This window comes from Caballeronia sp. TF1N1 (assembly GCF_022878925.1).
GTDB lineage: Bacteria > Pseudomonadota > Gammaproteobacteria > Burkholderiales > Burkholderiaceae > Caballeronia.
In genome coordinates, this window is sequence record NZ_CP084626.1 from 454,642 (window position 1) to 511,021 (window position 56,380).

Annotated in this window: 52 protein-coding genes and 1 tRNA gene (2 of these 53 running past the window's edge); 24 read left to right on the top strand and 29 right to left on the bottom strand. The window is 62.2% G+C overall.

The features are described 5' to 3' along the window. Positions 1-3,802, bottom strand: partial view of a hypothetical protein gene (locus LDZ28_RS02150; RefSeq protein WP_244827101.1) — the 5' portion only. The gene continues 269 nt to the left of window position 1, outside the view; the window shows 3,802 of its 4,071 coding nt (coding positions 1-3,802); the start codon lies at positions 3,800-3,802; its stop codon lies off the left edge, out of view. A 298-nt stretch (positions 3,803-4,100) separates the two neighbouring features. Next, positions 4,101-4,445: a hypothetical protein gene (locus LDZ28_RS02155; protein ID WP_244827102.1), complete on the bottom strand. Its 345-nt coding sequence runs from the start codon at positions 4,443-4,445 to the stop codon at positions 4,101-4,103. 191 nt (positions 4,446-4,636) lie between these two features. On the opposite strand from LDZ28_RS02155, the gene LDZ28_RS02160 reads away from it, so the two are divergent. Genes LDZ28_RS02160 through LDZ28_RS02170 form a run of 3 tightly spaced genes read left to right on the top strand, consistent with a single transcriptional unit; the run spans position 4,637 to position 7,939 of the window. Beyond that, complete coding sequence (locus LDZ28_RS02160) at positions 4,637-6,136, top strand: recombinase family protein (protein ID WP_244827963.1); 1,500 nt, start codon at positions 4,637-4,639, stop codon at positions 6,134-6,136. Continuing rightward, the gene (locus LDZ28_RS02165) at positions 6,129-7,043 is read left to right on the top strand and encodes a ParB/RepB/Spo0J family partition protein (protein WP_244827103.1); all 915 of its coding nucleotides are present in this window, start codon (positions 6,129-6,131) and stop codon (positions 7,041-7,043) included. The genes LDZ28_RS02160 and LDZ28_RS02165 overlap by 8 nt, the downstream gene beginning before the upstream one ends. Next, positions 7,040-7,939, top strand: a complete 900-nt coding sequence (locus LDZ28_RS02170; RefSeq protein ID WP_244827104.1) for a plasmid partitioning protein RepB C-terminal domain-containing protein — start codon at positions 7,040-7,042, stop codon at positions 7,937-7,939. The genes LDZ28_RS02165 and LDZ28_RS02170 overlap by 4 nt, the downstream gene beginning before the upstream one ends. A gap of 245 nt (positions 7,940-8,184) precedes the next feature. Here the strand turns inward: LDZ28_RS02170 and LDZ28_RS02175 are convergent, their stop codons facing one another. Next, positions 8,185-8,658, bottom strand: coding sequence for a hypothetical protein (locus LDZ28_RS02175; protein ID WP_244827105.1), 474 nt, complete (start codon positions 8,656-8,658; stop codon positions 8,185-8,187). A 199-nt stretch (positions 8,659-8,857) separates the two neighbouring features. Between LDZ28_RS02175 and LDZ28_RS02180 the strand changes: the two genes are divergently transcribed. Beyond that, complete coding sequence (locus LDZ28_RS02180; protein ID WP_244827106.1) at positions 8,858-10,015, top strand: HAMP domain-containing sensor histidine kinase; 1,158 nt, start codon at positions 8,858-8,860, stop codon at positions 10,013-10,015. A gap of 49 nt (positions 10,016-10,064) precedes the next feature. Here the strand turns inward: LDZ28_RS02180 and LDZ28_RS02185 are convergent, their stop codons facing one another. Next, complete coding sequence (locus LDZ28_RS02185) at positions 10,065-10,553, bottom strand: PleD family two-component system response regulator (RefSeq protein ID WP_244827107.1); 489 nt, start codon at positions 10,551-10,553, stop codon at positions 10,065-10,067. Positions 10,554-10,736: 183 nt separating this feature from the next. Continuing rightward, positions 10,737-11,060 carry a hypothetical protein gene (locus LDZ28_RS02190; protein WP_244827108.1) on the bottom strand — a complete coding sequence of 108 codons (324 nt, stop codon included), beginning with the start codon at positions 11,058-11,060 and terminating at the stop codon, positions 10,737-10,739. Between the two features lie 261 nt (positions 11,061-11,321). Between LDZ28_RS02190 and LDZ28_RS02195 the strand changes: the two genes are divergently transcribed. After that, a complete protein-coding gene (locus LDZ28_RS02195) occupies positions 11,322-11,852 on the top strand; it encodes a hypothetical protein (protein WP_244827109.1) in 531 nt (176 codons plus the stop codon). A 127-nt stretch (positions 11,853-11,979) separates the two neighbouring features. Here the strand turns inward: LDZ28_RS02195 and LDZ28_RS02200 are convergent, their stop codons facing one another. The 3 genes from LDZ28_RS02200 to LDZ28_RS02210 form a co-directional block, all read right to left on the bottom strand. After that, on the bottom strand, positions 11,980-12,768 hold the full coding sequence (locus LDZ28_RS02200) for a hypothetical protein (protein ID WP_244827110.1): 789 nt from the start codon (positions 12,766-12,768) through the stop codon (positions 11,980-11,982). A gap of 109 nt (positions 12,769-12,877) precedes the next feature. After that, on the bottom strand, positions 12,878-16,156 hold the full coding sequence (gene mobF, locus LDZ28_RS02205; RefSeq protein ID WP_244827111.1) for a MobF family relaxase: 3,279 nt from the start codon (positions 16,154-16,156) through the stop codon (positions 12,878-12,880). A gap of 80 nt (positions 16,157-16,236) precedes the next feature. Beyond that, positions 16,237-17,343 (bottom strand): site-specific integrase, encoded by a 1,107-nt coding sequence (locus tag LDZ28_RS02210; RefSeq protein ID WP_244827112.1) that lies wholly within the window; start codon positions 17,341-17,343, stop codon positions 16,237-16,239. 488 nt (positions 17,344-17,831) lie between these two features. Here LDZ28_RS02210 and LDZ28_RS02215 point away from each other — a divergent pair, with 488 nt between their 5' ends. Next, on the top strand, positions 17,832-18,314 hold the full coding sequence (locus LDZ28_RS02215) for an AlpA family transcriptional regulator (RefSeq protein ID WP_244827113.1): 483 nt from the start codon (positions 17,832-17,834) through the stop codon (positions 18,312-18,314). Positions 18,315-18,377: 63 nt separating this feature from the next. Here the strand turns inward: LDZ28_RS02215 and LDZ28_RS02220 are convergent, their stop codons facing one another. Further along, positions 18,378-19,025, bottom strand: a complete 648-nt coding sequence (locus LDZ28_RS02220; protein WP_244827114.1) for a hypothetical protein — start codon at positions 19,023-19,025, stop codon at positions 18,378-18,380. 188 nt (positions 19,026-19,213) lie between these two features. Here LDZ28_RS02220 and LDZ28_RS02225 point away from each other — a divergent pair, with 188 nt between their 5' ends. Then, on the top strand, positions 19,214-21,256 hold the full coding sequence (locus LDZ28_RS02225; RefSeq protein ID WP_244827115.1) for a type IV secretion system DNA-binding domain-containing protein: 2,043 nt from the start codon (positions 19,214-19,216) through the stop codon (positions 21,254-21,256). Positions 21,257-21,325: 69 nt separating this feature from the next. Next, positions 21,326-21,688 (top strand): hypothetical protein, encoded by a 363-nt coding sequence (locus LDZ28_RS02230; RefSeq protein WP_244827116.1) that lies wholly within the window; start codon positions 21,326-21,328, stop codon positions 21,686-21,688. Positions 21,689-22,161: 473 nt separating this feature from the next. On the opposite strand, the gene LDZ28_RS02235 is transcribed toward LDZ28_RS02230, so the two are convergent. The 4 genes from LDZ28_RS02235 to LDZ28_RS02250 all read right to left on the bottom strand — a co-directional run bounded on the left by LDZ28_RS02235 (position 22,162) and on the right by LDZ28_RS02250 (position 24,923). Continuing rightward, positions 22,162-22,455: a hypothetical protein gene (locus tag LDZ28_RS02235; RefSeq protein ID WP_244827117.1), complete on the bottom strand. Its 294-nt coding sequence runs from the start codon at positions 22,453-22,455 to the stop codon at positions 22,162-22,164. Between the two features lie 201 nt (positions 22,456-22,656). Beyond that, positions 22,657-23,046 (bottom strand): hypothetical protein, encoded by a 390-nt coding sequence (locus LDZ28_RS02240; protein ID WP_244827118.1) that lies wholly within the window; start codon positions 23,044-23,046, stop codon positions 22,657-22,659. 45 nt (positions 23,047-23,091) lie between these two features. Then, entirely contained in the window at positions 23,092-23,706 is a 615-nt protein-coding gene (locus LDZ28_RS02245; protein WP_244827119.1) for a hypothetical protein, read from the bottom strand. A gap of 83 nt (positions 23,707-23,789) precedes the next feature. After that, positions 23,790-24,923, bottom strand: a complete 1,134-nt coding sequence (locus tag LDZ28_RS02250; RefSeq protein WP_244827120.1) for a CAP domain-containing protein — start codon at positions 24,921-24,923, stop codon at positions 23,790-23,792. A gap of 258 nt (positions 24,924-25,181) precedes the next feature. Here LDZ28_RS02250 and LDZ28_RS02255 point away from each other — a divergent pair, with 258 nt between their 5' ends. Both LDZ28_RS02255 and LDZ28_RS02260 read left to right on the top strand, forming a co-directional pair. Beyond that, entirely contained in the window at positions 25,182-25,535 is a 354-nt protein-coding gene (locus LDZ28_RS02255) for a helix-turn-helix transcriptional regulator (RefSeq protein WP_244827121.1), read from the top strand. 308 nt (positions 25,536-25,843) lie between these two features. After that, on the top strand, positions 25,844-26,833 hold the full coding sequence (locus LDZ28_RS02260; protein ID WP_244827122.1) for a helix-turn-helix domain-containing protein: 990 nt from the start codon (positions 25,844-25,846) through the stop codon (positions 26,831-26,833). Positions 26,834-26,905: 72 nt separating this feature from the next. Here LDZ28_RS02260 and LDZ28_RS02265 read toward each other — a convergent pair whose 3' ends face one another. Both LDZ28_RS02265 and LDZ28_RS02270 read right to left on the bottom strand, forming a co-directional pair. Then, positions 26,906-27,184, bottom strand: a complete 279-nt coding sequence (locus tag LDZ28_RS02265; protein WP_244827123.1) for a hypothetical protein — start codon at positions 27,182-27,184, stop codon at positions 26,906-26,908. Between the two features lie 354 nt (positions 27,185-27,538). Further along, positions 27,539-28,066, bottom strand: coding sequence for a hypothetical protein (locus tag LDZ28_RS02270; protein WP_244827124.1), 528 nt, complete (start codon positions 28,064-28,066; stop codon positions 27,539-27,541). A gap of 163 nt (positions 28,067-28,229) precedes the next feature. Between LDZ28_RS02270 and LDZ28_RS02275 the strand changes: the two genes are divergently transcribed. The 4 genes from LDZ28_RS02275 (at position 28,230) to LDZ28_RS02290 (ending at position 30,213) form a co-directional block, all read left to right on the top strand. Beyond that, positions 28,230-28,826, top strand: coding sequence for a hypothetical protein (locus LDZ28_RS02275; RefSeq protein WP_244827125.1), 597 nt, complete (start codon positions 28,230-28,232; stop codon positions 28,824-28,826). Further along, positions 28,823-29,302, top strand: a complete 480-nt coding sequence (locus LDZ28_RS02280) for a hypothetical protein (protein ID WP_244827126.1) — start codon at positions 28,823-28,825, stop codon at positions 29,300-29,302. Before LDZ28_RS02275 ends, LDZ28_RS02280 begins: the two co-directional genes overlap by 4 nt. Positions 29,303-29,479: 177 nt before the next feature. Further along, positions 29,480-29,698 carry a hypothetical protein gene (locus LDZ28_RS02285; RefSeq protein ID WP_244827127.1) on the top strand — a complete coding sequence of 73 codons (219 nt, stop codon included), beginning with the start codon at positions 29,480-29,482 and terminating at the stop codon, positions 29,696-29,698. 197 nt (positions 29,699-29,895) lie between these two features. Beyond that, positions 29,896-30,213 carry a hypothetical protein gene (locus LDZ28_RS02290; protein WP_244827128.1) on the top strand — a complete coding sequence of 106 codons (318 nt, stop codon included), beginning with the start codon at positions 29,896-29,898 and terminating at the stop codon, positions 30,211-30,213. Between the two features lie 35 nt (positions 30,214-30,248). Here LDZ28_RS02290 and LDZ28_RS02295 read toward each other — a convergent pair whose 3' ends face one another. The 6 genes from LDZ28_RS02295 to LDZ28_RS02320 form a co-directional block, all read right to left on the bottom strand. Next, positions 30,249-30,782 carry a hypothetical protein gene (locus LDZ28_RS02295; protein ID WP_244827129.1) on the bottom strand — a complete coding sequence of 178 codons (534 nt, stop codon included), beginning with the start codon at positions 30,780-30,782 and terminating at the stop codon, positions 30,249-30,251. Positions 30,783-30,840: 58 nt separating this feature from the next. After that, on the bottom strand, positions 30,841-32,187 hold the full coding sequence (locus LDZ28_RS02300; RefSeq protein ID WP_370652119.1) for a site-specific integrase: 1,347 nt from the start codon (positions 32,185-32,187) through the stop codon (positions 30,841-30,843). An 86-nt stretch (positions 32,188-32,273) separates the two neighbouring features. After that, positions 32,274-32,350, bottom strand: a tRNA-Met gene (locus tag LDZ28_RS02305). A 98-nt stretch (positions 32,351-32,448) separates the two neighbouring features. Further along, positions 32,449-34,107: an MFS transporter gene (locus tag LDZ28_RS02310; protein WP_244827131.1), complete on the bottom strand. Its 1,659-nt coding sequence runs from the start codon at positions 34,105-34,107 to the stop codon at positions 32,449-32,451. A gap of 229 nt (positions 34,108-34,336) precedes the next feature. Continuing rightward, positions 34,337-35,926: a sensor histidine kinase gene (locus LDZ28_RS02315; RefSeq protein ID WP_244827132.1), complete on the bottom strand. Its 1,590-nt coding sequence runs from the start codon at positions 35,924-35,926 to the stop codon at positions 34,337-34,339. 6 nt (positions 35,927-35,932) lie between these two features. Beyond that, positions 35,933-36,673: a response regulator transcription factor gene (locus LDZ28_RS02320; RefSeq protein ID WP_244827133.1), complete on the bottom strand. Its 741-nt coding sequence runs from the start codon at positions 36,671-36,673 to the stop codon at positions 35,933-35,935. Between the two features lie 258 nt (positions 36,674-36,931). Between LDZ28_RS02320 and recA the strand changes: the two genes are divergently transcribed. The 8 genes from recA to LDZ28_RS02360 all read left to right on the top strand — a co-directional run bounded on the left by recA (position 36,932) and on the right by LDZ28_RS02360 (position 46,119). Continuing rightward, the gene (gene recA, locus LDZ28_RS02325) at positions 36,932-37,999 is read left to right on the top strand and encodes a recombinase RecA (protein WP_284502972.1); all 1,068 of its coding nucleotides are present in this window, start codon (positions 36,932-36,934) and stop codon (positions 37,997-37,999) included. 442 nt (positions 38,000-38,441) lie between these two features. Next, positions 38,442-39,143: a recombination regulator RecX gene (recX, locus tag LDZ28_RS02330; protein WP_244827134.1), complete on the top strand. Its 702-nt coding sequence runs from the start codon at positions 38,442-38,444 to the stop codon at positions 39,141-39,143. Positions 39,144-39,635: 492 nt separating this feature from the next. Beyond that, the gene (locus tag LDZ28_RS02335) at positions 39,636-40,241 is read left to right on the top strand and encodes a DUF2889 domain-containing protein (protein WP_244827135.1); all 606 of its coding nucleotides are present in this window, start codon (positions 39,636-39,638) and stop codon (positions 40,239-40,241) included. Positions 40,242-40,337: 96 nt separating this feature from the next. Next, complete coding sequence (sucC, locus tag LDZ28_RS02340; RefSeq protein ID WP_244827136.1) at positions 40,338-41,504, top strand: ADP-forming succinate--CoA ligase subunit beta; 1,167 nt, start codon at positions 40,338-40,340, stop codon at positions 41,502-41,504. A gap of 107 nt (positions 41,505-41,611) precedes the next feature. Beyond that, on the top strand, positions 41,612-42,493 hold the full coding sequence (sucD, locus tag LDZ28_RS02345; RefSeq protein ID WP_159835338.1) for a succinate--CoA ligase subunit alpha: 882 nt from the start codon (positions 41,612-41,614) through the stop codon (positions 42,491-42,493). 110 nt (positions 42,494-42,603) lie between these two features. Then, positions 42,604-43,314: a TerC family protein gene (locus LDZ28_RS02350; protein WP_244827137.1), complete on the top strand. Its 711-nt coding sequence runs from the start codon at positions 42,604-42,606 to the stop codon at positions 43,312-43,314. 260 nt (positions 43,315-43,574) lie between these two features. Beyond that, positions 43,575-44,123, top strand: a complete 549-nt coding sequence (locus LDZ28_RS02355; RefSeq protein WP_244827965.1) for a pilin — start codon at positions 43,575-43,577, stop codon at positions 44,121-44,123. A 187-nt stretch (positions 44,124-44,310) separates the two neighbouring features. After that, a complete protein-coding gene (locus LDZ28_RS02360) occupies positions 44,311-46,119 on the top strand; it encodes a Wzy polymerase domain-containing protein (RefSeq protein WP_244827138.1) in 1,809 nt (602 codons plus the stop codon). A 27-nt stretch (positions 46,120-46,146) separates the two neighbouring features. On the opposite strand, the gene moaC is transcribed toward LDZ28_RS02360, so the two are convergent. Continuing rightward, positions 46,147-46,623 carry a cyclic pyranopterin monophosphate synthase MoaC gene (gene moaC / locus LDZ28_RS02365; protein ID WP_244827139.1) on the bottom strand — a complete coding sequence of 159 codons (477 nt, stop codon included), beginning with the start codon at positions 46,621-46,623 and terminating at the stop codon, positions 46,147-46,149. A 370-nt stretch (positions 46,624-46,993) separates the two neighbouring features. Further along, a complete protein-coding gene (locus LDZ28_RS32800; protein WP_370652120.1) occupies positions 46,994-47,272 on the bottom strand; it encodes a pentapeptide repeat-containing protein in 279 nt (92 codons plus the stop codon). Positions 47,273-47,277: 5 nt separating this feature from the next. On the opposite strand from LDZ28_RS32800, the gene LDZ28_RS02375 reads away from it, so the two are divergent. Then, positions 47,278-50,067 (top strand): M48 family metalloprotease, encoded by a 2,790-nt coding sequence (locus LDZ28_RS02375; RefSeq protein WP_370652121.1) that lies wholly within the window; start codon positions 47,278-47,280, stop codon positions 50,065-50,067. 78 nt (positions 50,068-50,145) lie between these two features. On the opposite strand, the gene LDZ28_RS02380 is transcribed toward LDZ28_RS02375, so the two are convergent. The 6 genes from LDZ28_RS02380 to LDZ28_RS02405 form a co-directional block, all read right to left on the bottom strand. Continuing rightward, positions 50,146-50,742: a DUF2946 family protein gene (locus LDZ28_RS02380; protein WP_244827140.1), complete on the bottom strand. Its 597-nt coding sequence runs from the start codon at positions 50,740-50,742 to the stop codon at positions 50,146-50,148. Further along, positions 50,735-51,817: a YheT family hydrolase gene (locus tag LDZ28_RS02385; protein WP_244827141.1), complete on the bottom strand. Its 1,083-nt coding sequence runs from the start codon at positions 51,815-51,817 to the stop codon at positions 50,735-50,737. Before LDZ28_RS02385 ends, LDZ28_RS02380 begins: the two co-directional genes overlap by 8 nt. A 54-nt stretch (positions 51,818-51,871) precedes the next feature. Beyond that, positions 51,872-52,315, bottom strand: a complete 444-nt coding sequence (locus LDZ28_RS02390) for a nuclear transport factor 2 family protein (RefSeq protein WP_244827142.1) — start codon at positions 52,313-52,315, stop codon at positions 51,872-51,874. A gap of 180 nt (positions 52,316-52,495) precedes the next feature. Then, complete coding sequence (gene waaF / locus LDZ28_RS02395; RefSeq protein WP_244827143.1) at positions 52,496-53,572, bottom strand: lipopolysaccharide heptosyltransferase II; 1,077 nt, start codon at positions 53,570-53,572, stop codon at positions 52,496-52,498. A 168-nt stretch (positions 53,573-53,740) separates the two neighbouring features. After that, positions 53,741-53,935 carry a zinc-finger domain-containing protein gene (locus LDZ28_RS02400; protein ID WP_244827144.1) on the bottom strand — a complete coding sequence of 65 codons (195 nt, stop codon included), beginning with the start codon at positions 53,933-53,935 and terminating at the stop codon, positions 53,741-53,743. Between the two features lie 78 nt (positions 53,936-54,013). Continuing rightward, on the bottom strand, positions 54,014-54,934 hold the full coding sequence (locus LDZ28_RS02405; protein WP_244827145.1) for a branched-chain amino acid transaminase: 921 nt from the start codon (positions 54,932-54,934) through the stop codon (positions 54,014-54,016). A 668-nt stretch (positions 54,935-55,602) separates the two neighbouring features. Between LDZ28_RS02405 and LDZ28_RS02410 the strand changes: the two genes are divergently transcribed. Further along, positions 55,603-56,380, top strand: the 5' portion of a protein-coding gene (locus LDZ28_RS02410) for a phosphoglycerate kinase (RefSeq protein ID WP_244827146.1). The gene runs 413 nt beyond the window's last position; the window shows 778 of its 1,191 coding nt (coding positions 1-778); the start codon lies at positions 55,603-55,605; the stop codon falls past the right edge of the window.

The following is a 56,380-nucleotide window of genomic DNA, read 5'->3' on the forward strand; positions in this document are numbered from 1 at the left end:
GGCCGCCGGACTTTAGAAGCCATGTCAACGCGACGCCCTGACAGCGCGTGGTCATAGCGGGCTCCCGATTGAAGCCGACCAGCAATCGGAAGGCGGCGCCTAGTCTGTCCACGAAGCCCGCGTTGCGATTGAAGAAAATCGTTTTCGCCATCTGTCCGTCGATCGCGAAGGCGCTGAGGGCGCGCTGGGCCTCCGCATGAAGATGTCGCCCGTCAGGGCTCCCGCCGAGGTCTTCGGCCCAGCTCTCAGCCAGTGAACGCGGCGAGCCGCCATTGAGCTCGCGAAGCCACAGCGCGGCTATAAACACGGCTTCAGTGCCCAACGGAGTTGTCCGGTCGAGATCGTCGATCGATCCGGTGTAGGGCGTCAGAGGACTAGCACCGCTTTTCTTCTGAGCAAGGGAGATCCAATGCGCGCGGCTCAGCCCCATCAACATCGTCGCCAGATCTTCCAAGCGACCGCTCTTGACCGCTTCGTTGCAGCGGATGGCCCAATATTGAAAGCTCGCGGCGGCAATCTTGGTGTCCTCAACGCGCGCTCGCAGGGAATTGGTTTCAGCGCTGGAAACGCCGAGAAGGGAAGCAATTTCAAGCAACATCGCGGCGGCCACGTCGAAGGGGTTGTTGGGCAGCTGCGCGATACTCTTGTCTCGATCCGGATTGCTGCATTGCCCGAAGGCAGGCTGAGCAGGGACTTCGGCGAAGCCTGTTCGCAGCTGCGCAAGCATCCAAAAGATGATATGGCCGCCCAGTTTTTTGGCTGCGAAAAGCGCGAACTCGTCGCTTGGATTGAAGTCATTGCGCAAGGCCTCAAGCCCCGCATGTGCCAGCGCGATCGTCTTACCCCAAGCGCCATTGTTGAACGCGCAATAAGCGGCGTCGAACCAGGCGCCTCCGGCTGTGGCGCGCAACTCCATTTGATGTGCAAGGTCGCCCGCAGCTTCAAACCAAGCAGAAGCGCTCTCGTGATCGGCGATGAGGCCGGACGCTATGCCCGCTTTGCGCAACATGTAGGGATCGCGAATGCCATTGTCAATGGCCGAAGTGGGGCGCCACAGGGACTTCCGCCAGCATCTAAGCGCATCCGGATATCGCTTGCGGTAAAAAAGCGCATTCCCTTCTTGCGCAGTTAGAACGGGCGACTCCCCGAAACGCGCGACCGCGTCGTCAAGACAGGCGATAGCATCGTCGTGGTTGTCCAAGTGCTCGTCATAAATGAGGGCGAGGACCCGAGCTGCGGAAGTTCCAAGCCCAGCGCAGTCCCACGCGGTGGCGAGCTCGATCATTCTGCGCAATGTCGTCACGGCGAAATCCCAGCGCGGTGTCTCGCGTTCCGCCTCTGCGAGCCACGGTCGATTCACAAACAACTGGTTTTGACGGACGAACGGAATGTCGAAGGCCTTGAGCATCCGATTTCGCGCGGGCGGGTCAACCTGTTCCAAAGCCGTTAGCAGTTCATGCTGAAAGTCAACCGTGTTACATCGCGCCTGCATGAACATAAAGAGGGTGGCGACCAAGTCGTCGCCTTCATGCCCCTCCACTGACAAGTCGACAGGCAGTCCTCGACGGGCCTCTGCCGGAACCATATCTTCAAGCAGAATCAGCTCTTCGAGCGCCTGAATAAGCGTCGACGCTTGAAGGAAACCTTCGGTTGACGATGCGATCGAAAAGGACCTTAGCAGCCGGCTGCCGTCGCGCATTGGCCCGGCGGGCAGACGGGCGATCTCTTCTCCCCATTCGAAAGCGATCTCGGCAAGTTGACCAACATCTTGCTGTTGCGCAATCCGGAACTGCAGCAACTTTAAAAGGACAAGGCTTCGGCCGCTGAAACGCGGCAGGGCTTTGGTTTTTGTTCCGCGCGCGATGAGCAACGCGGGCGCGATCCATTCGTAGACAATCTCGCGCGATCTGCCTTCCTCGCTGACAAGTCCCACTAAGCAGTGGGCGAAGCGCGCATCGTCGGCGCTTTGGAAGGCATGCATGAACATCGGAAGCGCTTGGTCGACGCTGAGCTTGCGCTTGCGTGCAATCGCGTCGAAAAGGCATGCGTGCGCTCGTTCGATCTTCTCTGGGGGCCACGCAGAAGTCGCTTGTCCGGTTAGGAGCGCTGTCACTTGATAGGAGCCTGCGCCTCGCGGTTCGATCCAACGACCCGCGAGCCGGTCCAAGGCGTCGCCCGGCGCTGAAAGACCGGCCAGTTCATGGCCAATGGCGAGCACCATGTCGCGGTCGAGGGGAGCCATGGCGAGGCTCATTGCGTAGAGCAAATCCCGATCTTGATCAGGCAGCGTTCTTGATGCCTCTTGACGCGCGTATTGTTTGGCCTCGGAGATGCTCCTAGGCGGCTTATCCAGTGTCGTCACAGTCGGCGGCGGCCAACCTTCATCGCGAAGCTCGAGCCCGCGCAAGTGAACCAGTTTGGGATGGCCGCCGCCCGTTTGAGCCAAGATCATCGAAGCCCAAACGTCACGCAATTTGAAGGGGCATCCAAGGGATGCCGCGAAATCTGCAATCTCCTCCCGTGCCAAGTCAGGCACGTCATGTAAAGCGATTGCCGTGGTGCGCACTCTCGGATCGACCAACTCCGGATTGACGCCTCGCGCCGTGAGAATAAGCACATGTCCGCGAGCTGAACACTCGCCGATGATTGCGCTCAGGCGCGTCCAGAGGCCTTGCTCCATGCCGCTCGCGACGGGAAGGTCGTCGAGAACGACGACTTTGGGCGTGTCGGTGGCCCGCAGTTGCACTAGCAGCCGCTCCAATGTCGTCGACAGAGAGGCGCGATCGAGCGCTGACAGGTCCAACCAAAAATCGGCTTGGTCCAGCGTTCGGCAAACAAGGTTGGCAAGGGTGGTTTTGCCTCGACCCTCAGACCCGACGATCAAAGCAGCGCTGCCGTTACGCAGCGACTCCGCAATGGCTCCGACGAGCGGCATCCTCGGCAACGTGAAGGCTGGCAGCGGCGGCGGCCCGATTCCGAGGGGTGCAGGCTCAAACGCCATGACGCCGCCAGCGAGCGACTGGCTACTTGGCGAATACAAGGCATTGCCCAACTTCGCGAGCACGGCGTTCGTCATTGGCACATTGAGGCTTGTCTTAGCCTCGAAGGCCAATTGCCTGTCTTCAACGGTCAAGCTGCGCAAATGCGGATGGGGTCTAGCCGCCCTTTCGCGACAGAAAGCGAGCAGGCCGTCAACCGCCGCCACTGACGCAATGGCGGAAATTTCCAGAGTGGCTCCCAGCTGAATGGCGAGTCGCTCGACGCTCAGTCGAACTGCTTCGGTGTCGGGTTCGTCAGTGATCCAATAAATGCAAGCGAATAACTGGCTACGCAACTCGGCGGCGCTTGCCGTGGCGAGAAAATGATTGAGCGCGGACGTTTCGAAACTCTGATTGAAGAAGCGACCCACGGCGAGCGCCGCGTCGTCGTCGCCGGTAGCGGCTCGCCGCCAGGCTTCAATGCCTTTCTCATCGCCGAATGGCCTCGACCTCTCGAAGCAGATGCTGCCGCGCGTGAGAAACCGCATCGTCAACGTTGACCGGTCAGGATTTCGCTCGCGCAACAACCAAAAATTTTCGATCGCCTCGCGGACATCCGAAGAGCCCAATGAAATATCCTTTGCTGAGCTCTTTACCTGCGTGGCTTCCGCGCTTCGCTCATCGACGAGGTCGAAGTCTTCGGCGCATTCAAGAAACAAGGTTTGGCCTTCGGTTAGCCGCATCCATGCTTCGACCGATCGCCAGATTTGGTAATCGTAGCCGCGCAGGGAGGCAATCGCTTGGCGCGCGGGGTCGCCCGTCAAAGGAGTATGCGACGATGGGCTCTGAGAGCTCACAGACCAGAATCCTTTGCCATGAGACTATTCGTGCTTTGCTGAATGCAGAGCGCCCGTTCTTTGACGCGCGCCGCGCGAAATGCTCTGAGCCAAGTCGTTGCCTCACATGTAATTGCAATTTCCAGCCTAGAAGCTTCGCTTGTCGACCAGCCGGGATCGAGACTCCGCACAAGTAAGGGGGCGATGATCATTGAAACCGGTTGATTCTACGCGGAGCTCGCAAGACTGCATATTGGTGCGAGTGAGTGCCGCAATTGAAGCGCATTCAGCCTGCGCGCGATGTCAGAAGGTCTAGCGCTTCCCTGAGCAGCCCCACCGAGGCATTCACGTTCGGCGCAAGCTCTTCTGCGCGCTCCGACATCGAAAGATACGCAGAGTGCACCGCCGCCGAGTGCCGAGCCAAGGCGACGAGGTGCGGCCCGCTGGGCCCTCGGGTCCCTGAAAGCCAGTCTTGGACCGTGCGCTCGCTCGCCCCTGTCCATCGCGACAACTTCTTCGCCGCGTGGCGCGAATCGCGCAGCTCCGAGGCCAGCGCCAGAGCGATGAGGGCGGGATATTGCGCGCTGATTTCGCTCGCGCCGCGCAAGTTCTTGCGGGGTTTCGGCAACATTTTTCGGGCCTCCACAACTAAGATCGTCAAACGCAAAGCTTGAAAGAGGAGCGGGGCCGCTCGCCGACGAAAGGCGCGCCGAGCTCGCGCTCGACGCAACGCCGTCCGCCGGAGGGCTCGTGGCAAGATCGACGCGCGCAATCGAAAGCCAAACCGCGAGCCGCGAAGGGCGGGCGGCGGCGTATGTGCGCATGTCGACCGACTTGCAGCAATACTCGACGCATAACCAACTCGACGTCATTCGCGCGTTCGCCGAGACGCGCGGACTTCAAATCGTTCGCGTGTATGCCGACGAGGGGAAAAGCGGGCTCCTTCTCGACGGCCGCGATTCACTGCAACAATTGCTGAGGGACGTCGAGTCGGGGAAAGCCGATTACTCGGCCGTCCTCGTCTACGACGTCAGCCGCTGGGGCCGGTTCCAAGATCCGGACGAGAGCGCGATTTGCGAAATCCGATGCAAGAAAGCGGGCGTCAAGGTGCTCTACTGCGCCGAGCAATTCGAGAACGACGGCACGCCGGTGTCGAGCATCATCAAGGCCGTCAAAAGAAGCATGGCGGGCGAATACAGCCGCGAGCTCAGCGTCAAAGTGCACGCCGGCCAATCGCGCCAAATACGGATGGGTCGACGCCAGGGCGGCCCGGCCGGCTACGGCTTGCGTCGAACATTAATTGACGAATCCGGCGCTGTCAAAGGCGAGTTATCCCGCGGCGATCGCAAGTCGTTGCAAAGCCAACGCGTGATCCTGACGTTGGGCCCCGCCGAGGAGGTGGAGATGGTGCGAGGCATCTACCGCGCCTTCGTCGACGAGGGGAGAAGCGAGGCGGAGATCGCAGGACAGCTCAACGAGCGCGGCGTCGCGACCGACCTTGGGCGCCCGTGGACGCGGGGAACCGTCCATCAGATTTTGGTGAACGACAAATACGCCGGCGACAACGTGTGGAACCGCGTGTCGTTCAAACTCAAACAGCAGCGAGTGAGCAACCCGCCCGCCGCGTGGGTGCGCAAGGAAGGCGCGTTCGCCGCGATTGTTGATCGAATCACCTTCGCGGCGGCTCGGCAAATCATCTTGGCGCGGTCCTGCCGTATGACGGACAACGACATGCTGAACGCGCTTCGCGGGGTGCTTTCGCGGCGCGGGTATCTTTCCGGGATCGTCATCGACGAGGCGTCCGGCTGCCCGTCAAGCAGCGCCTACGCGAGCCGCTTTGGAAGCTTGTTGCGAACTTACAGCCTGATCGGCTACTCGCCGCTGCGCAATTACCAATACGTGGAGATCAACCGGGCGCTGCGCGCGCTGCATCCGGAGATCGTCTCGCAAGCCGAGGCGGCCATGCGCGGGGTCGGCGCGCGAGTCGAGCGCGACGCCGCGACGGGACTGTTGCTGGTCAACGAAGAGCTCAAAGTCTCGCTCGCGCTGTCTCGATGCCAGCGCACGCCAAGCGGCCACAATCGTTGGGTGGTCCGTTTCGACAACGCCTTGAGCCCCGACATCACGGTCGCCGTGCGCATGGAGCCGGACGCGAAGTCGATCCGCGACTACTACTTGTTGCCGGCGATCGACGCCTCCACAAGCTTGGTGCGGCTCGGCGACCACAATCACTTTGCCATCGAAGCCTACCGTTGCGACGACCTTGGGGGCCTGTCTCGCCTCGCGCGCCGCACGGCCCTCAGGAGGATTCGCTATGAATGACCGAGCAAACCGCGTAGTGGCGGGCCTGTCGCGCGACGAAGAGATCACCTTGATTCCCGTCGAGCGGCTGCGAGTGCTGAATCCTCGAACCCGCAACCCCTATTTTTTCTCGCAGCTCGTCGAGAGCATTGCCTCGGTCGGCCTCAAGCGACCCATCACGGTCGCCCGCGGCGGGCACGACGCCGACGGCGAGTGGCACGAAGTCTTGTGCGGGCAAGGGCGGCTCGAGGCGCTCAAAGCGCTCGGCGAAACGGCCATTCCCTGCTGCGTCGTCGAGGCCAGCCAAGTCGATCGGTATCTGATCACGCTGGCCGAGAACATCGCTCGTCGCCGGCATTCGACCGAGGAGCTGCTCAGCGGGCTGCGCGCTCTGCGAGACAAGGGCTACTCGACCACGGAGATCGCCAAGAAGACCAACCTCGACGACGCTTACATCAACGGCATCTTGCAACTGCTGGACAAAGGCGAGCAGCGGTTGATCCAAGCGGTCGAAATGCGCGTCATGCCGCTGTGGCTCGCCATAGAAGTCGCTCGCGCCTCCGGCGAGGAGACCCAGGCGGCGATGGTCGCCGCCTACGAAAACAAGACGCTGACCGGCGAACAGCTGCTGCGCGTGAGGCGGATTCTCACCAAGCGCGAGGCGGTGGGAAAGAAGCTGCATGGCCGATCCCAGACGCGCGACAAGCCGACGCCGCAAAACCTCTTGCGCACTTACAAGAACGAGGTGACCCGTCAGCGATACATCGTGCGCAACGCCAACTTGCAGGGCGAGCGGCTGCTCATCATCACATCCGCTTTGAGAAAGTGCTTGGAGGACGAACACTTTAGAACGCTCCTGCGCGCAGAGGGCGTCAACGATGTTCCAGAGGCCGTCGCCTCGCGCATTCCAATGGAGTTGATGCCATGAGCAACGTGAAGCATGGGTTTGAGAAGAAGGTGGTCGAGATTCCGATAGAAAAGATCTTGTCCGGCGCGAAGCTCGCCCGCCACGCGCTCAACAGCACCAAGTTCCGAACGATTGTCGGGTCCGTGGCCGAGCTTGGGGTCATCGAGCCCCTGGCGGTGTTCCCCTCGTCTCGCAGCCCCGGCAACTTCGACCTTTTGGACGGGCGCCTCCGCTTGGAGGCGTTGAAGCAACTCGGGCGCGCCACGGCGCCCTGCATGGTCTCGACTGACGACGAGGGCTTCACGTTCAACCGCCACATCACTCGCTTGTCGGCGGTTCAAGAGCACCGGATGATCCGCGCGGCGCTTGCCAAGGGGGCCTCGGAGCGGCGAATCGCCGAGGCGCTTCGAATGGACGTGAGCAAAATCCGAGAGCGCGCCTCCTTGCTGGACGGAATCGCGCCCGAGGCTGCCTCGCTTTTAAAGAACCAACAGGTGATCCCGAAAATATTCACCCTTCTCAAAAAGATGAAGCCGTTCCGGCAGATCGAGGCGGCTGAAATGATGCTGGCGGCAAACAAGTTCACGTCGACTTACGCGGAGATGATATTGGCCACCACGCGGGCCGATGGGCTCGTGGACGGCGCCAAGCCGAAGAAAAAAGGCGCGATATCCGCGGAAGACCTCGCCAAGCTGGAAGCGGAAATGGAGCGGCTGCGCCAAGACTGCCATGTGGTGGAGGAGGAGATTGGCGACACCATGATTTCTTTGGTTGTCGCAAAAAGCTTTGTGGCCCGCTTGCTGCGAAACGAAACGATTCACGCGCACTTGCAGCGGCATCACTCGGAGTCGCTGCTGAGCCTTGTCACCACCTTGGAGGCCATCGCGGCGGACAATCGAGCGGGCGAGAGCGAGTGAGCCGAGGCCCCACGCCCGAGCTGGATCGAGGAATTTCCGGCTTCGCCAGCCGCAATTGTCATGTGAAGGATTGGATCGCTTGCACGACAATGCCGCTCCGGCTGCCGCCGTCGGCGGTTGCGTCGCGCAAGGGACCAAGCTGTCGTGCTCAAATTGTCCGCTGGCCGCAGGGGAGAGCGATGTGGCGCCGCCTTTAGCATGTCTGGCCGCGCAGAAATGCGCGTCCTCGCGGGCTTGCAGCCCTTCTACGCTTGACGGCGCAGCGAGAACAGTTCGGCAAGCGTAAGTCCAGAACCAAGCCGTCGCTCTATTCGCTCGAACGCCCGAGCCACGACGTCGAGTCGCGTCTCGCGCAACTGGCGATCATGCTCGTTTATCACGGTTGTCGCGCAGGCGAATTTCTCCGCGTCCAATCCCCAGCCACTAAGATTGCCTGCCGCTAGCACGCCGGAAAGCGCGTCTTCGGCGGCGAGAAGCGCCTCCTCTTCGATCTCGCCATGGCCGGCTGCGGCGATGAGGCCCGTCAGGGCGACGGCCTGCGCCAGGCATCGCAACGTGGCCGCGTCGCCTTGGCCGGCGCGCGCGACTTCCAAGGCCATCCTGACTTGAACAGCGATTTGCGCGACCGAGTCGCGGTCGAGCGGAAGGTAGAGAACCTTTTTGTGTCTCGCCGCCTTCGCGACGCTGCGGATGGGCTTGCGCGATTTCGATTTGGGCATGACGGTTACGGTGTTTGCGGCTATCGGCGCGAGCCGCAATGCGTTTTGGGCTGGCGGCGACGTCGCGACAAAAAGTCGACGTCGCGCCGGTTCTCTTGGACAGCTTTCGCGCCGACCAAAGTCGCGGTAGCATCGCGGCTGAGCGCAAGCGGCGAGCCAGCCAAGGCCCAGCCCCACGCGCAATCTCGCGAATCTTCCAATGAAAAACAAGAACGCGCCGGGCGAAGGGCCGCCCAAGGACCCCGCTATTGAAGCGGAGACGGACGCGCTCGCGCAGCTTGTCGACGCCATCTTCCGCCGGATGCCGCAGGCGCTCGCGGCCGTCGTCGCTTCGCCCGCAAGCGGGCCCTGGCGCGCAATCGCCGCTCGGGGCCGCCAAGAATCTTCTTTCGCCGCCGGGCAGAGCTTGGAGCAGCCCGAGAACGCGTGGATGCGCGAGCTCGGCGAGCCTGCGATCGACCCGCCGCCGCCGGAAAACGGCGCGCTTCGGCTGCGCCAGCCCATCACGCTGCGCGACGGAAGCTTTTTCGGCAACCTGTGCCTTGTGGCCTCTCGCGCAGATTCGGTCGCCGACGCCGGGCTTCGCGACGCGGCGGGAGTCTTCGCGGAGCTCGCGGCTCTTTTGATCGCGCAATCGCGGCGCAGCGCGGAAGCGGAGGCGAGGTTGGGCAACGAGGCGGCCGCCGCCGAGCAGCGGGAGCGCTTTGTCGCCGTCCTCGCGCATGATCTGCGCACTCCGTTGTCCACCGTGCGCGCCTTGGGCGAGACTCTCTCGATCGCGCCCGAGCGCGCGAACTTGCCCCGGATCGCGAAAATTCTCTTGGCCGCTGTCGCGCGCATGGCTTCGCTAATCGACGGCGTGCTGGATTTGGCGCGGGCTCGGCTCGGCGGCGGAATCACGATGCGCTGGCAAAGCTGCCCGGATCTCGCCGAGCGGCTTTCGCAGGTCGTCGAAGAAGTCAGGGAGGCGCGTCCCGGCCAACAGATCGACAGCCAAATCCGCATTGCTCGCGCAATTGACTGCGACCCGACGCGATTGCAGCAGCTTCTCGGCAATTTGCTGGACAACGCTCTGACGCACGGCGCCAGAGATCGCCCTGTTTCGATCGTCGCCGAAACAAGCGAATCGGAGCTTGAAATTCGCGTCGCGAACGAGGGCGCAGAGTTGGACCAGGAGACGCGCGAGCGAATTTTCGAGCCGTTCTGGCGGCCCAAAGGCGCGAAGCGCCCAGACGGCTTGGGGCTCGGGCTGTTCATCGTCGAACACATCGCGACTCGGCATGGCGGCTCCATCCGCGTGGACTCAAAAGACGGGTCCACGATTTTCGTGTTCTCGATGCCCGTCTCGCGAGCCTAAGCGTTTCGCGTCTCGCCCAGCCGCGCGGACTCCGAGTGGAGCGCCACGGTTATTTTCCGGCCACAGCGGCTTGCTTCCACCCTCGGCGCGCCTTGGCCCATTCTCGGGCGTCGGGACAAACGAGATCAATGATGGCGACCAGCTCGGGCGGCGAGATCGGCTTGCCGGCGAAGGCGTCGAAGCCGACGGAAATCGCTTCCGCGCGAATTTCCGACGCGTCCAAGGCTGTGTGGGCGATCAGAGCCGCGTCATGGCGAAGAAGCGAGCGCATGCGCCGGCCGATTTCAATTCCGTGCACGTCGGGCAGGGAGATGTCCAAGATGACGACGTGGGGCCGCCACGACTCGAAGAGCCGCAGCGCTTGCTCTCCGTTGAACGCGCTGCGCGCCTCGAAACATTTGAGCTCCAAGACGGCCACGAGGCTTTCGGCGATGTCTTCATAATCGTCGACCACCAGCACGCGACGCCTGTCGATCGCGGGGCGAGTTTCGCTTGACCACCTTTCAAAGCGGCCGATCACTTTCACCTGCGCGTCCATGGCGATTTCTCTTTCGGGCCGCTCGGGGATCGCTCGGCAAGATGGGCTCAGATCGCAACAACTGGGCCGCATTGTGTCTCGATTTTGTCGGGCGCGCCACAGAAAATGTTTGCGCAGCGCGGGGTCCGCGACGCATAGGGGAGACGCAAGCGCCGTCGGCGAAAGGCTTGCGCAGGAAAAAGCTTAGGCGTCGCGGCTCGCGACCAATTCGTCGATCGCGCCCTTGGCCGCCTCCACGGCCTCGATCGCCGCGCCGAAGGTTTGAAACTTTTGCGCGCCGGAGCAGCCCGCGGCGGCTAGCCGGTTTTCAAGGCCCACCGCTTCGCTGGCGCGGCCGCCTTCGACAAAAAGAGAGAACGAGCCGGCTTTGTTGGGCGAGACGCGAATCAAAAAGCCGTGGCGCGCTTCGCGGTATTCGATCGACGAAGCCGCTTGGTCGGAGACGCTCCCAGCCTGAGGCCAAGACTTCATTCCTGGCGCCGGCTCGGCCGCGTGTTCTTGGCTCAAAGGACGAGCGCGCCGAAGCAGGCGGGCTGCGGCGCGCCGAAAAGCAGTGGAGCACATGGTTCTCTCTTTTCTTTTTAATTGGTCGGTGAAATTTCTGGCGCCAAAAAATCCCCGCGGCGCGCTCTCAATGCTCTCGCGAAACGCGCCCGCGAGAAAGTGTGTTTTCGCACCCGAGTCGGCGACTAGAGCCAACGCTCAAACGCGCAAGGCGAGCGCAAAGACGCGCGAGTCGAGTCGCCTCGATTAAAGAAGCCGCCGCGCTTGCCGACACTCAAGGAATGCGCGCGCTTCCTCCATGCCCGAGCCATCGAAAAGCATTCAACGAACATGAACGAGTCGAACTTTGATCCGCCGGCGCTGCTCGCCGAGCTGCGCGGCGCCCGGGCGTTCGCGGAGCAATCCGCGCGCGAGCTTCGCGCGGCGGAGCTGAAAATAGAGGATCTGCGGAACGAAGCGCTCGCGGCGCTTCGAGCGGCCAAGGAGCGCTCTTCGCCCAGCGCGCAGCGCGCGGGGAAGTTGGAAGAGGCGGTCAAACGCCTCGTTTTGCCGCGGTTTCAATCAGCGTCCGCAGCCCTTCGCGAGTGCGCGCGGGCGGCGGAAAAACTTGAGTCGGTCGTCCAAGACGCGGACGCGAGCGGCCAGCGGTCCGGCGCGGCGGAGGCGGCGAGGCTCTTGCGAAATCACGCGGAATCGCTCGGGGCATTGCGCCAGCTCGCGCAGGCGGCGGCGAGGAACAATCGGGAGACGATCGCAAGTTTGCTCGAAGCTCGCGCAGCGGCCGCTCTAATGTGAGTCGTCGGCTTTATTGACTCGTCGGTCTTTTCGATCTCTTTTTTTGCTATACACCTGACGCACCCTTGACAGGTGAAAAACCATCGGGTGCGCGAACGCGCAAAAACGTGGGGCAAGCGCGCTGTCGTCAAGCGAGAAACGAACCGACGACCGTTTTTGTTTTCCCCTCCTTGTCGAGCGAGCGCGCGGCCACTTGCCATGATCCGCCCGGCAATAGGTTGCACAGAAACAAGTGCGTGTCGAACGAATCGAGCCGTGAGATTGGATCGTCCCACTCAATAAGTTCGACGCGGACAAGCGCGGGCGCGGGCATTTGTCGTTTTTCGGCATTGGACGCCGCGACAAGTTGGCAGCTAAAGTCCATTGAGACGAATGGGCCCGAAGCGCGCGTTTTAGCTTGCCAAACGGCGCGCGCTTGAATGGATTTGCGCCTGATTCCGTCCGGCATTGCAGACGCCGCGTCCAGCCAATCTTTGAGCGATATAGGCGAACTTTCGCGTTCCTGGTCATCAGTTGCGTCGCCGAAACCATTCGCCGCGGCGTCGGCCATCATTCCTCGCATCTCTTCGGCAATCACGCCAGCGCGCTCGACATCAGCAAGAATTTTGCGAGCGCTCTGCTCGCTGCTTTCACGGCAAGCGGCCACGGCGGAATGAAGGCGGCGCTCCATTAGGTCCATCGCAGACAGCGTTTCTGTTCGGGACTCGCGCATCTCGCGCGCCGCATCGATCTCGCTCGCCGGAACGAAAATCGGCGTGGACGCCAGTTCGATGGCCCGGTCAATCGCGTCAGTCGGAGTGGCGATGCCAGGCGACGCCGCAACTAGCGCTTGCAGCTTTTCCTTCCTCTTCGGCGTCAGCCAGAAGCTGACTTGTCGTTGGTTCCATCGATTGCCCGGTGTTGGCTCGCTTGACATTTCTCCTCCGTCTTCATGCGGCGATCTCGGGGGCGCCGCTCGGCGTAACGTGACCTACTAAGAGCGGCTCGAGAGCCACGCATCTCTGCGAACTGCGTTTTCTCGGCGACTATTGGCGCAAATGCTGGCTGCCGTCGCGCTCCCGGTCGCGCCTTCGGCGTGGCTTCGCGCCCATAAGCCGCTGAAGTCTTCTGCGCGCGTTGGCGGAGAGAGGCGCCACTGTGACAGGTTTGTGCTCAGGAGGGCGGCGATCGGTGGATATCGGACGCGCCACGGCGTTCGCGCCGCGAAGCATCGGCGCTTGGCCGCCGGCTCTCTCTAAGGACGTTGTTTCAGCCGGACTTTTCATCGGCGGAGGATACGGTCGCGAGTGGGGCTCGGGTTTTCGCGGGCCGTCGGCCTCCGTCAATGTTGCGTCCCGGAAATCGAGCGTCGTTCCTTTCGCTCGACTTTTGCTCATGCGGCGCGCAAGCGCTTCGACGATCTGCTCACGGCTAAGCGCGCCTTGCTGATTGGCTTGCGCGGCAGCCAAGTGCGAATCGGGATCGAACGCCCCGACGGCTGCCGCGTCGACATAGAGCGTGGTCGCAAAGCGCGAGCGGCTTGCGGCGACATACGACCACTCGCGATCCACGGCGGCCGGGTTGACGACGACGTGCGCGCTGTCAACCGTTTGCCCTTGGCTCTTGAAATTTGTCAGGCAGTAGGAGTGATCCAGCCAACCGAACGACGCGGGCACAGCGACAAGCCCTTTCCCTTCACCGCTCGCGACGTTGGCGGCGTCGAGTTCGACGAGCAGCTCGGGCTCAACCTTGCCGAGCTCTCCTCCAACATTCACTGCAACGATGGTTCCAACGACGCCATTCGTCACGCCGAGCGCTCGATCATTTTTCGTGAAGACGATGCGGTCGCCTGGCGCAAAGCGTTTGCTCTGCGGCTCCGCTTCACGGACATTGACGAGGACGTCGACGCCCAATTCATCTTTGACAAGGCGCTGCTCGGTGAGCGTGGCCCGCGCCATCGCGTTCAGCGCGGCGACTTCCGCGCGAGTGGCGGCGATCATGATCTTTGCCGGCAATTGCGTCCGGTCAGCCGCCCAGCGTTCGACCGCCCCTCGCATGGCCGGCGTGGCCGCGACTTGGCCGCTTGCGTCGACGCCGACGGTTGCTTCGACTTCGTTGCCGGTTGGCTGAGCGCCCACTCCGTGAATATGAAGCCGACCGCGCTGGTCGAGCAGTCGCAACGCTGAGAGCGCTGCGCCCTGGGCGATTTCCGAGACGGCTTCGCGAAGCCATTCATGGTCAAACCGATCACGCCAGCGGGCGAAACCGCGCGCGAGTTTTGGCGAGCTCGCGCACAGCTTCTCCGCTGCGGCAACGCGCGCGTCTTCCGGCGCATCGCGCAGCGTTGCGATTTGCTCCTTCGTGATGCTTTGGCCGGCTCTCGATTGATCGGCAAGCCACTCGACGAGCGGTTCGAAGGCGGTTTTTTGTCGCTGAATCCTTGATATTTCGGCTCCTTCGTGCAGGCGAAGCAGCGAGGCGAATATGCCGCCGCCCTCAATCGGCTGCAATTGCTTGGGATCGCCGACGCAGACGAGCTTGGCGCCGGCCGCCAAGACAACATCTTGCAATGCGGAGAACTCGGGGGAGCCAACCATCCCGGCTTCGTCCAAGACCACGATTGAGCGCCGATTGAGGGGCGTTCGGCCGGAGCGCGCCGCGAGCAGCAAGCTTGCCAACGTTCGAGATTTCGCGCCGGTTTCTTTCGCGAGATTGCGCGCTGCCGAGGCCGAGGCGCAGCAGCCCATCACCGAAAATCCCGCCGCCACATAAGCGCGTGTCGCTGCGCGAAGCATCGTCGTTTTACCGGTTCCAGCCCAACCGACCACGAACGCGTGCCGGCCGGTCTCGCAAGCGACGTGGCGCGCCGCGGCGCGTTGTTGATCCAGAGAAACTGGCACACCAAGTTGTTCGCGCAGAGCGCCTTCGAGCGCGTTGAACTCCTGGTCGACAAGCGCCGGGTCAATCGCGTGATCACGATTTCCTTCCCCTTGGCTCACGCGCAAATCGATGGTCGCCTCAAGGGCTTGCCGCTCTTTGGAGGCGAAGATCTCGGTCAGGCTGGCAGTCGCGCCCAGCCTCGCCACAGAGTCGGAAGCCATCAAGCTGTCGAGCTCTTCGAGGCATCTCGCGGCAGGCCATCTGCCCATCGCGCGAGCGCATATCGCCGCGAGCGCCTCTTGGCGAGTGGCGCAAGATTTCCCGGACATTAGCTCGCCGAGCAGCTCTTCGCGATCGATGGCGAACGAGGCGTTGTTGTCGGCGGCCAATGACTCCGTCACGGACGAGCATTGGCGAAGCTCGTTGGGCGCTGCGCTTTTGCGCTTTGCGTCAGCCATGTTGGCCCTCGCAAGGACCGCGAGCGGCGCGAGACCCGAGCGCATGCGAGCCACCGCCTCGGCGTCGAGGCCGACGCGCTCCGCTTGCTTTTTGAAGCTTTGGAGCAGTTCGGGCAAAGGGGGCTCCGCTTTGCCCGCGCGCGTGTTGAGCGCTGCGAGCCCCTTTGCGGCGGCGGTGTGATCGCCGGCCGAATGTTGGTCCAGATGCTCGCGAATTTGGCGGCTTCGCGTCGAGAGCGCTTCGCGTTGCGCCTCCGAAACGCCGGCGAGTTTGAAGTAAGGCCCGTCGGGCACAACCGAGAAACCAAGCTCGCGCATTCGCCAGGCAAGCTCCGCGCGAAAAATGGCTCCCGTCGCGAGCTTTCGCTCGAACTGGGGGCGCAGCTCCAACGCGCTCCATTCGCTCGACCGCTGGCGTTTGCCGACGTTCAGCAAAAAACCGTGAACATGGAGCTGAGGGTCCATGCAGCGGCTGGCGAAATGGACGTGGCACGCCGCGAGAGTGGCGTCCGCTTCGCGCTGGACGCGGCCGCCTTTCTCGTGCCGCGTGAGCGCTCCCGACTCGGCGTAGCGCAAGGCCGCGATCGAGGCGGCCTTCAACGCGGCGACGATTTCGCTTTGAGTTTGCGGGTCAGCGGCGGCGAAAGCGGCGGACACGTCCTTCGGAGCGGAGAAGGTCATGTCCAATCCCATCACGTGCCCCGGCCCCGCTCCTTGAACCAGCGGCTCTCCGGTGAGCGGGTGGAAGCCGCGCGCCAAGCGCTCGACATGCTCGGGCTCCGGCGTGTCGCCCAATCCAAGGAGGCGAGCTCCGTTGCCCGTCCAAAACGGAAGAGGGTGGCCCAGCTCCGCTGAGCTGCGCAGGTAATCAGAGAATTCGCTTCGCTCTCGCGTCGACGGGCTTTGAAGGTAAAAGAGATAACCGTCGCCGGTCGCGGCCGAGCGCGCTTGGCGCCGCTCCGAATTTATTTTGGCAAGAGAGAGCATGGCGGGGAGCGGCGGCGAAGGGCTTGGGAGAAGAGAGGCAATGCGCCCCGTCGGCGGGGCGCATTGTCGTTTTGGCGGCGTCACTTGTCCATGAGAAGCACGTGCTCATTGGCCCGCAGTTGGGCGTAGCGATGCGTCATCGCCATTGACGCGTGGCCGAAGGCCTGCATCGACGCGAGCATTGGCATTCTCGGATTGTTCACGATGAATCGCGCAACGCCTTCGTGGCGCAGATCGTGAAACCTGAAATCCACGAGGCCAGCTTCTTGAGAAATGCGATGAAAAAAGCCGGAAGCAGAGCCGCAACGCGTCTCCATCTTTCCCTCGCGCGATTTGTTCGTGAACGGGTGGAACACCAGGCTCGATTCGCGCGAGCGGATGCGTTGGAGGAACTTCAAGATCTTCACCGCCCGTTTCGTCAACGGAATGGAGCGCGGCGTGTCCGTTTTCGTGTGCCCAGCCGGGACCTTCCACGTCCGGTGCGTCGGTCGCAGATCGAACTCGCGCCATTCGGCGAGCAGCAGCTCTTGCAGGCGCGCCGCCGTCTCGATAGCCAAGCGGACAAGAAGACGCCAGTGAGACCGTCGAGGCGTGTTCAGCCGCCGAAGCCGGGCAAAGAGAAGCCGCTCCTCTTCCGGAGAGAGTCGTCGCTCTCGCTTGCTCTGCCATTTGACCGGCAAGTTCTTGGTGCTGAAAACGATGTTCGGGTAGTCGACGTCGCATTTGACCGCCCACCAGCGAATCGCCAAAAGCAGGATGTTGATTTGCGTCACGATGGTGTCGTAAGTGAATTGCCTGCCAACGCGCGTTTTCTGCGCGCGCATTTTATCGACATATCGGTCCATCCAACCTTGCCGAACATTTTCGATCTTGTCCGTCGAGTTCAGATTGCGAATCACTGTGGGCAGCACGCGTTTGTGGCGGTCGATCGCCCGCGTGCTTTTCAGAAAACGACGAAGCAAGTCTTTCAAGTTCTCTTGCTTGAAGTCCTCTAAAGTCTGCGTGGCTTCGGGCGAATTTTCTTTTTCCGCTCGAATTCTGAATTCTTTCTCTGTTTCCAACGAAAACCACTCCGCCTCTGCTTTGCTGTCGAAGGTGCGCGTCGTCGCGGGGATGCCCTTGACGCGGACAATGACTTGCCACGACGAAGGACGGTCTTTTCGCTTTCTTTCGATGATTGTTGCCATGGTGTTCCTCTTGGGTCTATTCGCTAATGCGATCGAGAGCCGCCGTTCGGATGAACAGCGGGCCGCGCCCGCTGCAGCGATCTTTCGATCTGACTGCAGCGCTGCGCTGGCGGAGAGTCGTATCTCGCGGAAAGTCCCGCCGCGCAAGGCCCGCAAGGAGGCGAGAAAATGGAGATTGGAGCGTTCGACTCTGGGCGGGAGCACCATAAAGCATTATTACCAACACAAAAAACACAAATCGACCTCATGCAACGGCTTTTTCGCCCGATAAATCCGGTGATTTAGCTTTTTTTGGCAACAATGGCAACGAGGAAAATCAGTCGCTGCAGCGCGCTGCAGCGACTAATTCCGACGAAAGGCAAATAAAATCTTTAAAACGCCGGAATAAAAAAATGCCTATTGAATGCAAAAAGTAAAATCATGGGCATCCGAAAACGCTGCGTGAACAGCATAGGTAAAGCGCGTTGTGCGCATTGCCAGGAGGCCTCATGCAGAAAAGAGAAGTTGTTCCGCACGCCGGTTCTGAATATTCACAAGAAGATGAACTTAGCCGGTTTAGCGTCGATCGAGAAAACACCAAGCAAATGCTTGCGAGCGACTTTGGCATAACGTCCGCGTTCGTGCGGGTCGCAGTTCTTGCCAGGGTGCTGGGCATATCGCAGCCGACGATTTACGCGGCGATCCGGCGAGGATCGTTTTTCCTTCCTGTTCGCGCGCTCGGTTCAATGCCAGTCGTGAAATTCGACGACCTTGTGGACTGGTATTGCCAGCCTAGCCGCATTCCACCAGCTTGCGCGATCTTAGAGGAGGAGGGCAACGCCGCGGTCGCTGGCGCTCCGCAATGCGAGCGCGCTCTGCCCGGAGAAGACAAAGTTGTCGACTTTGATCGTCCACGGAGCAGCCCAAAGGAGATTCGCGACGACATTGTGGCGGGCGTTCTCGCGCGCATGCGAGGTCAACGCCACGGATAGTTTGGACGGACAGCGAAAAAGCCGCGAGCATTGAACTCGCGGCTTTTTCGCTTGGGCGCAACGTTATCGCAATGAGCCCTTCTTCCTTGTCTTCATATGCCCCGAGGCTCTTGACGCGGCCATCACGGCCTCCGCGTGTTCGGGAAAGTGACGTTGAAGCGCGTCGCGGATCCGGCGCCCCACTCGATGCCTAGCCGCGTCGAAGTCTTTTTCGCTGATGCCGTGGTTTTTGCGCGCCTCTTCGGGCGTCGATCCGGCAAGCGCCTCGTCGAGGACGGCGTTTGCGACCGCGTCGTTCTCTATCGCCGACCGGACGGCGGCCATCGCAACGGCCGCCTTCGCAACGTCTTGGCGCAACGAGAGCAGGCGCTCTGTGGACGACTGGAAAGCAGGGTCACCCACGGGCTCTCCCACCCAATCGACCTCCTGGTCAGCGCGCTGCCGATAGTGATAGCCCACGCGCTCCGAACTGGCGATGCTTCTCATGCTCTGGGCCAGATAAGAATGAAACTCGACGTCCCGCGGCCATTTGCGTTGGCCGTCGGCCGTTCGCGTGATGGCTTCATGAAGAAGATCGAGAGGATCGTCGAAACCAGACCCAGCCAGAAAACGAAAACCATAAAGGCGCAGCTCCTCAATTTTTTCCTTGCTTAGTTTTTTGATCGCTTCCTCGATTTCTTTGGCGTTCGCGTGTTTTCTTGCTTTGGGCATAAAAGCTCTCCGGTGTTGTTGCGTTGTTCGAGGACGGGCTGTCCTTGACTTGGCAGGCGCCACAGGGGAATGCGGGAAAGCCCGAGGTTTTGGAGAAACTCTTGGATGAGCGGTGTGTGATAAGGGGCGCGCGGCAGGACATCCGAATTTCTCTCGTTGATCGCATTCAGCCAATGAGGAGGATCGAGATGAGCGACATTCGAGCAGGATCGAAAGGAACGCCGCCAAGCGTGAAACGGTTGGATTGGGCGAGGTGGCTGCGCTTGGCCGCATTGGAGGGCGGCATTGCGGGCGGCATCGCGCTTGCCGCGCTGTGGCGGGATTTGCCGTTGCTGCCCGCGCCGAGGGGCGAGCTCAGCGAGCACGTTTTGTTTTGGGCCAAACTGGCGACCCATGAGGCGGCGCCTTCGCTGTTCGCGCACAGCGCCAAGATTTACGCCGCGCATTGGAGCGCGATCGGCCTCGAGGGGCGGCTTGCGATCGAGTGGCGCGTCGCGTTGGCAAGCGTCATCGCTTGCGCGCCCGGCTTCTTCACCGCACGGCGAGCCCTGACGCCGCGAGACGGACTTCTGTTTTTGCGCGGCCCGGCCCGTTTTGAAGGGGCCGCCGCCGTCCGTCGCCTAAAAAAGACGTTTCGGAAGCAAAACACGCGTCGCCCTGACCATCCCATCGCGCCGGACGTGCCGTGGCCCGCGAGCATGTGGACGCGCCACGTGCTAGTCGTCGGCGGGTCCGGCGCGGGCAAATCGACATTCATCAAGCCGCTGATCGAGGGCGTGATTGCGGCGGGCGAGCCGATGCTGCTGTTCGACCCCAAAGGCGATTTCACTGCTGCGTTTTCGGCGCCGGAAATTCTCGCGCCTTGGGACAGCCGATCGCTTGTGTGGGATGTCGCGCGCGACGTGAGAAACGTGTTGGAAATGCGCCGATTCGCCGCCGCCATGGTGCGCGAAAGCTCTGATCCGATGTGGTCGAACGCGTCCCGGCAACTTCTGGTCGGCTTGCTCGTTTATTTGCGCGGCACGAAAAAATACGACTGGGGATGGCGGGAGCTAAGCGACTTGGTGGCGCTCTCGCAGCCTGAATTGCTCGCGATCATGCGCCGCTGGCATCCGGAGGCCGTTCGCGCAGTGGAGCGCGCATCGGTGACGACTCAAGGCATCTTGATCAATCTTTCGGCGTTTTGCTCGCCCATCATTGACTTGGCGAGAGCCTGGGGCGGCTTGCCCGCTGAGCGGCGCGTCAGTTTCCGCCGCTGGACATCGGGGCGCGGACGACGCCACAAACAAATAATTTTGCAGGGAAACGGCGCATATTCCGAGCTGACCAAGAGCTATCTCGAGGCCGTGATCGGCGTCGTCTCGTCCGTCGTGAACAGCGTCGAATTGGAAGACGACGAGAGTCGCAAGCTGTGGTTCATCGCGGACGAGTTCGCGAAGATGGGGAAGATTCCAGCGCGCGATTTGTTCGAGGTGGGTCGATCGCGCGGAGTTCGCTGCGTTGTCGCGTGCCAGGACTTCGCGCAAATCGAAGAAATTCACGGCGAACATTTTGTTCGGGCGTTGATGGGCATGTGCGCCACTCACGTGGTGGGACAGATGTCGCCTGGCGAGACGGCGGAGAAAATCTGCAAGGCGCTCGGCGCGCGGGAGCACGAGCGGCTGAATGTTTCCTCGTCGAGCGGCGGGGCCAGCGCGACGCAGACAAGCTCGTTTTCTCGCGAAAGCGTGCCGCTTTACTCGCCCTCTGAGCTCGCGTCGCGATTGGGGCCCGCGACCGACGAAGAAAGCGTCACGCTGCTCTTGGCGACGGGGGGCGACGTCTACGAGCTTGTATATCCGCGGATTCGGTGGGAGTCAGCGCGCCCGGCCCATGTCGCCGCGCCCTGGACGCTTGGAGAATCGGACGTGGACGAATCCTTCCTTGTCAACGCCGACGCGCTTGACGATCTCAAGGCCGCCGGCTTGGGGGCCGCTGCGGCCGAAATGGGCGGGACAGCGAAAGCGAGCGCCTTGAGAGACGGCGCAGCCGGCGAAAGCGCCACCGATAAAAGCGCCACTCGCGAAAGATCTGGCCACGGACGAGCGACAAATGGCTGTGGATATCCCGTCGCCGCCAACGGAAGCGGCGGCTGCAAACGGTCTGAGCGCTTCCACGAGAAAACGCGCGACGAGGCAAACGCGGCTGGCGATTGCTTCGATGACGATGACGGCGCCGCGCGAGCGCGTTGACCGATCCGAGGTCCGGCGCGTCAAAAGGAAACAACCAAGGAAGATTGAAACGCGAGCAGAGGAGTTGACATGGAAATCAAATCGCGGATTGCGCCGTGGCGACGCAGGGGCAGGAGTTGCGGCTACGAAGATCCAGCACATTCCCGCTGCGGTCCAGAGGTCAACGATGACAGCGAAAGCGGCTCTGCGCATCTCCGCGAGGTCGGCGTTGACGAACTTGTTGCAGAGCGCCCCGATTTCTTCAAGGAGAGGGCTCAAGCGAGCAAGCGCGCGCGTCGCCGGGCGCGTGTCTTGGCCATGCTTCGCGTGCTCCTGTATTTCGGCTGGTTTATGCTGGGACTCGTCGTGATTGGGTCCATGCCGTTCCTTTGGCTGTGGGGCGCAGCTCAACGAGTTGCCGCAGTGGCACGGGTGCGTTGGACGAGGCGCTAAGCAATGCGACAAGTCATATGCCGCTGGCGCTCGCTTCGCCCGTGTCGAGGGCCGGTCCGCTAAAAAACGCATCCGTTGCCGAGCCCAGCCAACGCAGGCAATGAGGATTTCAGCGCGTCAGAAAATCAAGAAAAAACAGGCTTGCGCGGTCGAAAAATCGCGCTAAGATGGAGTTGGAGGAGGCAAATCGCCCAGCCGCTAACTGGGCGATTTGCAGCTCTTTCGGCTATAACGCCGGAGGCGCCGTCGCGAAGATGAGAATCAGTAACAAGATTCCCATTAGCGCGCGACGGAGCCAGAGTTTGCCTTTGGGTTTGTCCATTGGCCACCTCCGTTCTCCAGGGCAACTGCCCCACGCGGAAGCGGGTGCCACCGCGATGAAGACATGGCAGCGCCCGCGGCCATTATAGACAAACGCCCTCTCGGAGGGCGTTTGTTTTGAAATAGGCAAATTCGAAGGCCGGATCAACGGCCTAGCCGTCGGCGCGCTCGATGAACACAAGATGCGCGAGCGGCCCAAGCAGCACAAACCAGCAGATCGCCCAGTTCGCGGCCGCGTCGGCGAAGAGGCCGAAAGCGGAGAACCCGCTTGATCGGTCTGCGAGGAGAAACGGCAGTGTCCAGCCGGCAATGCACAAGATCGCTCCAAGCAGCAACCAAAGAAGGTCCTTGCCGCGCTGAGCGCTTATCGCGATTACTCGGCCGAAAAGCGCCGCGAGCAAGAAGAAGCCGATCACGATGTTGACGATTGGAAAGCTGAGAAGCATCACGAACATCGAACTCAACGCCCAGCGAGCGAAAGACAGCCCGCGTCGGGCGCGCTCGTCCGGATTCTATTGAAAAACAGTTTTCGGCTTTTCTGACGCCGACTGTGTGGCGCTGCTCTGCATGCGAAGCTCCTAGATTTTTATGGCACGGCTCGCGCTGTCGCCCTTGCAAGCCGTCAAAGATCAAGTTGAGAATGCGGGTTAGCCCTTTTGGGGGTCGGCGGCGATCCATCCGTCGGAGCCTTTGAGCATTCGCACGCGCGTGGCTCCGGCTTTTCCTTCCACGTCGCACAGGTAGGCTTTTTCGCCGTCTGCCTTGCAGCCAATCAGTTTCACCGCGGCCACTGCTTGCTTTTGCTCAGTCAAACGTTGATCAAGAAAAGAGCTCTTGCCCATTATCTGCTCAGCTTGCGCGCGGCCCTCATCGACTTGTTTCGACAATGCCGCTCTGACGTCGGCTTCGCTGGGCGAGCCGCCGCAGGCCGACAAAAGCGTCGAGATCCCGAGCGCGGCGACTAAGCTTAGTCGTTTGGGCCGCTTCGACGATTGGGGAATGACGCTGACCTGGCGATAATTTTGTTTGATTTGCATATCTAATTTATGGGATGTTTGATTGAAAATAAGTAGTTCGCGTTTTTAAGGCGTTGCCGCAGGCGTTGTGTGTCTCAGCAGAAGGAGCCGGGTCGAAACAATTGGCCCCTTGATCGGTGAGTCGCGCAACTCGGATTTGACGATTCGCTTTGCCGAGGGCGCATACCACAGCGTCTCTCGCGTGACGCCCGAGCCGCCGTAAAGCTCGTCGCTTTGCCACAGCGTCTTCTCCGCGATTCGAAACGCCTCGAAAATTCCGGCCGGCGTCTCCACGCGCTCGACGGCCTCGACTTTGGCCTGTCGCTTGCACTCGGAACGCCACGAGCCGTTGCGATAAAGATAGGAAGCCGTCCAGCTCTTGCCGACAAACAATGGGAATTCGAGCCGCTGGTCGCTCGGCTCGAATTCACTTGTCCCCGAGCGTCGATAGTTCGTGTTCGCGTCAATGAGCGCGAACCCCGAGCGGCCGCCCGAGAGCGAGATCGCGGTCTCGCTGGCGGAGACGCTGGAAACGGCCTGCGCGTAGCGCGCGTTTTGAGCGGCGTCCAGATCGCTGCGGTAGTCGAACTCCCACTCTTCTCCGACAGCGAAGGTCGGGGCTTCGGCTCGGACCGGCGCGGGGACGGCCGTCGCCGAGGCGGGAACGGGCGGCGGGAACACGGTGCTTGTGTTCGCCGCGCACGCGGCGAGGCCGGCGAGGACTGCGCATGCGAGCAGTAAGAGCGCTCTCATTGCGGCGCGCCTCAATTGAAGACCGGCGAGCGATTCGCGCCGGCTGCGCCCGGCGACCGTTGCGACTTCGCGGAGGCCGCGACCGCAGGCGTGGCGGACGTGTTCGAGGATCCCGTCGCCGTGCCCGTCGTGAACGACCAGCTCACCGAGAACGGCGTCGCCGTGGTGATGGAGGTGTTCGTCAGCGAGCCCGTCACCGTGACCTTGTAGGTCGTGTTGTTGGCCAGCACGGTCGGCGAAACGCACATCGCAAGACGCGTGGCTTCCGCGTTGTTGCTGTTGTCCGTCTCGTCGCACGGCACGTTGTTGCCCGCCGCGTCCGTGATCGTGAACACGACGTTCGAGAACGCGCCGTTGCCCGCCGCGCTGAGCGTCACCGGGTAACCGACGTTTTGGCCCACCAGGTTCGGGTGCTTCGCTTCGATCGGGTTCGGCGTTTCCACGGCTTGCCATTGCGGCTTGACGTTCGTCTGGCCGTCATACGGGTAAGCGACCAGCTTGTTGTCCGGCGTCGAAGCGACGTAGTCGACAAAGTCGCCCGTGAACGTCGAATACTTCGTCATGTCGGCGCTCGGCGCTTGGCCGAAGCCCACGCCCGTCGTGTCAAACAGGAAAATCGCGCGGTGGAACGGAGCGTCGAAGAGGCCGTCGATCGCTTCGGTCGAGCTCGAGAACGGCCCCAGGAAACCCGCGGCGATTTCGCCCACCGAGTTGGTCGCGTAGCCGGCGGCCGCGACGCGGTCGCTCGGCGAAACGCCCGTGAAGTTCGGTTGGCCTGCGGCTTCATAGTGGCCCACGTTGTTGGTCGCTTGCATGTTCAGCGCATGGCTTGTCGCCGCTTGCGCGACCGCCGGCACGTATTTCAGCGCAGAAAGGCCTAGCTGAGCGCGCATCGCGTTTGTGTAGGCCAGCGAGTCGTTGACCACGTCGCCGGTCGCCGTGAAAGAGCCCGCGCCCGCCGGGGTCAACAGGGAGATTGAGCTTGTGTTCGTGTTGGTGTCCGCGCCGGTGTTCGCGCCCCCTCCCGTGTTCGCTCCGCTGCCGGTCGGCGTCGTGGCCGCTCCGCCGCTGTTTCCTCCGCCTCCGCCGCAAGCTGCCAGGAAGAGGGCAAAGGCGGCCGCCGAGGCCAAGGTTTTAGTTTTCATTTGATCCTCGTTTGCGGCTTGCGCTGTTTCTGGCGCGCCCCGCATGTCTTGATATGTTTATAAATTAACGTAATGCGACTACAGATTAACGTAACTCGTGTATTTTGCGCAGGGCATCCCCTAGAAAATAGACCCGCGTCGCTTTTTCGCGACGAGGGAGCTAGCATGCGAACGGCCGGTGGGAGCGAAGAACTGCTTAAGCGAATTGGCGGAGCGATTGCGGCCGCGCGCAAGCGCGCGGGTCTCACGCAATCGGTCGTGGCGAACGCCGTTGGCGTCGAGATTCAAACGATTTCTCGGCTGGAAACCGGAACCATCTCCCCGACCGTTCACCGCCTCTCTCAATTCGCCGAATTGTTCGACTGCCCCATCGGATCGCTCTTCGGCGAGCATCGAGCAGCCGCAGGCGAAGACGCGCGGTCTTTGAGCTTGTTGATCGCGGATTTGCCGAGGGAGGACCGGCGAGTGATCCTCCGAATCGTCTCGGACGCGGCGTCGCTGGCTCGCGCGAAGGACGAGAGGCAATACCGCGAAGCGGCCATCGAGCGCCGCGAACTGCTCGATGCGACCGGCGGCGACAAAGGCAAGAAACGGCGGGCCAAACGCTTGTGAGCGAATCGGCGCGTTGGCCATGACCATCTTTCGCCACCGCGCATGGCGACTTGTCTCAACAGTCATCTCCCCCCGTCCTTCTCTCGTTCTGCCGCTTTAAGCGGCGCTGTCCAATGGGCGAGATATTCCTCGAAGCCCGCGTGTCGCGCCGCTCATTGCGTCCGGCGTTCCCTCTCATTTCGTCCGGAATCGCGTCGCTTGCTCCATCGAGCCGGCTCCGTCGCCGGCGAGCCCATAGAATGCGAAAAAAACGAACAAGCGATGAAATGCCGAAGCCTTTGCGATTTGACAGCGGAGCCGTGGGGCCGATGGACGCGGAAGAAGTGTGGAGGGAGGCGTTGCGCCCAATCTACGAGTTGCAACGATCAAAGACGGAGTTCGAAGCCCTGATTCACACGTGGAGCCTCGACGGCAGAATGTTGCTGACGAGGCATTTCACGAAAGACGAGGTTTGGTTCAAGCGCACGCGGCGACGCATAGCGACGAGCGGCGTTGAGCACTATCTTGTGCACTGCCTGCTCGGCGGAAGCTTGGCGTCGGAATCCGAAGGCGCGCAACAGCGGGTCGCGCTTAATTCGATCGCTGTGCGCGACACAAGCGTGGAGAACGTCGGCTTCGCCGTGAACGCCCCCATGCTCACGCTGAGCGTTCCGCGCGCGGCCCTTGACCGGCTGATGCCGGAGGGCGCTAGGCTGCACGGGGCGACGTTCGCGGCAGCCGATCCCGTCGGCGCGCTCATGTCGTCGCACATCATGGCGCTCGCGAATGTTTTGACGGACATGTCAACCGACCAATCGCGCGTCGCGGCGGAGGCGACGATCGGCTTGCTGGCCTCTTGCCTGCTTCCGCAAGTTGCGGAGATCGACGAAAGCCGGCCGGACGCCCGCTTGTCTCCGATGCTCCGCGCTCGCGCTTTGGCGATGATTGAGCGTCGTTTGCTGGACCCCGAGCTAGGCGTGGAATCGCTTTGCAAGTCTTTGCGGCTTTCGCGCACTTCGCTTTACGAGTTGTTCGCTGATCGCGGCGGGGTGGCGAACGCGATTCGCGGCAAACGGCTTGACGAGGCGTATAGGCGGTTGGCGGATCCGATGCGAATGCGGGAGCGAATCGGAGAGATTGCCTACGCCAGTGGTTTTTCGAGCGAGTCGACATTCCATCGAGCTTTCAAGGATCGCTTTGGCTGCTCTCCGACGGAGGCTCGCAACGAGAGCGCAGGCCCAAGACGGCCGGAGGCCGACGACACGCCCGAGGCCCTGGCCGCACGATATGAAGCGGCCGTGCGCAACTTGAAGGGATAATGGCGAAGTCAGGGGGCGGATCAAGAGCGCGCCCGTCGCGGGCAAAATCCTTGGCGTCCATGGCCGCCGGGATCAATCCAGCGTCGCGTCAGGCTCCCCGAGCCACGGCAAGTCGATCGGCGAAATGACGAACGCGCGCTCCGGCGTGTTTGCAGTTTTCGGTTGGGTCCAAACAAGGCCAAACCGCAGCTCGTCCCGCTCGGGCAGCGAAAATATGCGTGGCCGCTGCTTGAAGTCGCCGCTCCATCCAGCCGCGCGAGCGGTGTCGAGCGCCCATTGATATTCGATTTCAAGGACGCCGATTTCCGGGCTGTTTTCCTTGCGCGCAAGTTCGCGCGCTTCGTCAAACATCGGCATCCATCCAAAGTTGCTGTGAGAGAGATCTTCCAGAGCGTAAGCGCGCCACGACATGCGAATTCCTTTGTTTTTTAAGCGCGCGCCGAACGTCGCGCTTCCTGAATGTCGGACGCGCGACGATTTTCTTAAGCCTTGCCGAATCCGAAAGAGTCAGCAGCGATTGCCGTGAGGCCATGCAACTTTCTCAGCATGGGAGGGCTCGCATCGTTCACACGGCAAGGAATGAGCAGCCGGAGCGGCCCTAGCGAGGCCACGCGGGTGCCGGTGCGCCACGCGGCGACGCGGAGTCCGCATTCGGAGGCGGCTTTAGACGAAACGCGCCTCGCCAATCGGCGCGGCCGGTGGTCGTCAACGGGCGCGGTCGATTCGGCCGCAGACGGCCTCTCTGAAACGAGCGCATGCGGCGTCGAGATCGGCGATGGCGCCTTTCAGCTCGCTGGCGTGGGCCGGCGAAAGGCGAGCGGGATTCAGGTAAGGCTCGACGGCCCGTTTTGCGCGCGACAAATTTCGAAACTCGGCGAACGCCTGGCCCGCCGCGCCGACGCTCGCGCCGTCGGCGGCGCAATGGCTCAGCCGCGCGAACAACTCCGGCAAAATCCAATGGGACGCGGCGATGGAATCCATCGCGTCGGCGAAGGGGAGCCGGCCTTCGCTCACGCCCAAATGCATGCGGCAGACGCCTAGAAAACGTTTGCTCCAAGAGTCGAAAATGTCCAGCGTCTCTTGCAGCGCGCAGGAGTCGCGCTCGCACACGGCGCCACGGGGCGACGGGCTTGGCGAGTCGACGCGCGCGGGCTGATCGCGAACCCCTTCGGACGGGCTTTGAAAAGTCAGGCGGCCGCTGAACAGTCGCGGCCAGCGATAGGGCTGGGCCATGGTCGCGCTCCGAGTCGTTTCGTCTAAGCATACGCTTTCAGAGCGGACGATTGTTTGAAGGATTTCACGGAGGAGCGGCGCGTCGTCTCGCCGCGCCCGTCGAGCGTTGCCCGCCGCGCCGTCGTGCGAGAATGACGCGTGATCATACAAAATGGCCTTGCCGATGCCGAAAGACTCAAAGGCCAAAGTGAAGCCGGGCTTGGCAAAGCGCGCCCGACACAAAAAGGCGCTGTTTTTGCCGCTCGACACGGCCGCGGCGAACCGCATCTCGCTGCGCTCGTGGACCGCGCTCCAACGCGCGCGCCAAGGCGACGCCAACAACGAGGCCGCCCTTGCGCTCGCGCACGCGGCCATCGTGGCCGCGCGCGTCGCCGAGAAGGGATTCGGCAAAGTGGACGGCGTCGCGATGAGCAAGGCGAAAGAGGGGCTCGCCGAGGTCATCGAAAGAGGCTGCGACAGCGGCGACTGGCGTTTCTCCGCCGAGCTGCTGGACGCGCTCGTCCCTGTGCTCGATGAGCATTGCCGCCAGCTTCGGCAAGTGAGGATGCTCGCCCTGGTCGAGGCGAACGAATGGCTTGAGGCGCGGATTGAGAAGGGCGCGCTGATGTCTGACTTGTTGAGTGGCAAGGCTCAAGGGATCGCTGAGAGGGCCGTTAAGAGCGGGAGCGGAGGCGGGGGCGCCGGAGGGGCGGCGGAGCGCGCAGACCAAGCGCCGGCTGCGCCCTCGGGCACGGATGAGCAAAATCGAGAGCGAAAGTGAACATGGGCGGCGAGCAGCATCGCGCGGAGGCGCGATATCAAGAGTTTCTGGCGACGATGGCGGCGCAGCGGTATTTCCTGACGATCGCAGAGCAGAAGGCCGCCCACGCGCTGCTGGCGCAGGGCTTCGGGTTCGTGGAAGTCGCGGCGCTCCTTGAAGCATCGCCGTGGGTGGCGTTTTATCGAGAATGCCTCAAAACCCATCGCTTGCCCGAATGTCCTCAAACGCGCGAGGCCTTGCGAGAATCGTTTGATCTTGGCGAGCCGATCGCCGTCGCGGCGGAGCGCGCTTTGGAGGCTGTGCGACGACACGTCCAATCAATGGACAGGCCCCCAGTGGGGCACCCGGCGGCCGGGGCTGCGACGATCAAGGCGGCCGCCATTGAGTTCGAGATTGAGCTCTTCGGCCGAAGGCACGTTCGAAAGCAGCGCTGGCCAGACTGGATGGATCAATTAGTGGAGGGAGGCTGCTCTTGAAGGCGGCTGGCTGCAAGGAAGAGCGTCGGCCATTGCGCGATGCCCTGGACAATTGCAGCCCGGCGACCATCGCTGAACCAATCGCGTCGGTTCGCAGGGATCGCGGGCTTCCCCTTATAGCGAGGTGGCTTCTCTTCGGCCAAATTAAGCGTTCCCTAAACAGAAAAAGGAACGTTGATGGCAAACGTCTATGTCGAGCCAATCCCGAAGGGCCGGGAAGGAGCGATTGAGGGTTATGTGCTCGAATTGTCGAGCAACGAGCGGCTCAATCAAACCACTTACAAGCGACAGGAGGAAGCGATCGCGGCCGCGAAAGCGGCTGGCCACAAACCACTGGTTGCTCGCGTGCGAGTCACCAGCAAAGGGAATCCGGATCATTGGCGCTCTGCTCCCTAAAGCGCAAAATCAAGCTCAGCGGGTCGATTCACTGGCCCACGCAGCGAGCGAGCGCCATGGCGCTCGCTCTGTCCGCATCGTCAGCGACGCGCAGCTTCGCTGGCCGGCACGACCCTCAAGTCACGCCAATGCCATGCCGTTAAAGCGTCAATGCGCCAAACGCGGAAAGCGAGGCGGGATTTTCCTGAGAGGGCGGCATGAACACCACTAAGCAAGAAGAGCTATTCAAGGTCTACGTGCAGACCAAAGATCATCCACATGTGCTTGAGATGATTGTGTCGGCCGGCTCGCCGCAAGCCGCAAAGGCGCGGGCTCTCGGGCATGTTAAAGAGGCCAATCCAACCAAGGGGCGATCGCTCGAAGAATCCCAGAGCAATTCAATTGCCCTGTTCGCCAAGAGAGCGGGCAAGAACGGTTGCTTGGTGACCAACAAACTCCCAGTCAAGGCGTTCGAGGCGGTTTCTCGCGCGGTTGAAGCGAAAGCAGCGTCGATGCCAGACGACTCGCCATCGTGAGTTCGAGTAATTGGCTTGTTCGCGCGACGCAGCGCTTAGGCGCTTAGTCGATCTGCGTGAGCAGCGATTTTTCCTTTGAATTCTCGGCACACGGTTTCGAACTCTCTCTTCCGTTGCTCGAATTCAGACACACTTTTGCCGGACTTGCCCGGGTCGTCGAGGAACGGCGTAATGCGTGCGCGCGCCTGTTCGACGCTTGCGCGGTCGGCGGCTAAGGTCGGAAAGTGGATGTTGATTAACATCATCAGCCTTTGATACTCGCCCGGAAGCAAAACCTCTGACTGCTTCGTCAAGTCCATCGCTTGCTGCGCCGTCAACTTTCCGTAGTAGCAACGAGTGAAAGCCAAATAGACGTTCGCATAGGCCATCTCCCACTTTTCGAAGAGCAGATACGTCTCCTCTAATTTGGCGAGCCGCAGGTCCGTCTGTCTTTGCTGGGCCTGCGAAGCGCGCTCCGCGCGCGCCGCCCGAGCGCTAAAAAGGCTTGCGACAACCGCGCCGAGAATCGTGAAGGCCCCCGTGATGGCCGACGCAAACAAAGGCACCCCAGCTCCGGTCAATTCAAGCATTCACTTTCCTTTGTTTCACTGGGTGGGCAGACAAGCCGGCAGCCGCTTTGCATGCAACTCAAAAGGCTAAAGGCAAAGCCAAATCGAATCGATCGAGCGTGGCTTTGAGTTCAGCGAGTGGTTTTGCGTGTTGGTAGTTTGCGAAGTGCGCTGAGCTGAAATCCACTTTTGCCTGATCGTAGTGTCCCACCAACGCCATAAGCATCGCTGGATGCGTGTTTAGCTCGGTCATGCGAGCAATGAATGTGTGTCGAAACGAGTGAAAGACCTTCCGGTCGTCAGTGATAAACCGCTCGTCGAGATAATCCGCAAAGCGGCGCGTGACGTTTTTCCCATAGCCGTTGGCGCCGGGCTTCAACTCGGGGAACAGCTGAGTTGCGCGGGAGTCTCTGAGCTTTTGAACATAGCCGAGAAAGCCAGAGGCCACGACCGTCTGATGCAACGGGATGCGCCGTTGAGAGTTTGCGTTCTTCGCTTTCTCAATCTCGAAGAACCAAATGCCGCCTTCGCATTGAACGTTGTTCAAGGGGAGGCTGGCAAGCTCTTCGAGACGCGCGCCCGAATAGAGCGCGAGAAACGGCAGCCAATGGTAATGGGGCTTGTCCATGCGAGCCGAATAAGCGAGTGGATCGAAGATCGTCGCAAGGTCAGTGGCGGTGAAGGGCTTGTAAGAGCGCTTCTGCTGTTCAAGCTTCGACTTGGACGAAACTTTTGCCGTCTCAAAAGGGTTGGGGCCTTCGCGAACTCCGTTGCTGATCGCATAAGCGAACAAGTCGCGCAAGAACGACAGTTTCGCGTTCACGCGGCTTGCGCTCGCGCCGTCGTCGATCAGCGCGTCTTTATGGGCGATCGCGTCTTCCAATGCATACTCTTCAATGGGCCGGTCGCCGTGCCGCTTTTTAAAATCTGCGAATGCGCTTTCCTTCGCCGTGATGGTGCGAGGCGTGTTGTCGAGCTTCTTTTCTTTCTTGTATCTCGCCGCCACTTCCGAAAACGGTTTGCCTTTCTTTTTCGGCGCGGAATTCGCCGCCTGCGCGGCGATCGCGGCGGCGACGGAAGGGGAGAAGATCGGGAAATCGAGCGGTGGCGATGCCGCGACGGCGGCGCTGAGGCGATCGCCAATCAGAGCCTTCGCAAGGCGCACGTCCTCGTCGGTCTTGATGTCGCGAAGCTGCGTGCCGTCCGGCAGGATCAAGTCGAGCTTTTTAAGCTTTTCGACATTCAAGTCAAAGTCTTCGGGGCTGGGCTGGGTCATGGCCAACTCGAGATTGAAGGCAAGCGCCCAAATCTTAGCCTGCTTGAAGTCTTTCGTGCGAAGAGAACGCTTCGCTTCTTGGCCGTTGCGCTTCAGGCGCAAGTAGTAGACGCCAAGGCGGTTGCGATACAGGTGCGGCAGCTTGTGCATATGGGCGAAGTGGCTCACAAAGCGGCTCACCGAGCGCCCAAAGCAAAAGGCCCACACTCCAATGAGTGCGGGCCTCGCGCTTGATTTGGTGGCGAATCAGGGATTCGAACCCCGGACCTGCGGATTATGATTCCGTCGCTCTAACCGACTGAGCTAATTCGCCGAAAGAAGCGAGATTATGGCGATAGGTGAAACCGCTGTCAACCCCTGCCGTTCGTTTTATTCAAGCGGCAGGAAAGCGCCAGGAAAGCACCATCGTCATCAATCTTCGTCATAGACATTCGTCTTGCGCGTGTCCTTGACGAACAACATGCCGATCACGAACGTCGCCAGCGCAATCACAATCGGATACCACAAGCCCGAATAGATATCGCCTCTCGCGGCGACGATAGCGAAGGCCGTCGCAGGGAGAAATCCACCAAACCAGCCATTGCCGATGTGATACGGCAACGACATCGACGTATAGCGAATCCGCGCCGGGAACATCTCAACCAGCATTGCCGCGATCGGGCCGTAGACCATCGTCACGAAGATCACGAGGATGGTCAGAACGACGATCGCCATCGGCCAGTTGATGAGCGCCGGATCGGCCTTCGCCGGGTAGCCCGCGCTCTTCAACGTGCCGGCAAGCGTCTTGTCGAAGGCCGCGCCTTGCGCCTTCGCGTCGGCCGCCTTGCCGTCGTAGGTGTTCACCACCGTTTCGCCCACCTTGATCTGCGCGAGCGTGCCCGCCGGTGCCGCGACGTTCTCGTAGTTGAGACCGGCCTTGGACAGCGCGCTCTTCGCGATATCGCACGACGACGTGAACTTCGACGTGCCCACCGGATTGAACTGGAACGAGCACTCGTCCGGATTGGAGATCACGACAATCGGCGACTTCTGCGTGGCGGCTTCGAGCGTCGGGTTGGTGTAGTGCGCGAGCGCCTTGAAGAGCGGGAAGAAGCTCAACGCGGCGATCAGGCAGCCCGCCATGATGATCGGCTTGCGGCCGATCCGGTCCGACAGCGACCCGAAGAACACGAAGAACGGCGTGCCGATCAAAAGCGCCACCGCGACCATGATATTCGCGCTGGTGCCATCGACCTTGAGGGTTTGCGTGAGGAAGAAGAGCGAGTAGAACTGCCCCGTGTACCACACGACCGCCTGACCCGCCGTCAAACCGAACAGCGCCAGCAACACGATCTTCAGGTTCTTCCATTCGCCGAACGCTTCGGTCAGCGGCGCCTTCGAAGTCTTGCCTTCGGACTTGATGCGCTCGAACACCGGCGATTCATGCAGCTTCATGCGAATCCACACCGACACCGCGAGCAGCAGGATCGACACGAGGAACGGAATACGCCAGCCCCAGGCACCGAACTGTTCTTCGCCAACCATCGTGCGTACCGCCAGAATCACGATCAGCGAAATGAAAAGGCCAAGCGTCGCCGTGGTCTGGATCCACGCGGTCCATGCGCCGCGCTTGTTGGCCGGTGCGTGCTCCGCGACGTAGGTCGCCGCGCCGCCGTACTCGCCGCCGAGCGCGAGGCCCTGCAGCAAGCGCATCGCGATAAAGATGACCGGCGCCGCAATGCCTATGGTCGCGTAGCCGGGCAGGAAGCCGATCAGGAACGTCGACAAACCCATGATGACGATGGTCACGAGAAACGTGTATTTGCGCCCGACCATATCGCCGAGCCGCCCGAACACGATCGCGCCGAACGGACGCACCGCGAAACCCGCCGCGAAGCCGAGCAGCGTGAAGATGAAGCCAGCGGTCGGATTGACGCCCGAGAAGAACGTCTTGCTGATGTAGATGGCAAGCGAGCCCGCCAGATAAAAGTCGTACCACTCGAACACCGTGCCGAGCGACGAAGCGAAGATGACCTTCCTTTCCTCGCTCGTCATCGGTGCGTGGGAAATGCGCCCCTCAACCGTAGCCATGAATCGTCTCCTGATTTGAATTCGCGTACGTGTCGGAAACGCCCGAGGCGCTCCGGTGCAACGATTATTGGAACGAAAACTTACGGCGTTCTGACTCGCTCGGATGCGTGTCGAATCGGCGCATAAAGTACATCTTCGGCTAACCATCTGCTATTTCTTTTTATCTCGCTCATTCTTGCGTCAATGCGCGTTTTATGTTGTTTGCCGAGGTGTTGGGCGCTGAGCCGCCTCAGGGTTTGTCCCGCATAGGAAAAACCCGCTGTAAGCTCACGCGAACCAGCGTTCCGGCCAGTCGCGGCGCTTCCTGATACACATGATCTTCGATGACGAGCGTGCCGCCGTGCATCGCCGTGATCTCCTTGACAATGGCGAGACCGAGGCCGCTGCCGTCGCCCTCGCGTCCGAGAATGCGATAGAAACGCTCGAGCACGCGCTCGCGTTCGGCGCTCGGAATGCCAAGTCCGGTGTCTTCCACTTCGAGATGAACGTGATCGAGATCGTGCTCGCCGGTCCGCACGCGCACGGTCACGCGTCCGTTCGGAGGCGTGTAGCGGATGGCGTTATCGATCAGATTCGACAGCAATTCACGCAGCATCACCGCGTTGCCCTCGACCTCGACGGGATACGCGGGCTCCTCGTAACCGATATCGATACCCTTCGCGAGCGCCGCCTGCACCCAGTCGCGCACGGCGAGCCGCGCGAGATCGGTCAGTTCGACGTGCGAGAAAATCTGCCCCGTCGCGCGATTTTCCGCGCGCGCCAACGCGAGCAATTGCGTGACGAGCCGCGCCGCGTGCTCGGAACTCGTGGCGATCTGTTCGAGCGAGCGCTGCACTTCCGTCGATACCTCTTGGCGCAACGCAAACTCCGCCTGCATGCGCAGGCCGGCGAGCGGCGTTTTCATCTGATGCGCGGCGTCGGCGATAAAGCGCTTCTGAAACTCCATGTTCTGTTCGAGCCGCACGAGCAAATCGTTGAACGACGCCACGAGCGGCGCGATCTCGGGCGGCGCGCGGGCCGCTTCGAGCGGCGAGAGGTCGTCCGGACGGCGCGCGCGAATGTTCGACTGCAGCGCGTGCAGCGGCGCGAGCCCGCGCGAGAGGCCGAACCACACGAGCACGATGGCGAGCGGCAGGATCACGAACTGCGGCAGGATCACGCCTTTGATGATGTCGTTGGCGAGCTGGCTGCGTTTGTCCAGCGTCTCGGCGACCTGCACGAGCACCGGCTGCGTCTCGGCGGGATCGCGTCCCGGCGCGAGACCGGGCACATCGACCGTCGTATAGGCGACGCGAATGTCGTTGCCGCGCAGGGCGTCGTCGCGAAATTCGACGATGCCCGGCTGCGGACGATCGTCGTCATGCGGCAAGGGCATGTCACGGTCGCCGCCGACCAGTTCGCCGCGCGTGCCGAGCACTTGAAAGAACACGCTGTCGACGTTGTCGGCGCGCAGGAAATCGCGCGTGACATCGGGTAGACGCAGTTCGGCGACGCCGTTCACAGGCTGGATTTGGCGCGCGAGCATGTAGACGTCGGCTTCGAGCGCGCGGTCGAACGGACCGTTGGCAATCGACTTCGCGACCAGATACGTCACCGCGATGCTCATCGGCCAGAGCAGCAGAAGCGGCGCAAGCATCCAGTCGAGAATCTCGCCGAAGAGCGAGCGCGGATGCGTTTCGTTGTCGGGTTCGAGTTCGTCGGGAGGCGCGAACGGGTTGGCGTAGCGCGCGTCGCGCTTGGCGTCGGTGTCGCTTTCAATGGCGGCGTGGTCGTGTCCGTGCCCGGCTTCGCTTGGTTCGGTGGAAACGGGCGACGCCATGCGCGGCTACTTGTATTGAGGGCTGGCGGGCAGGGAATCGCTCGCCGCGGGTTGGGCAACGGCGCCGTTGTCGACGGTGGCGACGGCTTTCTCCAGCGTGTAGCCGAGCCCGCGCACCGTGATGATGCGCGCGCCGCTCGCTTCGATTTTTTTGCGCAAGCGGTGCACGTACACCTCGATTGCGTTGTTGCTTACTTCTTCACCCCACTCGCATAGATGATTCACGAGCTGTTCCTTCGACACGAGCCGCCCGATGCGCTGGAGCAGCACTTCGAGCACGCCGAGTTCGCGCGCGGACAGGTCTACGACTTGCTCGCCGATATGCGCGACGCGTCCGACCTGGTCGAACGCCAGCGAACCATGCTTCACGACAGTCGGACCGCCACCCGCGCCGCGTCGCGTCAACGCTCGAACGCGCGCTTCGAGCTCGTTGAGCGCGAAGGGTTTGGCCATATAGTCATCGGCGCCGAGGTCGAGTCCCTTCACGCGTTCGTCGACACTGTCGGCCGCCGTCAGGATCAAAACCGGCATCTGCGAATTGCGTGCGCGCAGGCGGCGCAGCACCTCCAGACCGGGCATGAGCGGCAGGCCGAGATCGAGAATCAGGAGGTCGAAAGTTTGCAGCGAAAGGGCGGTATCTGCCTCGACGCCATGCTTCACATGGTCGACGGCGTATCCCGATTGGCGGAGTGATCGAATGAGACCGTCCGCGAGTATGCTGTCGTCTTCGGCAATGAGGATTCGCATCGTGTTGTGCGCCTTCGTGCGCGGCAAAGCGCAGTCATTGCCGACACCGCATTTCGCCCGGCGCGGCGGTCTCCAGGTGTTTTGCGGTTTTTGCGCGGTGCGCGCGGCGTGGAAAAAAGACTGCGTCGCGCGATCGGGCTTGCAAAAACTACTGTTTTTTTATACAGTGTCTGCGGGAGTGCTACAGACGGGCTCGAGTTCGTTTCGAGCTTGCCGGCACCCGCCTCAGACGCCGTTCATCATAGCAAAGGACGATTCATGGAAGAAAGCAAGAAAGGCCCGGCTGGCATGACTGCGGAGAAGGGCAAGGCATTGGCCGCCGCGCTCGCGCAGATCGAAAAGCAATTCGGCAAAGGGTCGATCATGCGGCTCGGCGCAGGCGAGGTGGTGGAAGACATTCAGGTGGTCTCGACAGGGTCGCTCGGTCTGGATATCGCGCTTGGCGTCGGCGGCTTGCCGCGCGGCCGTGTCGTGGAAATCTACGGGCCTGAGTCGTCGGGCAAGACCACTCTCACGCTGCAGGTGATCGCCGAGATGCAAAAGGTCGGCGGCACGGCGGCGTTTATCGACGCGGAACACGCGCTCGACGTGCAATACGCGCAGAAGCTCGGCGTGAATGCGCAGGAACTGCTGATCTCGCAGCCGGACACGGGCGAGCAGGCACTGGAAATCGCGGATGCGCTGGTGCGCTCCGGCTCCATCGACATGATCGTCATCGACTCCGTCGCGGCGCTCGTGCCGAAGGCGGAAATCGAAGGCGAAATGGGCGACTCGCTGCCTGGTTTGCAAGCGCGCCTGATGTCGCAAGCGCTGCGCAAGCTGACCGGCACCATCAAGCGTACGAACTGCCTCGTCATCTTCATCAACCAGATCCGCATGAAGATCGGCGTGATGTTCGGCAACCCGGAAACCACCACGGGCGGCAACGCGCTGAAGTTCTATTCGTCGGTGCGCCTGGACATTCGCCGTATTGGTTCCATCAAGAAGAACGACGAAGTCATCGGCAACGAAACGCGCGTGAAGGTCGTGAAGAACAAGGTCTCGCCGCCGTTCCGCGAAGCCATTTTCGACATCCTTTATGGCGAAGGCATTTCGCGTCAGGGCGAGATCATCGACCTGGGCGTGCAGGCCAAGCTGGTAGACAAGGCAGGCGCCTGGTACAGCTATAACGGCGAGCGTATTGGTCAGGGCAAGGACAACGCGCGCGAATTCCTGCGCGAGAACCCGGACATCGCCCGCGAGATCGAGAACAAGATCCGCGAGTCGCTCGGCGTGGCGGCAATGGCTGACGCCGTGGCGCCGGGCGCCACGGTGGCGGACGAGTGAGTTGTCGCTTAATCGTTACGTGGTCGTCGCGCAGTCGTCACATAGTCGTCGTCTCGTTGTTTAGATACTCACTTGGTCACTGACGATGTTGAAGCGCCGGTTCGGATCGAAGGCTGGCAGAACGGACGGAAGGTTCGGGCGGTCTGCTGGTTCTGATGATCCGAACGGCGCGAGTGATCCTCAGTCGCGTGACACTCAGTCGCGCGATTCGGCGAAGGCGTTGCGTGGTGTCTGGCGGCGAGAGTTGCCGGTGAATGCGCGTGATGCTGCTGAGTTAGACGCAAGGGCGGCCGATGTTGATGCTGCTGCTGTCCGGGAAAGTCAGACACCGTCGTCCGAAGATCGCCGGGCGCGTCTGGAGCAAGCCCGCGCGTTGCTGATGCAGGCAGCGTCCATTCGTGAGGGCAACGCACCGTCGAGGAACGCAACCTCCAAGCCGGCAGTGGAAACGCCGACTCTGGCGACCAACCGTGCGCAGAACGCGTCACCCTTGGCAAGCCGGATTGCCAATCCAAACCAATCATCTGCAATCGACGCCTTCGAAGACGCCGATCCTTTCGAGCCCTTCGAGCAGTGCGCGCCGGATGCAGGCGTCAACACGGCATCCGAATCGGTCTACAGCCGTTCAAGTCAACGCGCTCGCAAAACTTCCGCTGCCGAAGTCAAAGATTCCAAGCGTCCGCAACGTTCGCTTAAAGGACGCGCGCTTGCTTACCTGTCTCGTCGGGAATATAGCCGCGCGGAGTTATCGCGCAAGTTGCGACCCTACGTCGAAGAAGCCGATTCGCTCGAAACACTGCTCGATAGCCTCGAACGCGACGGCTGGCTCTCGAACGAGCGCTTTGTCGAAAGCGTCGTGCATCGAAGAGCGGCGCGCATGGGCGGCAGCCGGATCATCCACGAATTGAAGCGTCATGCAGTGGGAGAGACGCTCATCGGCGAAACTGCCGACAAACTCGCGCAGACCGAAACCGCGCGAGCGCAGTCCGTATGGGAGAGGAAGTACGGCGTCGTACCGGAAACGCCCGCGGAGCGTGCGAAGCAAGCGCGCTTTCTCGCGGCGCGCGGCTTTTCCATGAGCACGATCAGCAAGGTGTTGAAGGGAAGCGACGAAGACTGGACCGACGAAGTCATCGACGATTGATGGCGAACGCCGTCTAGTTCAGTGCGGGCGCATTCGAGCACCATGTGATTGCCCGAGCGCCGCGTGCATACATTTCATGCTTTCACGTGCTGGACTCATGGCGAAGCCGCTTTCCATCACGACTCGGTTCAAAACCATTCACACGCGAAGCGTTAGGTTAATTGTTCCATGCTCCACGCGCTTGCCTCATCGTGCTGGCGGATTTCGACCGTTGAGTAATCTCCAGGTTTCGCGCGCATGCAAAGAGTTCGGGCTCATGTTTCCACATCCGCGTGTTGAGCTTCTAGTCCACCAAAGTAAGAAGTGATTTCAAACGACCGCGTGCATGCAAGCTCCGAGGCGGGAAGAAAATCCCGCACCGCGCCGAAGCGTTAATAAGCACAGGCTTCTCAAGCTTTCCCCGCGCACGTTTCTGGTGCCTGAGTCATCCCCGGCTTGAAATACCCAATATGCTAAAATTCCACGGTTTTCCTGTTCCGGCTTTGGTCCAGCATGCCTCTTTCCCCGCCCGTTTCCCGACAATTGCGCCATCGTCGCGCGATTCGGATTGAAGCGTTCGAGCGAGATGACGGCCTATGGGACATCGAAGCCGTTCTAACCGACGAGAAGACGCGCGACTTTCAACTCGTGACGGGCGTGCGGCCCTACGGTCAGCCAATCCATGAACTCTGGCTACGCATTACCATCGACCGCGAACTCACTATCGTCGGCGCAGAAGCGTCCTCGGAGTGGGCGCCTTATGCTGGTCTCTGCGCCGAGTCCAATCCCGCCTATCGCTCGCTCATCGGGCTCAATCTCCTCAAGAATTTTCGCCGCGAAGTCAATCAGCGTATTGGCGGCGCGGCTGCTTGCACGCATCTCACCGAGTTGTGCGCCGTCCTGCCGACTGTCGCCATCCAGGGATTCGCGGGTCAGGTCTGGAACACCGAATCGGGCAATCCGTTCGATTCGAAGGACGCAAAGGCAGCATCGGACACACCGCCGTTCCAACTCGGGCGCTGTCACGCATTGCGCTTCGACGGCCCCGCGGTCAAGGAGTACTATCCGCGCTGGTTCGAGCGCGCAGGCACAAACGACACCAAGCCGCGCGACACCTAGCGCGCACGCGGCGATCAGCATTCAAACAAGAATCGATGAAATCAGCGGTTCAGCAAATCGAAGTTCACTCCAACTCTCAGACTGAAGGAATCACGCATGAAGATTCACGAGTACCAGGGTAAGGAAATCCTGCGGAAATTCGGCGTCGCGGTCCCGCGCGGCAAACCCGTGTTCTCGGTGGATGATGCGGTCAAGGCCGCGGAAGAGCTGGGCGGCCCGGTATGGGTCGTCAAGGCGCAGATTCACGCTGGCGGCCGTGGTAAGGGCGGCGGCGTGAAGGTCGCGAAGTCGATCGATCAGGTCCGCGAATACGCGAACCAGATCCTCGGCATGCAGCTCGTCACGCACCAGACCGGTTCCGAGGGCCAGAAGGTGAACCGTCTTCTGATCGAAGAAGGCGCGGACATCAAGAAGGAACTTTACGTCGGCCTCGTGCTCGACCGCGTATCGCAGAAGGTCGTCGTGATGGCGTCGAGCGAAGGCGGCATGGACATCGAGGAAGTCGCGGAAAAGACGCCCGAGTTGCTGCACAAGCTGCCGGTCGATCCCGCCACGGGCTTGAAGGACGCCGAAGCGGACGACCTCGCGCGCAAGATCGGCATTCCCGATGCATCGTTGCCGCAAGCACGCACCATTCTGCAAGGTCTTTACAAGGCGTTCTACGAGACGGATGCATCGCTCGCGGAAATCAACCCGCTGATCCTGACCGGCGACGGCAAGGTCATCGCGCTCGACGCCAAATTCAACTTCGACGCGAACGCGCTCTTCCGTCACCCGGAAATCGTCGCGTATCGCGATCTCGACGAAGAAGATCCGGCTGAAGTCGAAGCGTCGAAGTTCGACCTCGCGTACATCTCGCTCGACGGCAACATCGGCTGTCTCGTGAACGGCGCGGGTCTGGCCATGGCCACGATGGACACCATCAAGCTGTTCGGCGGCGAGCCGGCCAACTTCCTGGACGTCGGCGGCGGCGCCACGACCGAGAAGGTAACCGAAGCCTTCAAGCTGATGCTCAAGAATCCGAACCTGAAGGCGATCCTCGTCAACATCTTCGGCGGCATCATGCGCTGCGACGTGATCGCGGAAGGCGTGATGGTCGCGTCGAAGGCCGTGGACCTGAAGGTGCCGCTCGTCGTGCGCATGAAGGGCACGAACGAAGACCTCGGCAAGAAGATGCTCGCGGACTCCGGTCTGCCTATCATCTCCGCCGACAGCATGGAAGAAGCCGCGCAGAAGGTCGTCGCGGCGGCCGAAGGCAAGTAAGCGCGCCCGCTTCCTAGTCTGACAAGAGCGTTCCACCAGACACGAATGGCGGCGCGGGCTTTCCATATGAGAAAGCGTCGCGACGCCAAACGAACAGAGGTCACTACATGTCGATTCTGATCAACAAAGACACGAAGGTCATCACGCAGGGCATCACCGGCAAGACCGGTCAGTTCCACACGCGCGCCTGCCGCGAATACGCGAACGGCCGCGAAGCGTACGTTGCGGGCGTGAACCCGAAGAAGGCCGGCGAAGATTTCGAAGGCATCCCCATCTACGCGAGCGTCAAGGAAGCGAAGGCCGAAACGGGCGCAACCGTATCGGTGATCTACGTTCCGCCCGCGGGCGCCGCCGCCGCGATCTGGGAAGCCGTCGAGGCCGATCTCGATCTCGCCATCTGCATCACGGAAGGCATTCCGGTTCGCGACATGCTGGAAATCAAGGACCGCATGCGCCGCGAAAATCGCAAGACGCTGCTGCTCGGACCGAACTGCCCCGGCACGATCACGCCGGACGAACTGAAGATCGGCATCATGCCGGGTCACATCCACCGCAAGGGTCGCATCGGCGTGGTATCGCGCTCGGGCACGCTGACGTATGAAGCAGTGGGTCAGTTGACGGCGCTGGGTCTTGGCCAGTCGTCGGCGGTCGGTATTGGCGGCGATCCGATCAACGGTCTCAAGCACATCGACGTGATGAAGATGTTCAACGACGATCCGGAAACGGACGCCGTCATCATGATCGGCGAGATCGGCGGTCCGGACGAAGCGAACGCCGCTTACTGGATCAAGGACAACATGAAGAAGCCGGTGGTTGGCTTCATCGCGGGCGTCACGGCGCCTCCGGGCAAGCGCATGGGTCACGCAGGCGCGCTGATCTCGGGCGGCGCGGACACGGCCGATGCCAAGCTCGAAATCATGGACGCGTGCGGCATCAAGGTCACGAAGAACCCGTCGGAAATGGGTCGTCTGTTGAAGTCGGTGATCTAAGCGGGTTTATCGGCAGAACGGCCTGGGGTTTGGTACTCTTACCGAATCCTTTCGTAACCGCCGAATAGAAAGCGAGGGAGCGTTGGCTTCCTCGCTTTTTTTATTACTACATGCTCGATTTTTTTGCGACGCTCCATTGGGGCGCGGTGCTTCAGATCATCGTCATCGACATTCTGCTCGGTGGCGACAACGCGGTCGTGATCGCGCTCGCCTGTCGCGGTTTGCCCGACGGCCAGCGCACGCGTGGCATCTTGCTTGGCACGCTCGGCGCCATCGTGCTGCGCGTCGTGCTGATCGCGTTCGCGGTGTTTCTGCTCGATATCCCGTTCCTCAAGTTCGTCGGCGGCATCCTGCTGCTGTGGATCGGCGTGAAGCTGATGCAGCCCGACCACGACGCGCACGAGATCAACGCGTCGGACAAGCTCTGGACAGCGGTCAAGACCATCGTCATCGCGGACGCCGTGATGAGCCTCGACAACGTCATCGCCATTGCGGGCGCGGCGGAGGCGGCGGACCCGCGGCATCGCTTCACGCTCGTCGTCTTCGGGCTGGTGGTGAGCATTCCGCTCATCGTGTGGGGCAGCACGCTGGTGCTGAAGCTGCTCGATCGCTTTCCGGTCATCGTGCTCTTCGGCGCGGCGTTGCTCGGGTGGATCGCGGGCGGCTTGATCATCGACGATCCCTTCATCGACCGATGGCCCGAGCTGAACACCGAGCTCGTCGGGTATATCGCGCGAGCGGTGGGCGCGATTTTCGTGGTCGCGGCGGGCGTGCTGATCAAGCGGCGCGCGCTCGCCAGTGGAAAACGGGCGCCGGGGTGAGGTTGTTCTATGCAGTGGGGTGATTGAGGCGCACTCCGCCGAATCGCGTTGACCGGAAACGCGCTCACACTGAGGCCTTTACCGAAAGACGCTCACCCCAAGACCCACGTTAGCCGTTCGGCCGACTGTCATCGCTAAAGCTCCCTGAATAAGATCGAAGCGTCTGGATTGCATCATGCATCCGGGCGCTTTTTGTCCTTTTGGGAGTACCGATGACAACGATCACCTGCAACACGAATTCGCCGCGTGCCTGGCGCGCGATGCACGGCTGGCTGCGCTCTGCCGGCGACGCGGCGACGCGAGGTTTCACCCTGATCGAACTGATGATCGTGTTGGCGATCGTCGGCGTGGTGGCCGCGTATGCGATTCCCGCGTATCAGGATTATCTGGCGCGCAGCCGGGTGGGCGAGGGCTTGTCGCTCGCGGCATCGGCGCGGCTTGCCGTGGCCGAGAACGCGGCGAGCGCGGCCGATCTCGCAAGCGGATATGCCTCGCCGCCAGGCACGCGCAACGTCGACTCGATCCACATCGACAGCGACAACGGCCAGATCACGATTGCCTATTCGACGCGCGTCGCGCCAGCAGGATCGAACACGCTCGTGCTCGTGCCATCCACGCCCGACAACGCCGAGACTCCGACGGCCCGCGTGTCGCTTGCGCGCGGATCGGTGCAGGCAGGCACCTTGACGTGGGAATGCTTCGCGGGCGGCAAGGCGGCGTCGTCGTTGCCGGCGCCGGGCGCGGGACCGTCGCCTGCGGAGGCGCCGAGCTTGCCCGCCAATCTCGCGCCGGCGGAATGCCGTGGCTGACGTGCATCGCTGACGACGGGCAGACGAGCGGTGCGTTGGCATCGCTCGTCTGCCATCGGCAAGAAGCGGTCAGGTGCGGGGATTTTTTGTTGGAAACGCGGGGATTTCGTCGCAAATCGGGCTGTGTACCGGACATGGGCAGCAAAGTTTTGTATAGTGCGCCGGTTGCCGACGTTCACAGCCCCTCATGCCTTCTCAATACGCGCGCTACCTTTGTTTTGCCGTTCTGTGCCTTGCGTTGACCTTGCCGTTCGGCGTCGTCAACCACACGTACCCGATTCCGACCTTCTACGCCGAATACAGCGCGCTGGCGCTTTACTTGGCGCTCGGGGCGACGGTCGCGCTGCTCGTGCGCGTGTCGGAGCCGCGCGTGTCGTTCGCCTCGCCGGTCGTTGCGCTCATGCCGCTTGCGTTCGGCGTGCTGCTCATCGCGCAGACGGTGTTGCTGCCGGTATCGCAGCCTTCGATGAACTGGCTCGGTGGCGCCTATCTGCTCGCCTCGTTCATCGCGGTGCATACCGGCTACGGGCTCGTGCGCGCGGGTTTGTCGGAGAAGGCGTTGCGCATCGGCGCGGCCGCGCTCATGGCGGGCGGTCTGTTCGCGGTCTTTTGCCAGGTCGTGCAGTTGCTGCATCTGGAGGTGAAGTTCACGCCGTTTGTCGTCGCTTATAACGTGACGGCCGAGCGGCGGCCGTTCGGCAACATGGCGCAGGCAAATCACCTCGCGACGGTGATCGCCTTCGCGATGGCGGGCGCGCTGTACTTCGTGCAAACGCGGCGTTTGCCCGTTATCGTGTGGCTCGCGCTGACGGCGGTGTTTTCGCTAGGCCATGCGCTGACCGTTTCGCGCGGACCCTGGTTGCAGATGGCGGTGATCGTCGTCGCCGGATTCTGGATGGCGTTCGTGCAGGGGCGGCCGGCAGCGGCGGAAGGTTTCGACGGACCCGGCCGCCGCGATCTTCGCGCGTGGCTCATGCCGGTGGTGCTCGCGCTCGTGTTCTTCGCGGTGAACGCGGCGGTGCGCTGGGCCAACGTGCGCTTCCACTTCGACCTCGCGCAATCGGCCGCCGAGCGCATGCAGGACGCCAATCAGATCGCGCCGCGCCTTGCGCTGTGGAAATACGGCTGGACGATGTTCCATACGCATCCCATCCTCGGCGTCGGCTGGGGCGAGTTTCCGCGCTATCAGTTCGACATGGTGCGCGAGCTGGGCGGCGTCGAGATCGCGAACAATGCGCATGACATCTTCATCGATTTGCTCGCGAAGACGGGCGCGCTGGGCCTCGGCATTCTGGTGCTGGGGTTCGTCTTCTGGCTGATTCACGTGCTGCGCGCGCCGCAGACGCCCGCGCGCATTTTCGGGCTTTCGCTGCTTGGCGTTCTGCTGATGCATGCGTTGGTTGAATATCCGCAGCAATACATGTTCTTTTTGATGCCGGCGATGCTCGTGATCGGCTTGCTGGAGACGCGGCCGTTGCGGCTGGTGGCGAAGCCGTTGTCGTTCGGCGTGTACGTGGTGCTCGTGGTGGGCGGGCTGGCGGCGTTGTATCCGGTGATGCTCGACTATCATCGGGCCGAGGTGCTTTACTACGGATCGCGGCCGGCGGAGCAGTATCGGGACGATCCTTCGTTTCTCTTCACCGCGTGGGGCGAATACGGCGCGGCCACGCTCGTGCCGATCAACGCGCAGAACCTCGAAGAGAAGCTCGCGATGCATCGCAAGGCGATTGCGTTACTGCCGGGCGAGACGGTGTTGCGGCGATATGCGGTGTTGCAGGCGCTTGCTGGTCAGCGCGACGAAGCGCTGGACACGATGGCGAAGCTCAAGATTTTCGCGACCCAACTGCATGACTGGCCGAAGCAACTGGCGTCGGTTTATCAGCTCATCGATGAGACGGGGAAGCCGCTGGCTTCGTTCAAGGCGGATCTGGTGAAGTTGTATGGAGAGCCGGGGGTTGGGGGCGCCACTGCCGATGATGACGATGATGATGAGTGAGGTCGGCGTCGGCTCCGGGCGCGAGGACTACGTCGCCACCCAATCCCCCGACTTCCCGCCATGCTTCTCCAGCACCTTCACATTGTTGATGGTCATGCCGCGATCCACCGCCTTGCACATGTCGTAGATCGTCAGCAAGCCGATCTGCACGGCGGTGAGCGCTTCCATTTCCACGCCGGTGCGCCCGACCGTCTCCACACGCACTTCGCAGTGCACGCCAGGTAGCGTTTCGTCGATGCTGAAATCCACCGCCACGCGCGTCAGCGCAAGTGGATGACACAGCGGAATCAGGTCGGCCGTGCGCTTTGCGCCCTGAATAGCGGCGATGCGCGCCACGCCCAGCACGTCGCCTTTTTTCGCGCGGCCTTCGCGGATCAGCGCCAGCGTGCCATCGAGCATGGCGATGGAACCGCGCGCGACGGCGATGCGGCGTGTCTCGCCCTTGTCGCCGACATCGACCATGTGCGCCTCGCCGGCGGCATCGAAATGTGTGAGTCCGGACATAGCCTCTCCTTCGAACGGGCGCTCATCATACCAGCGCGATACGGCGTCTTCGGTCCGATTCAATCCACCGCCGAGCGCCGAACACTTGATACGATAAGCCCGTTTTCGTCATCAAGCTGACCGGCTCGCCGACGCCGGTTTCGCGCCATGAATCTGACACGTTCGAGCCGTGCGCTCATTTTCGTGCTGTGCCTGAGTCTCGCCATGCCGCCCGTTGCGATGGCGCAGGTTGGCGCGTCCGTGGCTCGCGCGGATGATTCGGCGAAGGCGGGCGCAAGGGGCGCTGCAAACGCGACCGCCGCAAATGCGATTACCGCAAATGCGACCAACGCAAACGCGACCACCGCAAACTCTGCCACCTCAAACGCGATCACCGCAAACGCGACCACCGCAAATGCGACCACCGCAAATGCGATCGCCTTAAACGCGACCACCGCAAACTCTGCCACCACAAACGCGCCCACCGCAACCGCGCCCACTGCAAACGCGATCGCCTTAAACGCGATCGCCTTAAACGCGACCACCGCAAACTCTGCCACCACAAACGCGCCCGCCGCAAATGCGACCACCGCAAACGCGACCACCGCAAACGCGACCGCCGCAAATGCGACCAACGCAAATGCGACCACCGCAAATGCGACCGCCGCAAACGCGATCACCGCAAATGCGACCACCGCAAACGCGACCACCGCAAACGCCGGCACCTCAAACGCGCCCACCACAACCGCGCCCACCGCAACCGCAACCGCAACCGCAACCGCAACCGCAACCACAACCGCAACCACAACCGCAACCACAACCGCAACCGCGCCCAAGGCAACCGCGACCACCACCACCGTCCCCGCCTCACCCCCCGCCAACCTGGCCGACGGCGTCTTCGGCGTCTACGGCGGCGCCGAAAGCCGCTTCGCCAATCGGCCTGGCGAAATGAGCGGCCTGCGTGCGCCCTTGTCCTCGGTGCAGCTTCCCGATCTCGGCGATGGCTCCGACGGCACGCTTTCACCGCAAGCCGAACGCACGCTCGGCGAACGGATGATGCGCGAAGTCCGCGCCGACCCCGACTATCTCGACGACTGGCTGATGCGCGATTACCTCGATTCCATCGCCACCAAGCTCTCCGCCGCCGCCGCGACGCAGTACCTCGGTGGCTATCGGCCGGACTTCGACCTGTTTGCCGTGCGCGATCCGCAAATCAACGCGTTCTCGATGCCCGGCGGTTTCATCGGCGTGAACACGGGGCTGATTTCCGCGACGCAGACCGAGTCGGAACTGGCGTCGGTCATCGGTCACGAGATGGGGCACGTGCTGCAGCGGCACATCGCGCGCATGATCGGCGCGCAGAAAAAGAGCGGCTATGCCGCGCTCGCTGCCATGCTCGCCGGCTTGCTCGCTGGCGTGATGGCGCGCAGCGGCGATCTCGGCATGGGTATCGCGATGGGCGGGCAGGCGTTCGCCGTCGACAATCAGCTCAAATTTTCGCGCGCGGCGGAACACGAGGCGGACCGCGTCGGCTTTCAGATGCTCGCCGCCGCCGGCTACGACCCCTACGCGATGACCGCGTTTTTCGCGCGTCTGGACCGCCTGACGATGTCCGATAACGGCGTGCCGCCATATGCGCGCACGCATCCGCTGACCGTCGAGCGCATCGCCGATATGGAGGATCGTGCGCGGCGCGTGCCGTATCGGCAGCCGCGTCAGTCGCCCGAATACGCGTTCGTGCGGGCGCGCGCGCGGGTGTTGCAGGTCAATTATGCGAGTGATTATCGCGAGGTCGCGAGCCGGCTGAAGACCGAGATCAGCGATCAGACCGCGCTCAATCCGGCGGCGAACTGGTATGGCGTCGCGCTCGCGCAGTCGCTGCTCGGCGATTACGACGCCGCCAACGATGCGCTCGCGAAGTCGCGCCGTCTGTTCGAAGGCGAGGAGGCGAATGCGGCGGTGGCATCGGCGCAGGCGCGGCAGGAGTTGAAGAGTATCGGCGGCGCGGATGCGGCTAGCGGCGCACGGAGTTTGAAGGCGCAGCGTGGGGCGGCATCGTCGGCGAAGGCGGCTGCTTCCGTCGATGCCGGGTTGAATCTCGCTGCCGACGGCGTGAGATCCGCACAGGCGAGGCATGCGCCTGCCGTCACCGATGCAAGGACGAATGGCGTCGCGTTATCGGAAGGCATGTCTTCGCTGCTCGGCAGTAGTGCGCACGATGTGCTGAGCTTTTCGGGGAGCGGCAATCGCGCGAGTAATCCGAACAATCCGCTCAACGTCAAGAGCGCGGCCAACACAGGCGGCGCAACGCTGGCGAACGGCGGGAACGGCGGGAACGGCGCGAACAATTCGCTCAACGTCAAGAACGCGGTCAACACAGGCGGCGCGACGCTGGCGAACGGCACGAGCAGCACGAACAGCGCAAACAGCGCAAACAGCGCAAACAGCGCAAACAGCGCAAACAGCGCAAACAGCGCAAACAGCGCAAACAGCGCAAACAACGCAAACAACGCAAACAACGCAAACAATGCGAACGGCGCGAACGGCGCGAACGGCGCGAACGGCGCGAACGGCGCGAACGGCGCGAACGGCGCGAACGGCGCGATCGGCGCGATCGGCGCGATCGGCGGGCACGGCACGAACAATTCGCTCAACGTTAAGAATGCGGTCAGCACAGGCGGCGCGACGCTGGCGAACAACACGAGCAGCACGAACAACACAAACAACGCAAACAACCCAAACAACCCAAACGCAAAAAGCCCGAAAACCGCAAACGTCTCAACCGCAGAGAAAGATTCGTCGATCCACCAAAACAACCCATCCGAGACGAATCGCGCGGGCGCTGCAACAACCACCGACGCGAACAGCAACTCCCGCCACACGACCGCATCCAACACCCCGACCTCGAAGAACACGATCCCGCTTCCGCCGGTCCATGTCACGAGCACCTCGATCCCGCGCCAGAGCCCACAACCCGCCGCGCGACCGCAGCCGCCAGCGCCCGCAACACCCCGCAGCACACCTAGCCTCGACGTACTAGCCGCCGATATCGCCCGTCGCGCCGGCCGTAACGACGACGCCATCCGCCTCGCGGAAATAGCGCAGAAGCGCTGGCCGGACTCGCACGCGGCAATCGATATCCATCTGCAAGCCTTGCTGTCGGCGCACCGCTACGCCGATGCCCAATCGCTCGCGCGCCAGGAAACGCGCGCCGACCCGTTACGCCCCGACTGGTGGCTCTATCTCGCGCAGGCGAGCGCGGGCCTCAACGACCCGCTGAGCCAGCATCAGGCGATGGCCGAGAAATTCGCGCTCGACGGCGCATGGCCATCCGCGATTCGGCAGCTAAAGGAAGCGCGCGACCTGAAGACCGCGAGTTTCTACGATCTCTCGACGATCTCCGCGCGTTTGCGCGATTTCGAAACGCGCTACAAGGAGGAGCGCGAGGAGGAGAAAAACAGCTGAACGGCGGCGCGCCGCGGTTAGCTCTGAGCGAGCGCTCGACCCTGCCACGACCGTACACGATCCGTGCGCCGATAACCTCTAACCCCGCACGCCAATAGCCCGCGCAGCCGGACTCGCGACAAAGCCAAAACGCGCCGCGACATCCGACCGTCTGATCGTCTGCAAGGGAAGATCAATGCCGTCGCGCCAATGAAACACGCCACCGTGCTCGGGCGAAGCAGCCTCATCCAGCGAAGCATGATCCGCCAGCACCTCCAGATCATGATCGTGCAAGGCGGCCACGCGAGCCGGCGAGGAAGCATCGGCGAACAACACACCGCCTTCATCGTCGATCCACGCCTGTTCCGGCTCGAACGCCGCGCCCGCCTGATCGGTCAGCTGCAACGAACCATCCGCCGATACATCAAGCCGCACGATCCACGGCGTATAAGCCAACTCCACATACACGCGCTGCGGACCGTTCTGGAAGAACCACTGACCCTCGTCGTCGCGCTCGTAATTGCGGTTGATGAAGCCGATCAGCGCCTCATGCCGGATGGGACTGCCGAGTTCGCCCGCGGCTTGCGCGGCATCGTCGCGCATGCGCCACTGGCCGCGTCGGTCGAGCAGAAGCCAGCCCGTGCAATGCGGCACGTTCGGCCATTTGGCAAGCGCCTGCCTGACGATGTCATCCATGAGCGACGAAGTTCTCCAAATAGCCGAACACACGCTGCGACAACCAGTCGATCCGCCCTGGAAACGGCCCCGTCATGAAGCCGACATGTCCGCCGTGGTTCGGCTGATCGAGCGTGACGCGCGACGACACTTCCGCCTGCGACGGCAACGCGAACTCGGGCAAAAACGGATCGTTACGCGCGTTCAGGATAAGCGCGGGCGCCGCGATGCGGTTCAGATGCGCGCGCGTGGTCGCGGTCGACCAATAGTGGTTGGTATCGCGAAAGCCGTGCAGCGGCGCGGTCACGACGTTGTCGAACTCGTACAGCGTGCGCGCGGCGAGTACGGCGTCGCGGTCGTAAAGGCCGGGAAACTGTCCGAGCTTCGCAAGCGCCTTGCGCTTGAGCGACTTCAAAAAGCTGCGTGTGTAGATCATGCCGAAGCCTTGCGAGATCGCTGCGCCGCCCGCGTGAACATCGAGCGGAGCGGAGATGGCGGCCGCCGCGCTGATGATCGACGAAGCCTCGGCGCCGCGGTCGCACAGCCAGTGCAGCAGCACATTGCCGCCCAGCGAGACGCCCGCCGCCACGATCGGCCCCGCGTGATTGGCGCGCAGCCGTCGCAGAATCCAGTCGACTTCGGCGCTGTCGGCGAGATGGTAAAAACGCGGCAGCAGATTGAGCGCTCCGCTACACGTGCGAAAGTGCGGCACGACGCCGTGCCAGCCGCGCGCTTGAGCGGCGGCCATCATCGTGCGGGCGTAGTGGGAGTCCGAACTGCCTTCGAGGCCGTGAAACAGCACGAAGAGCGGGGCGTCGGCGGGTGCTTCGTCGGCTACCCAGTCGAGATCGATGAAGTCGCCATCCGGCGTGGTCCAGCGTTCGCGCCGGTATTGCACCGCCGGCTTGCGCCCGAAGAGCGCCGGCACGATGGTCTGCGCGTGGCTCGTCGGCAGCCAGCGCGGCGCGTTGTAGAGCCAGTCCGCAACCGGCGCGCCGAGCGTTCGCCCGGCTGCCTGCACGCTTTCCTTAAGCGCCGCTGCGGGCCCCGTATCCACGAATGACGAATCGTGTTTCAACAAAGGATCGCGCTTCATGGCCACTCCCCGACATACGTCTTCTTAGTGCTGCTCTGCAACCGGGCCGCGTTTTTAGTGCAGCGGCCCCTGACCGTGGCGCATCTTGACCGCGAACTGGCCGGCTGTTTCCATCGGCATCTCGCTCGCGTGAATGTGCGCGATTTTCCATTCGCCGCGTTCGTGGACCATCACGTAAGTCGTGAACACCATGCGCGGCGCCACCGTTCCCGCTGGCTGATGCGCCTCCGCGATCGCATACACGACGGTGCCGAGACTGTCGTACACGCGGATATCGAGCGGCTCGATGGTCACCGCCTGCGCTTCGAACTGCTTGCCGATCCCGGCGCGGATGCTCGGCAGACCATGCAGATGCGTGCCGTCCGCGCAGATGCACGTGGCGAATTCCTCGTCGATCCACAACGACATCACGCTGTCGATGCTGGCGTCCGCGACAGCCTGGTAATAAGCGTTGAGGGTGTCGGCTGCGGCTTCGAAGAGGCGGGCGAAACGTGGCATGGCTCGTGGGTCTCAGGCTTTCGTTACGGCGCGCGCCCGTAGTGCCGGACTAGCGCCGCATCGGTCATTGGTCAAAGCATGCCCCCGTTCGGAGGCATTCGCGTGTGAGCGCCCGCACACTTGGGTCGATGCCGTCGGAGAACCGCTAGCGGATGTCGCAGCGGATCAATCTTCGAGATATCAACGATGCGCGAGCAGCATGCCGCGCAAGTCGCCGAAAACCTGTTCGGCGGAAAGTTCGCGAAGGCAGTTCAGATGGCCGAGCGGACACTCGCGGGCAAAGCACGGACTGCATTCAAGATGCAGCCATTGTACCTTTGCGAGATCGGACAAGGGCGGCGTGTGGCGCGGGTCGGTCGAGCCGTACACCGCGACGAGCGGCCGTCGCATGGCCGCCGCGACGTGCATGAGGCCGGAATCGTTGGTGACCACCGCGCTCGCTCGCGCGATCAACGCGCATGCTTCGCCGAGCGATGTCTGGCCGCACAGGTTGCGCACATTCGGTGCGCGGGCGGCGATGGCATCGGCGACGGCGGAATCTTTATTCGATCCCAGCGCGATGATCCGCGCATACGGAAACGACTGCGCGACGAACTGCGCCAGCGACGCAAAATGCTCCGGCGGCCAGCGCTTGGCGGGACCATACTCCGCGCCGGGGCAAAACACGACGAGCGGCGTACGCGTATCGAGATTGAAGCGCGCCGACACGCGCGCGGACTCGTTCGGATCGTTTTCCAGGCGCGGCACGGGCAGCGTTGGCGCGGGATTTTCGATGCCTTCGGGCTGCGGTTGCGCAAACTTGTCGACGAACGGCAGCTTCGCGCCCGGCGCATAAGCGAGCGCGGCGTAGTGCACGGTCATCGGCGGACGCTCGGTCTTCGGCGGATTGGCATGCCGCACGTTGAGCAGACCGTAACGGCTTTCGCCCTTGTAACCGATGCGCAGCCGGATGCCCGCCATCCAGGGCAGCAGCGCGGATTTCGCGGAATTGGGCAGCACGTAGGCGGCGTCGTAGCCGACATCGCGCAGGTCGCTCGCCAGTTGCCAGCGGCGCAGCAGTTGCAGCTTGCCGTGGGCGAGGTCGGTGGCGTAGACGTCGTGAATTTCCGGCATGCGTTCGAGCACGGGCGCGACCCACGAGGGCGCGACGGCATCGATCACGATGCGCGGATGCAGCTTTCTCAACAGCGTGAAAAGCGGCTGCGCCATGAGTGCGTCACCGATCCAGTTCGGTGCTATTACCAGCGCGCGGCGCATCAGTCGTTTTCCGATCTCAAAATATACGCGGCTCGCGGCTTATGGCGAGTCGTCGGTTGATGTGGGTGAGAGGCTTGAGCGCGCAATGTGTGATTGCGATTCGCGCATTGGACGAAGGCCGAAGCGGGCACGAGGCGTGGCTTCGGCCTTCCGTAAGAGGGCGGCTGCTCAATGCCCCTTGATGACTTCGCCGTCTTTCAGCTTGTAGCGCGTGCCGCAATACGGGCAACGCGCTTCGCCGTGCGTGATGTCGATAAACACGCGCGGATGCGTGCTCCAGCGCTGCATCTTCGGATTCGGACAGAACGCGGGCAGGTCCTTGGCCGACAGTTCAACCAGCGGCATTTCCTTCAGGTCGCTCATTGCAATCTCTTTTGAATGACTTGTGTTGCGTGCGGGGACACGGCGGGACGCTTGAAACCTCGCCCGCCGCAGCTTGCATTAAACCTTGGCGAGCCAGCTTGCGTACTTCTCGTTCTTGCCGCCGACCACGTCGAAGAATGCGCTTTGCAGCTTCTCCGTGACGGGACCGCGCGCGCCCGAGCCAATGGTGCGGTTGTCGAGTTCGCGAATGGGCGTGACTTCGGCGGCCGTGCCGGTGAAGAACGCTTCGTCGCAGGTGTAGACCTCGTCGCGCGTGATGCGCTTTTCGATCACCGGAATGCCGAAGTCGCGTGCCAGCGTGATGACCGTGTCGCGCGTGATGCCGTCGAGGCACGAAGCCAGGTCCGGCGTGTACAGCTTGCCGTTGTTGACGAGGAAGAAGTTCTCGCCGGAGCCTTCGGAGACATAGCCGTCCACGTCGAGCAGAAGGGCTTCGTCGTAGCCGTCGGTGATGGCTTCCTGATTCGCGAGGATGGAGTTCACGTACCAGCCGGAGGCCTTGGCGCGCACCATCGACACGTTGACGTGATGGCGCGTGAACGACGAAGTCTTGACGCGAATACCCTTCGCGATGCCGTCTTCGCCCAAATACGCGCCCCACGGCCACGCAGCAATGGCCACGTGAATGGTGTTGCCCTTGGCCGACACGCCGAGCTTTTCCGAGCCGACCCAGATGATCGGGCGGATATAGCAGGATTCGAGCTTGTTCTCGCGCACGACTTCGAGCTGCGCGGCTTCGATGGTGGCCTGGTCGAACGGCACTTCCATCTGGAATATCTTGGCCGAATTGAAGAGACGCTTGGTGTGTTCCTTCAGGCGGAAAATGGCCGTGCCTTGTGACGTCTTGTATGCGCGCACGCCTTCGAACACGCCCATGCCGTAGTGCAAGGTATGGGTCAGAACGTGGATATTGGCGTCACGCCAGTCGACCAGCTTGCCATCCATCCAGATCTTGCCGTCGCGGTCGGCCATTGACATACGGTTCTCCTAGCTGTCTCGTTCAGTGAATGCGGGGCTTGGCGCCTTAGTTCGGCATGAGTGCGGCGCTGGCCGAAAGGCGGCGAAAGACCGTTATTTTAGCGTGATTTCGCGACGGAACCGATCTCGAAGCGGCTTTCACGACGCTATAATTTCCCTTTCGCCGCCAAGTTGCCGGCAAAGTTTCCTTTCGTCGCGGTATTGCGCGCCGGATTGCGCGCGGGATCGGAACCAGCGTGGAGCCAGCGCCCGGCGCATCGGTTGGAAGCGGCCAAATACGCGTCATCATGGATTGGCCGCTAAAAGCATCCGGTGCTATCGGTTAAAATGCTGGTCTTTCCTGTTGCATCAAGCGAGGTCGAGAGTGTGTCCGGCAGTCACCGCGCAACGGTTCCCAAGCTCACCGCCTCAACGGAGCGCGCCCGGCATGTGCTTGTACTTGAGCGCCGCCGCCTGTCTGTTCCTTCGATCTCCTGCTTTCCCGGTTCCTCGCATTGCCTGTTTTGCCCGCGCGTTCGGCCCGCTCGCGCGGCCTTCGCCTCCGGCATGATCCGCGTGTCGTTGCCACGGCTAAAAGAAGTCCTCGAAGTCACGCGGCCACCCCACGAACCGGCCGGCACAAGCCGGTCTTCCTCGCCCGAACCGCTTTTCTACCTACGTTGACTCCCATGACGAAAGTATTGCGTTTCACCGACCTCATCTCCGAAGGCAAAGTCTCCGGCAAGCGTGTGTTCATCCGCGCGGATCTGAACGTGCCGCAAGACGATGCCGGCAACATCACCGAAGACACGCGCGTGCGCGCCTCGGTGCCGGCCATCGAGGCCGCGCTCGATGCAGGCGCTGCCGTAATGGTCACGTCCCATCTGGGCCGCCCGACCGAAGGCCAGTTCAAGCCGGAAGACTCGCTCGCGCCCGTCGCGAAGCGTCTGTCCGAATTGCTCGGCCGCGACGTGCCGCTCGTCGCGAACTGGGTCGATGGCGTCGAGGTTCAGCCGGGCAACGTCGTGCTGCTCGAAAATTGCCGCTGCAACAAGGGCGAGAAGAAGAACGACGACGGCCTCGCGCAACAACTCGCGAAACTCTGCGACATCTATGTGAACGACGCCTTCGGCACCGCACATCGCGCGGAAGTAACCACGCACGGCATCGCGAAGTACGCGCCGGTCGCGTGCGCGGGCCCGCTGCTCGCCGCCGAACTCGATGCGCTCGGCAAGGCGCTCGGCAACCCGAAGCGTCCGCTCGTCGCCATCGTCGCCGGGTCGAAGGTTTCGACCAAGCTGACCATTCTGAAGTCGCTGGCGGAGAAGGTGGATCAACTGATCGTCGGCGGCGGTATCGCCAACACGTTCATGCTGGCCTCGGGCCTGAAAATCGGCAAGTCGCTCGCCGAAGCCGATCTCGTCGACGAAGCGAAGGAAATCATCGATCAGGCGCGCACGCGCGGCG

Coding starts and splice junctions, on each gene's coding strand:
- LDZ28_RS02155 (WP_244827102.1), bottom strand. CDS start 4,445: ATGTTGCCGAAACCCCGCAAGAACTTGCGCGGCGCGAGCGAAATCAGC.
- LDZ28_RS02160 (WP_244827963.1), top strand. CDS start 4,637: ATGTCGACCGACTTGCAGCAATACTCGACGCATAACCAACTCGACGTC.
- LDZ28_RS02165 (WP_244827103.1), top strand. CDS start 6,129: ATGAATGACCGAGCAAACCGCGTAGTGGCGGGCCTGTCGCGCGACGAA.
- LDZ28_RS02170 (WP_244827104.1), top strand. CDS start 7,040: ATGAGCAACGTGAAGCATGGGTTTGAGAAGAAGGTGGTCGAGATTCCG.
- LDZ28_RS02175 (WP_244827105.1), bottom strand. CDS start 8,658: ATGCCCAAATCGAAATCGCGCAAGCCCATCCGCAGCGTCGCGAAGGCG.
- LDZ28_RS02180 (WP_244827106.1), top strand. CDS start 8,858: ATGAAAAACAAGAACGCGCCGGGCGAAGGGCCGCCCAAGGACCCCGCT.
- LDZ28_RS02185 (WP_244827107.1), bottom strand. CDS start 10,553: ATGGACGCGCAGGTGAAAGTGATCGGCCGCTTTGAAAGGTGGTCAAGC.
- LDZ28_RS02200 (WP_244827110.1), bottom strand. CDS start 12,768: ATGTCAAGCGAGCCAACACCGGGCAATCGATGGAACCAACGACAAGTC.
- mobF (WP_244827111.1), bottom strand. CDS start 16,156: ATGCTCTCTCTTGCCAAAATAAATTCGGAGCGGCGCCAAGCGCGCTCG.
- LDZ28_RS02210 (WP_244827112.1), bottom strand. CDS start 17,343: ATGGCAACAATCATCGAAAGAAAGCGAAAAGACCGTCCTTCGTCGTGG.
- LDZ28_RS02215 (WP_244827113.1), top strand. CDS start 17,832: ATGCAGAAAAGAGAAGTTGTTCCGCACGCCGGTTCTGAATATTCACAA.
- LDZ28_RS02220 (WP_244827114.1), bottom strand. CDS start 19,025: ATGCCCAAAGCAAGAAAACACGCGAACGCCAAAGAAATCGAGGAAGCG.
- LDZ28_RS02225 (WP_244827115.1), top strand. CDS start 19,214: ATGAGCGACATTCGAGCAGGATCGAAAGGAACGCCGCCAAGCGTGAAA.
- LDZ28_RS02230 (WP_244827116.1), top strand. CDS start 21,326: ATGGAAATCAAATCGCGGATTGCGCCGTGGCGACGCAGGGGCAGGAGT.
- LDZ28_RS02235 (WP_244827117.1), bottom strand. CDS start 22,455: ATGCTTCTCAGCTTTCCAATCGTCAACATCGTGATCGGCTTCTTCTTG.
- LDZ28_RS02240 (WP_244827118.1), bottom strand. CDS start 23,046: ATGCAAATCAAACAAAATTATCGCCAGGTCAGCGTCATTCCCCAATCG.
- LDZ28_RS02250 (WP_244827120.1), bottom strand. CDS start 24,923: ATGAAAACTAAAACCTTGGCCTCGGCGGCCGCCTTTGCCCTCTTCCTG.
- LDZ28_RS02260 (WP_244827122.1), top strand. CDS start 25,844: ATGGACGCGGAAGAAGTGTGGAGGGAGGCGTTGCGCCCAATCTACGAG.
- LDZ28_RS02265 (WP_244827123.1), bottom strand. CDS start 27,184: ATGTTTGACGAAGCGCGCGAACTTGCGCGCAAGGAAAACAGCCCGGAA.
- LDZ28_RS02270 (WP_244827124.1), bottom strand. CDS start 28,066: ATGGCCCAGCCCTATCGCTGGCCGCGACTGTTCAGCGGCCGCCTGACT.
- LDZ28_RS02275 (WP_244827125.1), top strand. CDS start 28,230: ATGCCGAAAGACTCAAAGGCCAAAGTGAAGCCGGGCTTGGCAAAGCGC.
- LDZ28_RS02285 (WP_244827127.1), top strand. CDS start 29,480: ATGGCAAACGTCTATGTCGAGCCAATCCCGAAGGGCCGGGAAGGAGCG.
- LDZ28_RS02290 (WP_244827128.1), top strand. CDS start 29,896: ATGAACACCACTAAGCAAGAAGAGCTATTCAAGGTCTACGTGCAGACC.
- LDZ28_RS02295 (WP_244827129.1), bottom strand. CDS start 30,782: ATGCTTGAATTGACCGGAGCTGGGGTGCCTTTGTTTGCGTCGGCCATC.
- LDZ28_RS02300 (WP_370652119.1), bottom strand. CDS start 32,187: ATGCACAAGCTGCCGCACCTGTATCGCAACCGCCTTGGCGTCTACTAC.
- LDZ28_RS02310 (WP_244827131.1), bottom strand. CDS start 34,107: ATGGCTACGGTTGAGGGGCGCATTTCCCACGCACCGATGACGAGCGAG.
- LDZ28_RS02315 (WP_244827132.1), bottom strand. CDS start 35,926: ATGGCGTCGCCCGTTTCCACCGAACCAAGCGAAGCCGGGCACGGACAC.
- LDZ28_RS02320 (WP_244827133.1), bottom strand. CDS start 36,673: ATGCGAATCCTCATTGCCGAAGACGACAGCATACTCGCGGACGGTCTC.
- recA (WP_284502972.1), top strand. CDS start 36,932: ATGGAAGAAAGCAAGAAAGGCCCGGCTGGCATGACTGCGGAGAAGGGC.
- LDZ28_RS02335 (WP_244827135.1), top strand. CDS start 39,636: ATGCCTCTTTCCCCGCCCGTTTCCCGACAATTGCGCCATCGTCGCGCG.
- sucC (WP_244827136.1), top strand. CDS start 40,338: ATGAAGATTCACGAGTACCAGGGTAAGGAAATCCTGCGGAAATTCGGC.
- sucD (WP_159835338.1), top strand. CDS start 41,612: ATGTCGATTCTGATCAACAAAGACACGAAGGTCATCACGCAGGGCATC.
- LDZ28_RS02350 (WP_244827137.1), top strand. CDS start 42,604: ATGCTCGATTTTTTTGCGACGCTCCATTGGGGCGCGGTGCTTCAGATC.
- LDZ28_RS02355 (WP_244827965.1), top strand. CDS start 43,575: ATGCACGGCTGGCTGCGCTCTGCCGGCGACGCGGCGACGCGAGGTTTC.
- LDZ28_RS02360 (WP_244827138.1), top strand. CDS start 44,311: ATGCCTTCTCAATACGCGCGCTACCTTTGTTTTGCCGTTCTGTGCCTT.
- moaC (WP_244827139.1), bottom strand. CDS start 46,623: ATGTCCGGACTCACACATTTCGATGCCGCCGGCGAGGCGCACATGGTC.
- LDZ28_RS02380 (WP_244827140.1), bottom strand. CDS start 50,742: ATGGATGACATCGTCAGGCAGGCGCTTGCCAAATGGCCGAACGTGCCG.
- LDZ28_RS02385 (WP_244827141.1), bottom strand. CDS start 51,817: ATGAAGCGCGATCCTTTGTTGAAACACGATTCGTCATTCGTGGATACG.
- LDZ28_RS02390 (WP_244827142.1), bottom strand. CDS start 52,315: ATGCCACGTTTCGCCCGCCTCTTCGAAGCCGCAGCCGACACCCTCAAC.
- waaF (WP_244827143.1), bottom strand. CDS start 53,572: ATGCGCCGCGCGCTGGTAATAGCACCGAACTGGATCGGTGACGCACTC.
- LDZ28_RS02400 (WP_244827144.1), bottom strand. CDS start 53,935: ATGAGCGACCTGAAGGAAATGCCGCTGGTTGAACTGTCGGCCAAGGAC.
- LDZ28_RS02405 (WP_244827145.1), bottom strand. CDS start 54,934: ATGTCAATGGCCGACCGCGACGGCAAGATCTGGATGGATGGCAAGCTG.